Here is a 55,912-nt window from a genome sequence, read left to right on the forward strand (position 1 = left end):
AGCAAAAGTCATTCTCTCAACGATTTATTTCGTTTATTGGATAAAGAAGGAATTCAAATCACTAGCATGAGAAATAAATCCAATAGGTTAGAAGAATTATTTCTAAAATTAGTGGAGAAGAAACTTTGAATTTCAGGGAAAAATTTAACGCATTTTCGACGATAGTCCGGAAAGAAACCGTTAGAATTCTAAGAATCTGGATTCAAACGTTAATTCCACCCGGAATCACGATTTCCCTATATTTTTTGATCTTTGGCAAACTTGTCGGATCTCAAATCGGAGATGTCGGCGGACATACTTATATTCAATTCATTGTTCCCGGATTAGTGATGATGTCCGTAATTTTGAATGCATACAATAACGTAGTCTCCTCATTCTACGGCGCTAAATTCGGAAAGAATATCGAAGAGCTTCTTGTTTCTCCGACGCCGGCGTATCTCATCGTACTAGGATATTCTATAGGAGGAGTTATTCGCGGAATTCTAGTCGGCATTATCGTAACGGTAGTCTCGCTGTTTTTTACCGAGTTACGACTTTACAGCCCTTGGATCGTAATCGTTACAGTAGCACTTTCAGCGCTGATGTTTTCTATGGGCGGATTTTTAAATGCATTGTTCGCAAAAAAATTCGATGATGTAACGATCATCCCGACTTTTATTCTAACGCCTTTAACTTATTTAGGAGGCGTTTTTTATTCAATTCAAATGCTCCCGGAAGCATGGCAAATCGTATCTAAATTTAATCCGATTCTCTATATGGTAAATGCTTTCCGCTACGGATTTCTAGGCGTCAGCGATATAGACCCAGGATTAGCGATCGGGCTCTTAGCGGTAGGAACTATATTACTCTACTCGCTTTCAGTTTTTTTGCTCAGCCGCGGAATCGGAACGAGGACCTAATAGGTATGACAGATTCGGCCGAAGAAATAGAATCCATACTCCGTAGTACATTTTCACCGGCCGTCCTCGAAGTGGAAGATTTCTCGGCGGAACATGCAGGTCACGACGGCAATCCGAATGGCGTGGCGAGGGGAACCCATATTAGAATCAGAATCATCGCGGAAACGTTTCGAGATAAGACTCTTTTGGCTCAACACCGGGAAGTGTATTCCGTTTTAAATCCCATTCTTCAGTCAAAAGGAATCCACGCATTAGAGCTACAGACCGCGGCCCCTTAAGGAAAAAAGGTTGTCCGCGTTTGCTTTTATCGGACGCTATCCTTAACAAAAGATTTTCAACCGACGAGCGGCGAAAGTCTAATAGTAAGAACAATGACAATCGAAGAAATTCGCACTAAAATCCAGACCGGTCTTCCAGGGTCTTCCGTTGAAATCCTGGACCCATACCGAGACGGAGTCCATATCAAGGCAATTGTAAAATATCCAGGGTTCGAAGGTAAATCGATGATAGAACAGCATCGTATGGTGTATGCGACTCTGCACGAAGAACTCAAAGAAGAAGTGCATGCACTTGCGATAGAAACGAAAATTTCATAGATTTCTTTTCATTGTAAACTAAGAGGAAGTAAAATGGACCAAATACTCAAAGAAAAAATCCAAGGACTAATCGATTCGAAGCGGATCTTCCTTTTTATGAAGGGAACTCCCGATGCTCCAATGTGCGGTTTTTCCGCCGGAGTAACGAATGTTCTGCGTAGCCTCGGAGCCGATTTCGGATCTTTTAATGTTCTTTCCGACCAAAGTGTCAGGGAAGGAATTAAGGAATTTGCAAATTGGCCGACGATCCCGCAGCTATATATCGAAGGAGAATTCATCGGCGGACACGATATCGTCGTGGAACTTTCGCGTAACGGAGAATTGCAAAAGAAAATAGGAATTCCCGCCTAATGATGAAGCTCTATCAGTTCCTAACCTGCCCTTATTGCACATACGTGAGAGACGAATTCTCTAAACTCGGCTTAGAGGCCGGAAAGGATTTTGAACTGGTAGAAGCGAGTCGAGGAACCGCCGGACGAGAGGAAGTCGTGCAATTGGGCGGTTTAAGTCAGGTCCCTTTTTTAGTCGATGGGGATATTAAAATGTACGAATCCAGAGATATTGTGGATTACGTTCGCACTAAACTGAAAACCTCAAAAGCCCAATAGATCCAGGATTTTATTTCCTACGTCTCGGTTCTTTCCCCGGTATGGATAATTATGAATATATAATACCGGGTTAAAGTTCAGTTCTAGGATTCTGTAATCGCCTTCAAGTTCCAAATTCCGAACGATAATGTCTACTCCGCAAATTTTAGCCTTTGCAGCTAATGCCGCTTCCACAGCGATCTTTTTATAGGCCGGATGAGCCAAATCCGTAACGTCGATAGAATCTCCTCCGGTGCTGATATTGGAATTCCGCCGTAAATAAACTATTTCGCCCGGCTGCGGAATCGTATCGGGGGCTTTTCCCTGTTCTGCCAAAACGTTTAATTCAATTTCTTCTAGACGAATCTTTTCCAGAGGAGTAACGTGACCGATTCCTCGTCGAGGGTCTTGATTTTTTTCGATCAATAACTCTTGGACACTCCTAACTCCGTCACCGACAATATTAGCGGGAACTCGATTGCATACGGCGACGCACTCCTCTCCAATGACTAAAAATCTGTATTCCTGACCTTCCGCAAATTCCTCGATGATCGCAGTTTCGGCAAAAGACAATGCCGTTTCCATTGCTTTTTCTACGATCGATTCGGAAGATTGCGGCGCTAGGATCGTGATTCCGATGCCAAAATTCGTAGTCACCGGTTTCACTACCATTCGCTTCGTCGAATTTAATTTATAATAATCGATTCCATCTTTTTTCTTTGAAATGCTCGTTCCAATCGGTACGCGAATTCCCTTCTCGGCCAATACCATCTTCGTTATCGTCTTATTTTCCATGACCAGGAAGGTCATATACGAATCCAAATCGGTTTTGGAGGCCTCCTTAACCAGACGCGCCAACCCATTCCCGGAAATTCGAAGGAAATGACTGGCCCTATCTAAGACCTCGACAGTCAGCCCACGATTGAGGGCATCTCTTATGATGATTTGCGTAGAAATTTCCAAATCCGCGAAGCCCTTTAGAATAAACTCTTCGGAATCTAATTTCTGGCCCTGTTCGAGTCGAATCTTCAATGGTTGCATATTTTTGGCGTGGGATACTTCCGGACTTTTTCAGTCTCCTCGATTTTCTCTCTCTCTAAAACGGATCGATGGACTTCTTTTTCGAAGGAATTCCATTTGCCCGGAGTTAACTCCATCTGAGATTGATTTCGGTAATTTTCCTTAGCTAAATGAATTCCTAAATCTCTAAACTCCCAATCCTCTTCCAATAACCTGTTTAAGAACCTACCGGACGGAGTTTTTCTCGAATCATCCCATTTAGTCAACATGGCATGCAACGTTTCTCGATAAAACGTTCTGCCGGAATGGCGATCTAGCTCTTCGGCGATTGGAAACAAAGAATTGGTAAAATCCTTACCCGCTTGCACGAAATCGATTTCGGAATTCGATTCCCCCAAAATCTTTAAGCCCGGCTTTCGACCTTCCCAGATAACTCTTTTAGTATTTTCACGAATCCTTTCTTTTTCGGAATCTAGTATGGCCTTGCTCGGGCGTAAAATCCCGTCCAGGAGAATCATTTGAATATAAGCTAAACTCGGTTTACTTACTCCTGTCGGCGATTCGGGTTCTAAGTCCAAACATCTTATTTCGATATACTGGATTCCGCGATTCTGTAGAGCATCCAATGGACGTTCCTGGTTTTTCGGAATTTGCTTGGGGCGAATCGGAGAATAGAATTCGTTTTCGATTTGAAGATAATACGGATTTAATTGGTTCGGGGGACCTCCGAAACTTTCGTACTGAGAATAAGGAGTGCTAACCGAATAACACATTCCAAGTATATATTCTTCCAACGAATTATAGTTAATCGGCAGTCCATCCTGAACTTTACTCGTATATCCGATTTCACTCATTCGCAACGAAGTGGCATAAGGCGCGAAATACGTATGCGATTTATGTTTTGAAAAAGGAAAATCAACCGGAACCGGAAGAAACGTTTCATCGAAAGCAGGAGTCGCTCCGGTCAAATAAAGCACGAAATGAACTTTCCGAAAAAAGTTGCGTGTAACGGAAAGATACATCTCGGAAATTTCTTCTTTATTAAACTTAGAAATTTCCTTTTCGAAGATTTGCTTCAAAAAAAGGTTCGAAAAGGAAAAATTATAATGAACCCCCGAAATTGTCTGCATCCTTCTCCCGTATCGATGGCCGAGTCCGTTCCGATAAATGGTTTTCCATTCGCCCGAGAATGAGGCACCGTACTGTCCTAGAGGGATATCCTTTTCCTCCTTGGGAAGAATCGGGGGCATACTGAACGGCCAAATCCATTCGTTTTGAAGATGGCGAGACGTGAAAATATGAAGATCCTGAAGTTCTCTCACGATCGCTTCAATCCTAGGTCTTGCGTTCGTAGCGAACTCCAACTGAGGTTCCGAAAAATCAGTTTTAATATAATGATTCGTTAGGCTCGAGCCCAATCCGTTCGGGTGTGGAGTCGTTGCAATCCTTCCATCCGAAAAAATTCGCATACTTTCCTTTTCCAATCCATGCTTTGCTTTGACGGCATGTCGTAAATTGGGGCATACTAAATCCGGCGCATTTCGTTTCATGCAATCTTCCTAATTAGTTTAAACATTTAGACTTTTCATTTTTGTAAAAAATATTCATAGGACTTACTCTCCCATGGGAACTCCGTCCCCCCTCGGATCAGCGGCACCGTACAGTACGCCCTTCTCTCGCTTAACCGAAAATAATTTCGCAAAATTAGGACCGACCCGAATCTCATGCTTTTTAGACTTAAGCTGATTGGAGACGGCTGTATCCATTGCAGCGCCCTCCATATATAAAGCATCCGGAAAAAATTGATGGTGAATTCTCGCCTTGGCAACGGATTCATATAAAGTCAGTTGAAAGTCGAGATTGAACAAAAGAGATTGTAAAACCGCATTCACAATATAAGAACCCCCCGGAGCACCGGTTACTAGGAAAGTTTCACCCTCTTTCATCACGATCGTAGGCGACATCGAACTTAAAGGTGTTTTACCCGGACGAATCGAATTCGCTTCGGCTCCAATCAATCCGTAAACGTTCGGTTCACCCGGCGATCTACTGAAGTCATCCATAGTGTCGTTTAATACGAATCCATAACTGTCTAAAATGACTGCGGCTCCAAATCGATAATTTACCGATTGTGTCGTGGAGACCGCATTTCCTTCGGAATCGACGACTGAAATATGAGTCGTCTGCGGAGATTCAGTTCTCAAATTTAAACGATTCAAATAGTCGGAGCTCGGCGTCGAAAATCCCGGTTTAAAATCGGAAATTTTCGCCAATGCATATTCGGGCGAAAGTAAGAGGGCTATCGGAACATTCGTGTAATTCGGATCACCGCCTATAACAGCTCTATCCGCGTATCCTCTTCGCATGACTTCCGCTAAAAAATGATAATAGTCCGCCTTGGAAGACTTATACAATTCCTTCAATTTCTTTGTTTCCAGCATCCGCAACATGGTCAGCATATGAACCCCGGAAGACGGCGGAACCATGGTGCGTATTTTGTATCCTCTGTATTCGATCTCCAAAGGAGTCGATTCTCTGACTTTATAGGCAGCCAAATCGGTTTCAAAAACCATCCCTCCTTGCTCCCTCATTAGTCTTCCCAGGCTTTGCGCGATTCGACCGTTATAAAATTCTCGTTCTCCGGTTTCTGCGATGATTCTCAACGTTTTCGCAAGGTCTTGCTGAATCAATATATCTCCGACATTCGGTATTTTACCTTTCGGAAGAAATATATCCCTCATTCCGAGGCTCATATCATCGGAAGATTCCTGAATCGCTTCCTGTAAATTCTCATAAATCGGAAATCCTTCTTCGGCCAAGCGAATCGCCGGCGCCATAACTTCTTGTAAGGATAATTTTCCGAATTGCTTCTGAACTTTTACCAATCCTGCAACAGTCCCTGGAACACCTACGGATCGATATCCTAATAACGAATCTTCTTTAGGTTTTTCCTTGTACATGTCTCGAGATGCGGAGCTTGGAGCTCGTTCCCTAAAATCGAAGGCGTATGTTTTTCTATCCCGCGAGTTATGTAATAGTAAAAATCCCCCGCCTCCTATCCCGGTCGATTGGGGACGAGTCACGGAAACTGCAAAAGAGGCAGCTATAGCTACGTCTACCGCATTACCGCCTTTTTTATAAATTTCTAAACCTGCACGAGATGCCTCTATCGAATCGGTAGAAATCATAACATTCTTCGATTCCGCATAGAGTTGCTTGGCTGAGATGCCGGACTTCGTTGCGACTAACCCCTCCGTCGAAATCCGACGTCCTTCGATCGTAAGATAATTATCCTTACAAGAAGCGACTATGTTTAGAAGAACGAAAAGGAGAAGAATCGATTTTTGGGAAACTATGCCACCTTTATTTTGAATCATAGTCACTTAATCATTGGCTCGTGTGGAGAAAACGTCAAAGTCAACTCGTTATCTACTTCACGAAGTAAGACGCGTCCGCCGCTTCGAAGTTCACCGAACAATATCTCTTCCGAAAGCTTTTTAGAGATATTCGAATCGATCCACCGCTGTACGGGTCTCGCACCGAATAACGGGTCATACGCTTTCCTAGCAATAAACAGGAGAACTTCGTCTTGGTATTCTAGAGAGATCCGTTTTTCCTTTAATCGATCCTCTAAAAGCTCCAACTGTTTGCGAACGACTCGAGAAACGACATCTTCTTCGAGCGATGAAAATTCTATGATTGCCGTTAGACGATTCCTAAATTCCGGAGAAAAATGTCTCTCGATCGCTTTTAGGCCGCGATCAAGTAAAGCCGTATTCTCGAACCCTAACGGATTCGCCGCACGTTCCCTAGCTCCGGTATTCGTCGTCATAATCAAGATCACTTGTTTGAAATCCGCCTTTCTACCGTTGTTATCGGTTAAGGTAGCGTGATCCATAATTTGTAGAAGAATATTATAAATATCTTCATGAGCCTTTTCTATTTCGTCCAAGAGTAGGACGCAATGAGGAGTCCGAACGATTGCATCCGTCAATTGCCCCCCTTGCTCGAAGCCGACATAGCCCGGCGGAGATCCGATCAAACGGGATACCGTATGTTTTTCCATGTATTCGCTCATATCGAACCGAATAAATTCCACGCCTAAAATCGATGCCAATTGTTTGGAAAGTTCGGTCTTCCCAACGCCTGTAGGTCCTGCAAATAGGAAGGAGCCGACCGGTCTGCCCGGTTCCGACAAACCGCTTCGTGATAAGCGAATTGCTTGAACGATTTCCTGAACGGCTTTGTCTTGCCCGTAGATCCGCTTCTTGAGTTCTACATCCAGTTCTTTGAGTTTGTCTCTGTCGTCGGCCTTTACGGTACGAGTCGGAACTTTTGCAATCTTGGAAACTAGATCCTCGACGTCCTTAACGGTAACGGTTTTGCTCTTTGCCGAAGATCGAATCTTTACTTTGGCACCGGCTTCATCGATGAGATCTATAGCTTTATCGGGAAGTTTTCGATCCAGAATATACCGATCCGCCAATCGAGCAGCCTCTTCGACTGCTTGAGAGGAATACTTCACCGCATGAAATTCCTCGTATTTAGGCAGAAGCCCTTTTAAAATTCGAATGGTTTCGTCCACGCTCGGTTCGTTGACTTCCACTTTTTGAAACCTACGGGAAAGTGCGTGATCTTTTTCAAAGATAGCTTTGTATTCTTTGTAAGTAGTCGTCCCGATACACCTTAATTCTCCGTTTGCCAAGGCAGGCTTAAGCAAATTCGAAGCGTCTAAGGAGCCGCCGGAAACTGCGCCTGCTCCGATTATCGTATGAATTTCATCCACAAAGAGAACATGATTCGGATCCGCAGTTACCGACTGTACGACATTCTTTAATCTCTCTTCGAACTCTCCTCGAAATTTGGTTCCTGCGAGCAGTAATCCCATGTCCAACGAAAAAATCCGCGTTTGCTTTAGCGATTCCGGGACTTTTCCGGCAACAATACTTAACGCCAATCCTTCAACAATTGCAGTTTTACCTACACCCGCATCCCCCACAAATATCGGATTGTTTTTTCTGCGTCTTGCAAGAATATGAATCGTTCTATCGATCTCTTCCGACCTCCCCACTAGAGGATCTAATTTTCCAAGTCTAGCCTTCTCGGTTAAGTCCACGCAAAAATCTTTTAACGGATCGCCCGACTCCGGTTTCGTGGCATCCTCCAGACCTTCGGGAGTAACCTTCTTTCCATCCTTACGAATTCCATGAGAAATATAACGAACTACATCGAATCTGGAAATATCTTGCCGAGAGAGAAAGAAAACCGCATGGGATTGATCTTCGCGAAATAGCGAGGCAAGAACGTAACCGCCGTCTAACTTCTTCTTCTGCGTGGATTGGACGTGAAACGCAGCCAACTGAAGTACCCTCTGTGCACCTATCGTATATTCCGGTTCGATTTCCCCGAACGTTTCCGGAACCGATTCCATTTCAGTGTCTAGATATTCACGCAATTCATTGCGCAATGCTTCCAAATCGGCTCCACAGGCAAGAAGGACCTCCTGACCGATCGGATCGTACGTGAGCGCTAGAAGCATATGTTCTAGAGTAATATACTCATTTCTCCGTTTTACCGCTTCGATTCGAGCTTGGTTTAGACTTCTCTCTAGATCTTCGGATAGGGTCATGGTTCCTCCTCTCCCTCTTCAATTTCCATATGGCATTGAAGTGGGTGGCCGTGTTGTTCAGCAAGTTTATGTGTTTCAGCTACCTTGGTCTTGGCCACGTCGTGAGAATAGACTCCGCAGAGCGCCTTCCCGGTCGTATGGGCTTGAAGCATAATTCTTTCGCTTTCTACCGCGGTACGATAGAATACCACGCGTAAAATCCAAACTACAAACTCCATCGGAGTATAATCGTCGTTTAGAATAACCACCCTATATTTAGGCGGCTTCTTTAATTTGAGCTTCTCCTTTGTTAGGACTTGCTCTTCCGTATCGAAACGATAGACCTCGCTCATTTCGCTTCCCTGTCGGACATTCCGGGAACTTCCTTTAAAGGCGAATGTTCGTTCGTCTCCTGGATCATTTCCTGCATATGCATTCTTTCGTTTTCCAAGAATCGTTCAATCGCATTTCGAGCTCCCGAATGGAAAATAAAATGCGAACTGTATGTGGGAACTGCAGGAAAGCCTCTCAAAAATTTTTGTTCCCCTTGAGCCCCTGCCTCGAAGGTCTTGATTCCTTTACGAATTGAATATTCGATCGGTGCATAATAACAACATTCAAAATGTAAAAAAGGATAATGTCCCTTCGAGCCCCAATACCGCCCATAGAATTTATTTCCTTTCCGGAGATTCAATGTACCTCCGATCGTCTCTCCGTCTTTTTCGGCGAGAATCAAAACTATCTTATCTCTAAATGTCTGCCAGGCTTCACGGAAAAAAGCTAGATTCAAATAAGGCGACCCCCATTTCCGGGAATAAGTATCCGTATAGAACCGAAACATTGAATCCATATGGGCTTTAGAAATCGAATCCCCTTCAATGACGTTGATTTGAATTCCGGATTCACGAATGTTTTCCCTCTCCTTTCGAATCTGCATCCTTTTCTTGGATCGGAATTCGCTTAAGAAAGAAGCGAAATCTGAATAATCCCTATTTTGCCAATGATATTGATGGGTTATACGAGTTGCAAAACCTCTCTTAGATAGTTCGATCGCCTCGTCTTCTTCCAAAAATAGAAAATGAATACTCGAGAGATTCTCTTCTTTCGAAGTGCGTAATAACTCCGGTATTAGGACATCAAGAGACTGGACTACGGAAACTCCTTCTCTACGAAGAATTCGTCGTCCGGTTACCGGAGTAAACGGATACGCAACCAACCCTTTAGGATAATATTCTAGATCGTTTTGGGCGAAAAAATTTGCCCATGCGTGATCGAATATATATTCTCCATAAGAATCGTATTTTAGAAAAAAAGGAAGTGCTGAATGCAAACCTTCGGAATCTTCCGCAATTACGTATTTCGGTTGCCAGGATGTGCGATCACCGACGCAAGAAGTCGATTCCAAGGCCGCATAAAATTCATAATCGGAAAACGGATTATTCGGATCACTGATTCTCGCCCAATCCTGAACGGAAAGGCCTCGAATAGAGTCGATGGATCTTGCTTTGGGAGAATAGGACATGCCCTACTTACTTGGACGTCCCAGGACCGGTTTGGGATCCCTCTTCTCCCGAAAAAACTTTGCGAATTTTTTGAACAGACCTATGTACAATCACCTTTACGTTCGATTCGGAAAGGCCGGTTTTTTCGGAAATCTCCCGGATACTATACCCGTGAATTTTTGCCATCTTTAGAATTTCCCTTTGCCTCTCATCCAAGACGGAGAGCCAGGTTTCGATTCCCTCCGCAAGCATCCAAGCTTCTTCTTTTTCGGGATTCTGTATTTGAGCGAAATCTTCCATTTCCGCCAGAATCGTTCGATCTCTTTTCTTTGACTTTCGAAGGTGATCGATCGTCTTATATCTAGCTATAGAAAAAAGCCAAGGCGCAAAAGGTCGATCCGGGCGATACGAATTCCTAGCTTTATGAATGCCTATCAGAATTTCCTGAAGCAAATCTTCTCGATCGTCAATATGAGAGATTCTAGAAACTAAAAAGGCCCTAAGAATATCCCGAACTTGCCTAAGAAGAAGCTCGTATTCCCGGGAATCGCCTTCTTGCGATTTCTTCATCCTAGTCGCAAGAGTTTCCCAAATTTTCGCTTTTTCAGACATGTAACTTTATTCCAGGTAGAAACGAATCTTAGTTTGAACGACCGAAAGAACATTTCGACTGGATTTTAAGGATTGTCCAATCTTTCTTGTTCTAAAGCGGAAAAACAAAAAGGGGGGAAGTGGAACAATGTCTTTGTCAAACGATTCCGATAGATCCGAGAAACTGATTCTTTCATTGGGGACAGATTTGAAACCGACTCATCCTCTCAGGCCGGGGATCATGTTTTTGGTCTGGGCCTCCTTATTAGCGTTGGCAATCCCTTTGGGTCAAGGAACCGCCTTGTTTCTGTCTCGTAATGCCTTCCCTGGATGGTGGCCGGAACCGGCGCTATTTATCATTTGGGGATTATCTTCCGCCTATTTACTTTCTAAAGTAGCCTTTCCGGAAGAAGCTTCCTCTCATCTGATTTGGTTACCTATTTTAGCTCTGGCACTTTGGTTAGGACTTTCATCAGCAAAATTTATAGATGAAATTCATACAACGCATTCTACTCATATTGGATTATGCTCCCTTAATTTGGCAGCATTTTCACTCGCCTTAGGAGGATTGGCGACATTCTGGATTCGTAAGATGATTCCCGGAAATCCTCTAATTGCCGCCTTGGGTATCTTGAGTTTTTTATTGGCTAGTTCCAATTTAGCGCTGAAATTTATTTGCCCAGATCAGAGCGGATTCCATATCCTTTTTTCTCACGGAGTTGCTTCGATTTTCTGGATTGCAATTTCCGTACTGCCGTTACGCGGTAAATTGCGCTGGTAGAGAATTATTCTAAAAACTCCCATGCGGTTCTGACTTCGCCGCAGGATTCGGCTTCTTGAATCAAATCTTGAAAAAACTCCTGCTCCCCGAGTGTTGAACCGTCTCCGATTAAAACCAGCAATCGCTTAGCTCTCGTCATACCGACGTTCCAGCGACGCTCTTCGGAGAGGAAGCCGATATTTCCTTCCGAGTTGGATCGAACTAAGCTGAAGATGACCCCTTTTTTCTCTCTTCCTTGAAACGAATCTACCGTCTCAATTTCGATCTTTTCGACATCGATCGGTAATTCCTTTCTTAGAATCTCTTCCAGTAAAAATCTTTGATACCGATAAGGAGAAATTAACACTAAATCTTCCGGCGACCAACCCGACTCTAAAATGCGTTTGAGAATGGTAATGGTAAATTCTGCTTCCCAACGATTGCCAAGACTTGCATCGAATAATTCTTCTCCGGAATCGGTACCAGAGGTATCAATAAATACGAAACTAGAGTCGAAGAGAGGAGTCTCGGATGGGAACGGATTCGTCGATCGTTCTTCCTCAGGAATTCCGGAAACAAGTCGACCCGCATAAAATCTTCGATTCGGAAAGGATTGAATCGGGTCCGTCATCCTATACTGAGTATCCAACAAATATACCCTACCGACAGAATTCATACGATCCAGTAAACGTTCCATTAGCGGAATTTTTAATAAAGGATCTTCCGACAGTACGGTGGGCGGTAATTGTCTAGGATCTCCAGCAATTACGATCCTTTCCGCCCGAAGAATCGGGATCCAGGAAGCGGGTTCAGTCGCCTGACTTCCCTCGTCCAATACAGCATAATCAAAATTTAATTTATCTAATAAGGAGGAGGATGCTCCGGTATGCGTACAAACAATAACGGGATGAGATTCTAACAGATATCTGACTAGAACTTTTTGCCTCTCCTTGATTCCCTTTCTAAGTTCCTTAGCTTCCTGATAGAGTCTCCTTCTCTCCTCAGCTTCCTCCCTGCCGAAGGTTCTCTTGTATTTCCCGGCCTTTTTTAATAATTCACCGATTTCCCTTTTATCTCGTTCTATCAGTTTGAAATCAGGGTGTCGATTTAAGTTAGCATCCAACGAAACGCTTAAAACGGATTCGCTCATTCTTGCTGGATGCCCGATCCTAAGGGCAGAAACCCCCATTCTTCCGAGGGATTCTGCGAGAAGGTCCGTAGCCGCATTCGTGGGAGCGGATACGAGAACTTTCTTGCCGCGGTCCACTAAGATGCGTATCGCTTCCGTGATCGTCTTGGTTTTTCCAGTGCCCGGCGGACCGTGAAGCAGAATCAGATCTTCCGTCTGTAAAATAGCGGAAATGGCTCTTCTTTGAGAATCGTTCAATTCCGGCGAAATACCAAATTCCTCCGCAAAATTAGGAAATTTTAATTCGATTTCACCCAGAAATAAATCCGCGAAAAACTTGGTTCTCGTACCGCGTTCCGCGTGAATGATTTTATGGAGAGCTCGATCCCATTCTTTATAACTGGTTTCATCCGGAAGGATTTCCAATCCGAGCTTCCCTTCTTCCAACCAATCCGGAACTTCTTCCAGGGAAAGAATATAGGAATCATCCGAGCATTTTAATAAAACCGAGGTAAGCTCTTCCGATTCCTTGAAGAGTCGAACTGGCCCTCCGGTTCGGAACGCTTCCGGTACCCCTCTTGCCTTAGTAGGACGGAGATGTACTCTCCAATTCCCCTCCGGCCCAACTTCAGAATCTTCGAATACGATAGGGTAAATGCAAATCCCGGACGAGATTCTGCTACCGATATCCTCGTTTGCAAGCTCTTCCTTATAGCGCGCGATTTCCGCTTCGCGTTCCTTTCGCAAGGACTCTCGCAAGTCCTCATAACGAGAACTCATGTATTTCTACAATCGATCCGGAGATAAGACGACAATTCTATACGGAGGCACCTTTTGATCATCCCTGGTAGGCAGACTTTCCGCATAATGTATCGCTGAAGCGAGAGTGGTCCCAGTTGTCAAGCCGGCAAAAACGCCTTCTCTTTGGTATAACTCCGACTGATATCTCAATGCTTCCTCTCGATCCACACCGATATATTGATCTGTGACTTTCGGATCGAAGGATTCGGGTAATCGGATTGAGTTGTCACCTTGTACCATTCTGCGAATAAAACGAGAATTTTTGCTAACCCCCATGATTACCCGTAAAGTCGGTTTCTTTGCCTTTAGAAAACGACCTACTCCGGAAAGTGTTCCTCCCGAACCTCCTCCGGCAACGAAGGCGTCCACATTACCACCCAAATCTCTCCAAATCTCAGGACCGGTAAAAAGAAAATGCGCGTTAGTATTCGCCATGTCTTTGAACTCGTTCAGTATGACGCTTCCTTTCTCAGGACCTTTTACTTCTTTAGCTTTTTCTAATAGAAGATCGTCCCAATTGCCCTTAGCGAGCTGGACGACTTCCACCTGGGATCCATACGCTTTTAGTTCTTTTATTTTTTCCTGATCCGTGTCCGGTGCCAAAAAGATCTTAAATTTGTATTGCCGAATCGTGGAAATCCAGGCCAAGGATATGGCGGTCGTATTGTATCCGGCCTGGAAAATCGTTCCGCCCGGTTTCAATTCACCTCTTCTCTCCGCCGAAAGTACCATTGAAAGCGCGGTTCTATCCTTTACGCTTCCGGTCGGATTACAAAATTCCGCTTTTAGATAAATTTCAACGTTCGGAATATGCGATCCGATCTGATTCAATCGAATTAACGGGGTGTTGCCGATCATCTGAAGCACATTTTCTTTGATCGGTTTGGCTACGCTGAGCTCCCTACCGAAAATACCCTGAACGTTATTCAGAGCACCGAGAAGACTATTGCCGAACTCGTCAATAGAACGTGAAATTTCGTCAAACATGATCTTCTCCTGGTTTCATCGTAAATCGATCTTTCAGCGCGGGTTTATTTCTTTGAAGAATACAACCATGGAACCTCGTTACGATTCCGATCTTCGAATTGTTGAATTTTCGCTTCGTGCTGCAAAGTGAGTCCGATATCGTCTAAACCGTTAAATAGGCAGTATTTTCGAAATGAGTCTACTTCAAAAGTATAAACTTTCCCGGACGGACTGATGACATTTTGCTTGTCCAAGTCGATTTTCACTCTCGCACCGGGAGTCCTTTCTACAGCTTGAAAGATTTCTTCCACTTCCTCCGATTTTAAAACGACGGGTAAAATACCGTTCTTGAAACAGTTATTATAAAAAATGTCCGCATACGAAGGCGCGATGATAGCTCGAAAGCCGAAATCTTCAAGAGCCCAAGGAGCGTGCTCTCTAGAAGATCCGCATCCGAAATTATCGCGAGTTATAAGGACCGATGCATTCTTATAACGTTCCTGATTCAGAGTAAATTCCGGGTTAGGCTTGGTGCCTGCATCGTCCAAGTATCTCCAATCGTGAAACAGATGTATACCGAATCCCGTGCGTTCGATTTTCCGTAAAAACTGCTTGGGAATAATTTGATCCGTGTCTATATTCGGGCGATCAATAAGAACGGCAATGCCGTCGTGGTTCGTAAATGCCTTCATTTAAATTCCTCTAATTCCAAGTGCGAATATCAACAAAACGGCCTTCGATAGCGGCGGCGGCGGCCATTGCAGGTCCGACTAGATGAGTTCGCCCCCCCTTCCCTTGCCGGCCCTCGAAATTTCGATTCGAGGTAGAAGCACAGCGATCACCCGGATCCAATACGTCGTCGTTCATTGCTAAACACATCGAGCACCCTGGTTGTCTCCATTCGAAGCCTGCTTCCACAAAAACCTTATCCAGACCCTCTTGCTCCGCTTGACGCTTCACTCTTCCCGAACCCGGAACCACTATGGCCTGGACTTTCGGAGAGACTTTTTTTCCTTTTACAGTACTTGCGGCAATCCGTAGATCTTCAATCCTAGAATTTGTGCATGAACCGATAAAGACCTTGTTTACGGTGACGTCTTGTATCTTCTGACCGGGAAGTAAGTCCATATATTTCAAGGCGGATTCGATGCTGACTTTTTCAATAGGGTCCGAGGCGTCCTTCGGATTCGGGACAACCCCCGTAACGGGAACCACTTGTCCGGGTGAAGTTCCCCAAGTAACTTGCGGAGCGATATCGTCCGCCTTTAAGACAACGGACACGTCGAACTTTGCGCCTTCATCGGTTACGTATCTCTTCCAACGCTGTAGAGCGAGATCCCACTCTTTCCCTTTAGGTGAGAAGTCTTTGTCCTTTAAATAATTAAAGGTAATTTCGTCGGGAGCAATTAGACCGGCACGGGCTCCGGCCTCGATCGACATATTGCAAATCGTCATTCTTGCTTCCATGCTAAGCGCGGAAATTGCCGAACCGCGATATTCGATCACATACCCTGTCGCTCCGCCGGTTCCAATTTTTCCGATGACGGCAAGGATTATGTCTTTGGCGGTTACATGTGGAGAAAGTTTTCCATCCACTCGAATCTCCATAGTCTTTGCACGACGTTGCAAAAGAGTCTGCGTCGCCAAGACATGCTCCACTTCCGATGTTCCGATTCCAAAGGCAAGTGCTCCGAACGCACCATGCGTCGATGTATGCGAATCTCCGCAAACGATGGTCATTCCTGGATGCGTAAGCCCCATTTCAGGTGCGATTACATGAATGATGCCTTGGTCCGGATGATTGATATCGTAAAGTGTGATTCCGTTCTCTTCGCAGTTTTTCATTAAAGTCCGCATTTGAGTCGCGGAAACCGGATCTGCCGAATCTATATTACGGATCCGCGTGGATACATTATGATCCATGGTTGCGAAAGTGGCATTCGGACGCCGAACCTTTCTACCGGTCAGGCGAAGTCCTTCAAATGCTTGAGGGCTGGTAACCTCGTGAATTAAATGTCGATCGATATAGATCAGATAAGAGTCCCCATCTAATTCGCCGACTAAGTGGTCTTCCCAGATTTTTTCAAACATCGTTTTCATGTTATGACTGATCCCCCCAAGGGATAAAATAGGATAAGATATTAATTAGACTCCCAGGCCGGAAACGGAGGAAGTGCTGGAGTTCCCCAAACTAGAGGAGCTGTCCTTCCCATGCTAAAAAAACGGGGTTTTTCGTAAAGAAGGAACTGATATGGATTAGAAACGGGAAAAACTTAGAACTACTTTCCACGAAATACAAGGAGCGCTTTTCCGATACCAATCTCGTCAAAATCGTACAGTATCCTGGGACGCAGAACTTTTTTACCGTTTAAGAATGTTCCCGATTCGGAAACCAGATCGTATAATACATAACGATTTCTAACGCGTCGAATTCGAGCATGACTTCCACCGACACCTTGTTCATACAAGACCAAATCGGCCAATTCCGAATTTCCGATCGTAGTTTCGCTTTTTAATAAGGAATATTGTTTACCGGGATTCCGCCCCTCTTTTAAAATCAGAGTTGCCTTTTCATACACTTCGCCATCTTCGAATTCCTTCACTGCGACCGGAGTTAATCGCTCGGTTTGAATCCGGTTTTCTTCTGAATATAATAGCTGGTATTGGTCCCCGTACATTTTCCGATATGCATCTTGTTCATCATCGATAGCATGCAGTCTCTCTTCGGCGACTGAGTTGGATGCGTTCCCCGCCGATTTTTCGTTTCTTCTTAAAACGACTAAAAACGCCACCATAGTTAAAACCAATAGGAAGCCTATCGTTGGAAGAAATACTCCCGGGTGGAGTAGAAAGAGAAGAGTCCGAATCGTCCAGGGTAGTTTATATTCGTACAAAAGCTTTCCGGCATTTTGAGTTTCCACCTCGACTCGAACTCTATCTTCGTCTCCCAAATGCCAGTCGTCCCTGAACGGAGACTCGTATTTTATACTCCAGGGTTTTTTGCGAAAAAACTCGAGATTAGTAAGAACCTGACTTAGTGAATCGGATCGGTTGATGGAATAAAAAGAACCGCCATATCGTTCCGCTAAATAGCCGGATCCTTCCGATGCCACCCCGAGAACGTTCAGCGGTATATCTTTTAAATAAGCGCCTCGCCGTGCATCTGGAGATGGTAGAAATTCATTATCGAAAAACAATAATAAGATATAGTCTTGTCTTCCGATATGCGCCGAAATTTTTTGAAACACATAATCTAAATTCGAGGGCGTATTATTATTCGTTTTACCACCCGGAAGTTTCGCTTCCTTAGTCGCCTCGGCTTTACTTAAATCCAACTTGGGCAAAAAGACATCGTCGGTAAAAAATGCAAAGCTGAATCGATCTTCTTCTCCAGCGGCATCCACGATCCGCTTTAGGATTTCGGTTCCCTGAACATTTGAGTCGAAGGAATTCGACATCTGGACAATCAAATGAATATGAATCGGCCTTGTTCCTTCAGGCTGGATAATTTCCGGTCTATCTACTCGTCTTACTTGAGAAGCCTTCTGTTCGCGAATAAAAAGGATCTCTCGATTTAGCGAAGATCTCTGATTCTCCTTCACTTTTAACTCTACGTTCGGGTACGAGGAGATATTGATCTCTTCTAAAACGAATCCGATTCTTTCCGCAAAAACGCTTTGAGCTAATAGCGATGATAAAATAAGACTAATCTGTAGGATTGTCTGCATGAATCTAAGCAGTGTACGGGAGGGATGAGTCGATTTCAAACAGTTTTCTCGCGTATTCCGATTTAGGTGACCAGAGGCGATTTTCACGAATCAGCGTCTCTGCAATTCTCCCGCCTTTCAGTACCGTTATAATATCGGCAAAATCGGTAACGGAACCGAGATCATGGCTGATGAAAACCAAGCTTCTATTGTTTTCGCGCACAAGTTTAGTAAGCAATGTTAAAATTCCGACACCGGTAATGGGATCCAAGGCGGAAGTCGGTTCGTCCGCAAGAATCAACTCGGCGCCGGAATAAACCGATAGCAATACTAGAATACGTTGCTTTTCTCCGCCCGAAAGCTGATGAGGATAAGATAACCAAGCGGATTCCGGATCGGACAAACCGACGCTTCGAAAGAGCTGTATGCAAGCTTCCCGACTAGAATATTTAGGATTTATGAGCGAAAAATACTCCAGTAATTGTGAAGCTACCGTTCGATATGGATGAAATCCCGATCCGGAACTTTGAGGAATTAAACTGATCCGTCTCCCGCGAAAGTCAGCCCATTTTATGGATGAGGAATTGGAATCAAAGATTTCGCCGAATAATCGGAACGAGTTCCATGTCGTAAGAAGAGTTTCGTTTAATAACCCGAGAAGAAAATGAACTAACGTAGTTTTCCCGCTACCGGACTCTCCGATCACTACCCGAATTTCTCCGGACCGGACGCAAAAATCAATATCGTTAAGTAAGTATATCTCTTCGGATCGGACTTTGAGCCCGGAAATTTGGACGATTTCGTCCGTTCCTGAAGAAAGCAAATCGAAATCCTATTCCATTTTAAAGAGTTCATATTCCACAATCGAACAAATAATATGACCGATTAAAATATGAGATTCCTGTATACGCGCAGTCTCTTTACTTGGAACGATTAAATCAAAGTCGCTCATATTTTTCATTTTTCCCCCATCTCCGCCTAAAAATCCGATCGTTTTCAAACTTAAAGATTTTGCCTTTTCGACTGCGGCAATCACGTTCTTGGAATTTCCACTGGTAGAAATTCCTACGAGTAAATCGCCCTTCTTACCGAAAGCGGCAACTTGTCTAGAAAAAATTTCTTCATACCCGTAGTCGTTTCCGCAAGCCGTTAAGACGGCGGAATCGGCCGATAAAGAGAGCGCGGGCAGCGCTTTTCGCTCGTTACCGGATTTATACCTGACTACAAGTTCCGCGGCAATATGCGAAGCATCACAGGACGATCCGCCGTTTCCGCAAAATAAGACCGTATTCCCTTTTTGCAGAACTTCGGCTACGATTTGTCCCGCCTTTACGATATCCGGCAAAAGCTTATCTAGGATTGCTTGCTTTGTCGAGATAGAAGCTTCAATTTGTCTTGCGGCTATTTCTTTCAGATCCATATTCATTTCTCTCTTTTGGACCGAATTCGAACCAAAACGGATTCCAATTCCTTCTTAGCTAAATCAAATTCATATAAAGATACGTTCTCCGAATGAGGAGAATTTCTATTTCCGCTTACGTTCAAAAAATAAAGTTCCTTAGAAACCATTTCTCGAACTCGCTCTGCCGAATTTTTGTGGAAGAATTCCTCGAACTCTTTCCCAAGAAAAATCAAAAGCACGGCAAGAACGTTCGGTCTAAGATTGATAATTACCTGCTGGCTCCAGATCGGTTCCCAGTCCAGGATTTCCTTCCAGGAATCCGAAGATTTTTTTAGTTCCGGATCTTCCTGAAGAACTGTCCAAGATTCTTCTTCCCAGTTCGGTTCCTGAATTCCCGACAGGATCCCTTTTAAGTTTTTTTGATCGGAGGATATAAGTCGATTCAACTCGGCTTCGGTCAAAAAAATAACTCCAGTAACTTTTCCATTTTGCTCGGTCAAATAATTTCCCGTCGCTAAGACCAGAGAATACTCCCTCCCGGATTTTTCCTTTCCTTCCAGGCGAAAGAGATGTCGATTATTCTTTGTAAGCTTTAGGTTGGGCGATTCAAAAATAAGCCCACTGGCTTTCTTTCTAGTGAGAAAAAATCGGTCTACTTTTTCCCGCAAATCCTTCAATTCCCATGTATAACCGCGACTCTCCCGAACTGACGGTTCTTCACGCTCGGTTTCAGCACGATCCGATTTTCGCCAGAAAAGAAGCCTATTCCAAAAGGAGGAGCTTTTCTTTTTTTTTGCCATTTTAGCCTTCGTAATCTTCCCGAAGATTGGAAGGTCTCTGAATCAGCTTCTTCCCCAATTCGTAGATTTTTGCTTCTTTCAGGAAAGTCGAATACGCGGAAGAAATCGCTATCGTAAATCCGGGAAATCCGTCCAAAATACCTAGTTTAAAAAAATAAATTTCGAGAAACTTTCCGAAAGGTTTGTATATCGTCCGAAGCAAAGAAAAACGTCTTCCCTTTCTCGACCTTGTCCAAGCCACAATCGATGAAAATTTATTGATTGTGTCCACTTGCTGGGCCAGATCCCTAAAACTGTAATGAAGGATATCCCCCGTTGTTTTGATTCCTTTACCTTCGACTACGAGATAGTCATGAGGATTTTCGCCCGCCCATCTAGCTTTGGATTTTCGGAAAATCCTGAATTTCGTCTGCGGATACCATCCCGAAAAACGAATAAATCTTCCCATATGGAACGTAAGCCTAGCGGTTTTAAGCCCGTCCAGAGACCCATCGTCGGGCAGATTTAGAAAATTCCTAAGAGATTGTTTCAATTCTTCGCTGAGTCTTTCATCAGCATCCAACGATAATATCCATTCATTCTTACATAATGAGATGGCATCGTTTTTTTGTTGTACATGTCCTCTGAATTTTTGGGAAAAAAATTTAACTTCCGGAAAAGACCTACAAATTTCTTCAGTTTTGTCCGTACTATTGGAATCTAGAATAACTATTTCTTCGGCAATGTCTCGACAAGAACGAATACAATCCGCAATATTTCTTTCTTCGTTATATGTGATAACGACCACGGATAACTTTTTTGCAAAGCGTTGGACCGAGGAAGAGGTTACGCTCGAAATAGATCCTTTCTTTTTTTTATGGGTGCTTTTAGAGGATTCTAACGATTTTTCAGACATGGATATAAGGATCAAATTCTATCTGAGAATTCGATCGGGATTCCAGGATAAGAGCTTTTCTTTCCTTGTCAGCGGTTTTTTATGGAAATCCGACAGGAATAACCGACGGTTTTTCCTGTCACTTTTATGCAAGTACCGATTTCTCAGAACCGACATTTAGGATTTCAGCACCTATTCTCTGTCGCTGAGCGTGCGTCTTTCTATTCCTTCCTTCTTTTTTTATTGGCATTTCCCTTATCAGTTTCAATCTCTCAAGTTTTTGCCGGGTTATCCATCTTTTCCTTTCTACTTTCGGGACCACATAGCCGGCAAAAAGTTCGACCATTTTTACTTCCCTGGTGCTTCGTACTAATTGCCTATTTTCTGGTTTTCTTATCCTCATTGGTTCACGTAGGAGAATATTCTCATTTTTGGAGAAGCTTTACGAGAGAATCGGAGGCCGGAGACTTTTGGTTAAGTTTCTTATTTCCGATTGGAGCAGTCCACGCCTCTAACAAAGCTAATGCGAAACTCTTGAGCGGCTTCTTGTGGTCTTCCCTTGCGTTGCTTTTGGTATCGGGACTCGTTTCTATTTTTAGTGAATATCGTTTAGGTAAATTTATTTCTAACGGATTTCAAAACGCACCCGGCGATCGTAGACAACATCCGGCCGGCCTTCTTTTTGGAATACAGACTTATCTACCGATAGGTTTGATGAACACCCATTTAACCTACGGAGGACTCCTCTCTCTTTTCCTGCCCGGGATCTTCGCGAAATTTTGGGAATCCTTGAGAAACCGGTCTCTTTCGCGATTTCTACTTTTTAGCGGAGTACTTTTAGTTTCTTCCTGGGTATTTTTATTGAACCAAAGCAAATCAGCTTGGTTGGGCGTAGTCTTCGTTTGCGTCTTTATTTTACTACGATCTATTTTAGAAACGAAATATCGTTTAACGGGAAAGCTTCTTTTAAAAGGACTCCTTGCCGGCATTCTTTTGATAGCGATATTAGGAACCGGAGCCAAATTCTTATACGAACAGAATTGGCTTTTGCAGAGAACCATCTCCCAAGCACTGCAGGTGCAAACCCCGGAAAATCAAAGATACTGGATTTATAAAAATAGCCTCCCACTTTTACAACTGACTCCTTTTTTAGGAGTCGGCGGCGGCAAATTCAAAACTTCGCATAGGAAAATTTCGGAGAAAACGATTTCCGAGCAGGAGCAGCTTTGGTACGAATTGGAGATCACACCGAATGCTCATGCACATAATGATCTACTCCAATTTGCCATCATAGGTGGATGGGCGAGTGCTGCGTTTCTTGTTTTGTTTTTCTTTTTCCTATTTCGTAGAATCGGTATCTTTAATTCCGATGAAAAAGCTCCTTCCTTAATCGGTGTCGGGTCTCTATGGGTGGCCGGGTTCTTTCAATGTTATTTATTGGATGACGAAGTCGTACTTCCGTTTTATGCATTAGCAGGAATTCTATTCGGACAACAAAAGGGAACCTCCCTAGCGTCCGTAAAATTTACCGGAATCATGTTGGCGATCCCGTTTCTATTGAATCTAGTTTTCTGGATATTTCGGCTCCAAACACCGACCGAGTTGGCATATTCGAGACAAGTCAAGTCGGTCGATCCGGTCTATGCTAAACAATTAGAAGACAGGATTTTACCGTTTCGTACAGCAGTCAACGAACGAGCGAATCGATTAGAAAAGATCATTACCGTTCCAAGCACCTCGGGAAATACTTCCGCTCAAATTGAAGGATGCCTAACTCACCGATTTCCAAATCCTCCTGCCCTTCGAAAGGAGCCATATCAAATCGGAATCTATATCCGACCGAATGCTTTCAATCCTCCAAAAGAAATGAAGATAACTATAATCGGTCGAGAGTCCTTTGACGAAGATCAACTTTATTGGTCTCACTCACAAAGCGATCTAGCGACTGAAACGATAAAATTAACGTCAGGGTGGAATACGTTTATTTGGAAGGAAACTTCCAAGCTAGAACCTTCTCCGCGATTTCCGGAAGGGGTTTTCTTTCGAGACTTTAAGATTAATTGGCTAGGTTACGATCTTTCAAAACCGATGGATTTGCCCGCTTTAGATTTCGGTGATCTATGTGATTTTAAGCAGTAAATTGATTTTGCCGTCGGGCACAAACCGAAAGAAAAACTTACGTTCCAGAGGTTTAAGAAAATCCAACTGCTTCGAAAAGCTTTTTCTCCGATTCCAATAGAATCTTTCGCTACTCGCCGCTAGTTGAATTTTCAAAATGGTACCTGGAGCGGGACTTGAACCCGCACGAGCGTGAACTCACAGGATTTTAAGTCCTGGGTGTCTACCGATTCCACCATCCAGGCAAGAGAACTAGGCGTTTTGTTCCCAAGCAGCCAGGCGTCGCCCGGATTCGAACCGGGGATCAAGCTTTTGCAGAGCCATGCCTTACCACTTGGCCACGACGCCGTTATGAGGTATGTTTTCGTCAAGGGGCCAGGTGTCAATAGAAATCTACGAACTAGGCTATTCCCACTCGATCGTTCCCGGCGGCTTGTTCGTTAAGTCAAAGAACACATAGCGAATCTTCGAAATTGAAAGAAGACTTCTTTCTAAATCTCGTAAAACTTCCGGTTGGAACGGAAAGAAACTCGCAGTCATAGCTTCTTGAGAGTTGACCGGTCGCAGAACTATACTTCTTTCTTCCGGAGAATTACCGATAGGAAGTAAAACTACCGGCATTTGCCAGATGTCTCCGTAAATTTTCCTTTCTTGTAAAACGCTTTCGACCGTCGCATCCGCTTCTCTTAATATGTCCGAATTTTCTTGGTCTAAGTCGAGACGCTGAAACGGAAAATCTAAATCCTTTACGGAGGATTTACTCGGAGCCACTAAGAGGACTACACGATTCACTGAAGAACTCCGGTTCGTAATATAGGTAGAAATTTTGTTCCAATCCTCCCAATTTTTATCCCCCGAAAGGACGGCACAATGCGCGTAGGATCGTCGATCCCCCTTAACCCCGACGGAGGCAACCGGGAGAAGTTTTCCGTTAACTCCCGGGAATTCCTTTAGAATAGTCTCCAGTTCTTTCTGAACTAGTTCGCTTGTATCTTGCTTTTGAGAGATCATTCTTACGACTAAACCGGGGCCAGGAAAAGGATGGCGGAGGGTCCATTGCTTCGGAAGTCCGAGATAGGTACCAAGTTCGCGGACCTCGTCTTTATATAGATCCTTAATCGGTTCGACTACTTTACCCTCTTCCATTAATTTCTGAATCGCTTCGACTCGATTATGGTGTGTCTTAATCGTATGCGAATGTTTTGTTCCGCCGCTTTCAATCGTATCCGGGTAGATTGTTCCTTGGCCCAGCAACCATTCGTCGGAATTCAGACCCAGCTCTTTCGCACAATCTTCTTGGGCCTGCAGGAATAAGTTACCGACGATTTTCCTTTTTTCTTCCGGGTCGGTTTTTCCTTTTAAATTGGAATAAAATAGATTCGAAGCGTCGTAAACGTGGAGATGAATACCCTGGGGAGCTAAATTTTCCTCAAGGTGCTTAACTTCGTCCTTTCGCATAAACCCTGTGTCGATCAAAACTCCTTTGACCCTATCCTTTCCCAATGCCTTGGTAAGCAACAGATAGGAAACAGTGGAATCGACTCCGCCCGAAACGAGTAAAAATACCTTTTTATCCGGCGGAACCGTTTTACGTAATTCTTCTTCTTTTAAGGAAAGATACTGCGTTAGATCCCAGGTATCTTCAGCTCCGCATATCCGGATGAAATTTTTTAAGAGTTCGTTGCCTTTTTGGGTATGAGTTACTTCGGGATGAAATTGAATTCCGAATTTCTTTGCTGAGATATTCTCCACGACTGCAAATTTGCAATCTACAGAAGAAGCCGTGACTTGAAATCCTTTCGGTAAGTGAACGACTTCGTCGCCGTGGCTCATCCAAACCACTTCTCCGCCCGTATATCCTTTCAGGAGCTCCGAACCGTCTTTAGTATCCAAGTCTAAGGATGCCTGACCGTATTCCGCAATACCCGCCTTTTTTACTTCTCCCCCCAAGAGCTTCATCATCAATTGATGACCGTAACAAATTCCTAAAACAGGAATACCTAAATCGAAGACTCGAGCAGATATCGCAGGAGACCCTTCCTCGTAAACGCTTTCCGGTCCTCCGGAAAGAATTAATCCGGCAAGTCCTCGGTACGTATCCTCGGATTCCTCATTGGAAAGAATTTCGGAATAAGCTCCCAATCTTCGGATCCTGGAAGCGATTAAATGAGCGTATTGACCGCCAAAATCGACGACGCCTATGACTTTACGTTGGTTCATTGCGAGAGAGTTCCGATATCCGGAGAACCGGCTTAGTAAAAGGATTCACAGGGAGAAGCTCCGGAAAACTCTGGTTTCGGAGGAGGACGAATGGACGACCGACAGCAAGAAACAGGAGCATCTTCCTATGACGGAAGGCAGGATCATATTCCCACCCTGAAACTTCCCGAGATAGAATCTTTCGCCAATGTGTACGAAGGGAAGGATTACACAATCGATTTTACCATACCGGAATTTACCGCAGTTTGTCCAAAAACCGGGTTGCCCGATTTCGGAACCATCGAAATCAGTTACGTTCCTAGAGATCGTTGCATCGAATTGAAGTCTTTAAAGGAATACATTTTAGCGTTCAGAAATCTCGGAATTTTTCATGAAAACGTTGTAAATCGAATCCTAGAGGATTTAGTAAAATCCGTGGAGCCGAAATTCGTGAGAGTAAAAGGCGATTATAATCTTCGGGGTGGAATTAAAACCGTCGTTACTAGAGAATACCGGTTAGAAGGCAATTAGAGCATGGAACCAGGAAGCTGGATTGGCTACCTCGCCTCTCTTCTAACGACTATCTCCTTCGTTCCGCAGGTAGTAAAAGTGGTTTTAGAGGGAAAAACCCGGGACATCTCGCGAAACATGTATGTCGTTTTATCCGTTGGGGTCGGTCTTTGGTTGGCCTATGGAATCATCCGAGAAGATTTGCCGATTATCCTTGCAAATGCCTTTACGCTAATTTTTACTACGACGATTCTATACTTCAAATTGAAGGAAAAGGAAGAATCCTAATTTTCCGCACTGACCTAAAAGAAGAAGGTCAGGAATACGGAAAGTGATTCCCGACCTTCTTTCCCAAGCGAGTCCGTTATTTATTTTGGAAGCGCTTGTTCTTTCAGAGACTTTCGTTGATTCTCTAGGTCTTTCTTAGCGTCGTCCATCGATGATTTTACTTTTTCTTTTTCTTCGACGCCCGATTTACGTATTGCCTCTTTCTCTTCCTTACCGGCATTTTTAGTATCTTCTAAAAGTTTGCGATTTTCCTCTTTTGCACCTTCGATTAGATCCTTATTTCTTTGTTTTTGATCTTCCAATCCTTGGAGTATAAGAGCTTTATTTTCTTGGAAATCTTTTAGAATTTCTTGGATTTTTGCCCTCTGCTCTTCCGTTATCGATTGAATCGTAGCGGAATCATTTTCTAATTCTTGACGCTCTGCATCGGAAAGTTCTCCCTCCGTTAGCTCTTTTCCATCGGAGCTGACTTTCTTGCCTGCTTCAGCAACTACTTGTTTGTTCGGATCGTCCGCATCGGTAACCGAAACGGATCCGTTGGACACCAATGTATTTGCGGCCTTACCATTTTCTTCCACTTGGAAATCAGTTCCCCTTACGGAGGCTACGACTGTCGGTGTAGTGACGTTGAATTGGCTGGTTTTACTCAATTTGGTTGCGACTTTAGAAAAGATTTTCCCTTTGTTTAAGTTGAGATCCGCAAAGATTTCTCCGTTTTTGGAATCCACAAAGATCTTTTTCATAGCAAGGACCGTGTTTTCTTTGATCCGAATCACTACTCCGTCAGCAAGCTGTAAATCCGCATAAGAATCTTTACCGGTTTCAATGCGATCTTCCGGAAGTAAAAAGGCATTCACCGCTCCCGGCTTTTCCTTTCCGACTTTGTCGAATAATTTAACGGTTCCTTTTACAAAGGTGATCACCCCACCCTGCAAATCTTCCTTCGCTTTGCGACAGTCCGCTAATAGCGCCGTCACAATCAATATGCAAACGATAGTAATACGTTTCATGTAGTTCTATTTCTCCCTTGGGAAATTGCTTTCCGGGAAGATTACATATGAAATAAATTTCCGTCCACATTTTTCCGAGCAATTCCGATTGAGAAAGAAAGTTCGGAAAGGACCATTTATATCCACTTCCCAGCCTTTCCTTCGCTATTTCGAGAATCGAATTGGTATCCGGCGGGATTCGGGTTTTGTAACCGAACATCTGTTACCTGAATTTTACCGCCTTTTACGACTGTAGCTCTCATATCCCGTCTCTGAGCGGATTAATACTTATTTTGGATTTAGTAAAGGATTTAGGAAACCGTAGTATTGTCCCAAAATTTCGAGCGGAAATGGGTTGCTCTCTAGGCCCGGGATCGAAACTGTAGTTTAAGAACCCGTTTTCCGCTAGCAGTCAGGAAACTTTTGAGGAGAACCTAGCCTATGGCACAGACTAAAATAGCCTATGTAGACAAGGATAACTGCACTTCCTGTAATCAGTGTGCGGATAACCTTCCGAAGTACTTTCAAATGGACGATAACGATACTTCCGAAACTCATATCGGTGGAGATCAGATTAACCAAGCTCCAATTCCGGAAGAGGAATGGAAAATCGTTCAGAAAGAAATGGATGAATGCCCCGGTGAGTGCATTCATTGGAAAAAGTAATCCTTATCCTGATCGTTGATAAGATTTCTTTTTCATTGAAAAAAAAAGGCGGGTGTTTAGCTCCCGCCTTTTGTTTTAATATTCCTGTTCGGAACGTGTAGATCCGAGTAATTCGTCCGGAATATCTTCCACCCTATCTCCGATTTGAATCGCAAGACGATTTCCGACCCGCCCGGGAAGACATTTGAATTTCTTCCGCTCTCCGACTTTCACAAGCATGTCCGCTCGAGTTGTGGTATTCTCCAGCTTAACGACGTCTCCGACCGTTAAATTCATAAAATCCAAAATCGAAATATCGACGGATCCGACTTCGGCTATCACCGGAATCTGAACCTGATCCAACCGTTCCTGAATAATCGATCTGTTCTCATCCAATTCGCCTTTACGAATGGAAGAATACCAGTATTGAGCGGAAAGTTTATTAATGATAGGCTCGATCGTTATATATGGAATACAAAGGTTGGTTAAACCCTCTACCTCCCCGATTTTGGTCTCCAAATTTATTAAGACCACCATGTCATTGGGGGGAACCACCTGAGCGAACTGTGGATTTGTTTCGATATTCCCCAATCGAGGTCGGAGATCGATTACCGTCGACCATGCCTCTCTCATATTTCCCAGGATTCGAACGATAATCCCTTCCATTACGCTCATCTCGATTTCGGAGAGCTCTCGGGATATCTTAGCTGTCTCACCTTTCCCCCCGAAGAGACGGTCGATAATCGTAAACGAAATCGAGGGATCGATTTCCAAAATCGCCGACCCTCGTAACGGGTCCATATTGATGACCGCAAGCGTGGTTGGATTCGGGATGGACCGGATAAATTCCTCGTAGGTCAACTGGTCTACCGCGGCGACGTGCACATGGACGAGCGCTCGCAACTGCGCGGATAATCCTGTAGTTGCTAATCGAGCAAAGGTTTCGTGCATCATTTGTAGAGTACGGATTTGGTCTTTTGAGAACTTATCCGGACGCTTGAAATCGTAGATTTTAACCTTTTTTTGTTCGCCTACCGAAGAATATTCGTCTTCGCTAACTTCTCCACTCGAGATGGCGTTGAGTAGGGCATCGATTTCATCTTGCGATAGAATTTCGGTCATTTCCGTACCTTTGCTAAAAGATTGGCAACCTTCCAAAAAGCTCCGGTTTCTTCCGGAACCCTTCGAAGTGTAAACTCATATTCATAACGTACCGGGACTTTATTTATCCTACGCTCCACGGCGACTCTTACTTTCGCCAAGTTAGAGTTTATTTTATCTACGCTGAGAATTTTATAATATTGTAGCACACCCGCACGGTTTTCCGTAAGGAATTTCCGAAATTCTTCCAAGATGAAGTCTTTTTCGGATTCCTCTGCTTGAGCCCAATCTTTAGAATAACGATCGTACGCCTGTATATACTCCGGAAAATAAATCCATTTAAAATGTAATTTCCAATTTCCTTTCTTTTCGGCACCCAAGAACAAGTGAATTACTTCTTCGGGCTCTAAACCATCTATGACCGGATCTTGGTACGGAACCCCGGGTAAAATCCAATCTTTTCGTCTTTCTTCCACGGAAAAATACGGATGATTTTGAGACCGCACAAAATGGTCCCTATACTCGGATATATTCGGGTAAAAGTAGGCCGTCACAAAATATTTTTTTCCGGCTTCTAATTCATAAATCTGATCTAGCCGGATTTCCTTCGAAAATGTTTCGTCCTTGTGAAGAATGATTTCCTTTACTTCGTCTCCGACTAAATTTTCCACCCGATTTCTTCGACGATATAAAGAATCCACCTTCGGTTCTTCTTCGATTTTTGTTACGGTTCTCCCGTCTTCGTCTCTTACAATCACCTGGAAAGATTGAAGATCTTTTCCATATGGAAAAATTCGAAAGACCTCGTTCCCGGTATTTCTGACGGACAGGAGGACTTTCACCGGTTCATTTTCCCGGTACTGCATTTTCGGGAGTTTGATATCTACGATTCCTTGCTGCCGAATATAATTTTCGGAGACCTCTCCCCTTGCGTCCCTCTTCGGAAATGCGTTTGTGGCTTGATTGGCTAAAAGTATAATTATTATGCAAATCCGAACGCGATTCATTCCGGTACCTTTCAAAATCAACCGAGAGATATACGTATCGCACTCGATTGGGAACCTTTTAAAGGTTCCTCGTACATTCTTTCGGCAAAATGGGAAGAAATCCTTCCAAAAAACCCTCGTTTATTATGAAATTAAAGCGGAGGAAAAGTCCTCCATTAGACGTTCGGGCTAGCGTCTTCGATGATATAATCCGCAATTCGGGTCAATCTTTTTAGAATCGGTCGAATCTTTCCATATTCGTCGTAGCATTCCTGCATTTTTTCCAGCAAAGGAGAAATCAACGTCGCAGTCTTCGGCGAGATAAACAGACTGGAAATATTTTCCTCCGACAATTTATCCGCAGAATCTAGGCTCTCAAAAAATTTATGCAATTCCTTGATCAACGATTCGTCCGCCAAATCGTTCCTTTCGAATGTACCTTCGATTTTGAGAATGTAATCCATAAGAGTTTGCTTAAGTTTAGCTTCGTCTTCGGTCGGACGCCTCTTTCCGGTCATGGAATTCACTTTGCTATACCGAGTCATCGCTTCTTCATAGGCTAAATTGACGGATTCTCGAATCTTCCGAACAACTCGAAAAATTTTGAGAATCTTCACAAAATCTAGGGAAGAATCGCCTCCTGATTTGGCATTGGCAAGAATAGATTCCTCTTCCTTTTCTCCCAAATTCAATGCAGCCAAGGCTTCTAACACCTTGGCTGTTCCCCCTGCTCCGGTGGAAGTACCTATCTCCTTCGCGATCAGGTAGTAAGTTCTTTTGTCCCCATCGGAACTCATGGATTCGCGGTTCTCCGATCGACTATCAGGATATGTCTAATGACCGATTTTGAATTCCCGGAAGCGACGATTTTATCCACAACCTCGCTACCTCTAACAATTTGACCAAAAATCGTATGTAACCCGTCCAGATGCGGCGTGTCGACTTGATTGATAAAAAATTGAGAACCATTGGTATTCGGCCCGGCGTTTGCCATTGCAAGCGCCCCTTTAATCGATCTATGACTATTTACGACTTCATTATACCTATAACCTAGGCGATAAAGCACTTCCATGACCGAGAGATTCTTGGCTTGCTCAAAGTTCTTTTCGAACTCTTCCTTCTTGTCTTCGAATTCCCTCATGCTCTTGATCCCCATTTCCTGAATAACGACTCTTTGTAATTGCCCGGTATAATATGGAACCTGCCCGACTCTTTGCTTATCCAAACCCAGAGATTTAGCGTTGATTTCGTCTTCAAAACGATAACCTGGGCCTCCGGTTCCGTCTCCGTTCGGACATCCTCCCTGAATCATAAAGCCTTCGATAACTCGATGAAATGTAAGTCCGTCATAAAACGGTTTTTTTTGCTTCTGTCCATTTCTCGCAGTAAATTCTTTTTCGCCTTGAGCAAGATCGATAAAATTTTGCACGGTTTTAGGAGCGTCTTTGTCGAAGAGTTCGGCGACTAAATCACCCTGGCTAGTTTGTATCACCGCATAAATCCCCGGTTTGTCGGGAAGTCCCAAATAGTTTTGATCCAAGCGGTGAACAGTTACCTGAGGTAAAGTATAGGGCTCAGGTCTATATTTTTGCTCCGAATATGGGTTATTTTTACAGGCTCCGATTACGACAACACTGATTAACGATATTATTAAGAGACGATTCATTTCTCCATCCTTGTTAAAGATTTTAAGCAATCCAGGGCAATTTTTAGCTGCTCGATCTGACGAGTCTTAGCCGTCCCGCCGTAGCTGTTTTTTTTATCCGCGGACAATTCTAGGGAAACCGCATTAGAATATTCTTCTCCTTTAAAGTAAGGAGAAATAGATATGCGAATATCTTCCGAAATCGTAAAAAGGGTCTCCCCTCTTTCACTACACTCCGACACCAGCCTTCCCACGAGTTCGTGCGCGGTCCGAAATGGCACCCCTTTTTGACGCACTAAAAAATCGGCCAAATCCGTAGCGGTCGCAAACCCCTCTTTCAAGGAGCGTTCTCCTCTCTCGGGGCGGAACTTCATTTCTCGCACCATGGCTTCTAATCCTTCCAGGCTGATCATGACAGTCTCAACTGTGTCGAACAACGGTAATTTATCTTCTTGTAAATCCCGATTATAAGTTAGCGGCAGACCTTTTAAGAGAGTAACGATGTGATTTAAATTTCCGACGACTCTCGCGGCTTTCCCCCGTATCAGTTCCGCGATATCAGGATTCTTTTTTTGAGGCATGATGGATGAGCCTGTAGTTAACGCGTCGGGAAGCTTCACTAAGCCGAATTCTTGGGAGGAGTAAAGAATTAAGTCCTCGCAAAACCGTGAGGCGTGAATCATACATTGAGTGCTCGCAAACAAAAATTGTAAAAGATGATCTCTGCCGCTTACCGCATCCATAGAGTTCGGAGAAATTTTCGGTAGCTCCAGTTCGGAAGCCAAAAAATCGCGATCGTTGGAATAATTGACACCTGCCATAGCTCCGGAACCTAAAACCAATTCGTCATTGGTTGATCGAACGAATTGGAAGAAATCGCGATCTCGTTTAAACATCCAGAAATATGCCAGGATAAATTGGGAGGCTCGAATCGGCTGCGCTACTTGCAGATGAGTATATCCCGGGATAATCGTGCCTACATTCGCTTCCGCTAAAGTATATAGAGCCTCTAATAAGGAATCTAATCCTCCTTGGATTTCAAGTATCCGACTGCGAATATAAAGTCTTACATCTTGAGCGACCTGATCGTTCCTAGATCTTGCAGTATGAAGTTTTTTGCCGACTTCTCCCTTTAGTTCTGTCAAACGATTTTCCACATGCATATGGATGTCTTCCAAATCAGTGCGAAATTCAAACGAGCCTGATTCTATTTCCGCTTGGATTAGATCGAGTCCGTCCAAGATCGATTCCAATTCCGATTGAGTTAGAATTCCGATTTTCTTCAGCATTTTTGCATGAGCACGATTCCCCTGCAGGTCTTCTTTAAATAATTTTCGATCGAAAGAAATGGATTCGCCGATCCGTTCCAGTATGGAGGAGGACTTCTCTTTGAATCTTCCACCCCAAAGTTTTCCTTTCTGATTTGTTTTATCTGACACGAATACTCTCACTTCTCCGCATATATTTGCAGCCAATCACGAACGGTTTCCAAATCTTCTCGGTTCAGTTTGGATTCCGGATGTAAAATTTTATAATCCCAAAGAGGCATTTCTCCGTCTTCTATCTCTTCTAAAATTTTCTCTGCAAGATCGGCTTTTTCGGAAGGTTTTAAATCCTCCCACTCGGAAAAATTGAGCTCATCTTTTCCCTCCTCCACATGATGTATCAAGTAGAGTGAAACGGGAAATATCCGCGAATACCAGGGCCATTTCACCAAATCTGAATGACAGTCGTAGCAGGATTTGCGAAAAATCTTTTTGACGCTTTCTTCCGTTTGGATTTCCTTAGCATTCTTCCCTGACGGGAATTCCACTGGGACGAATTGTAATCCCAGGAACAGGACCGATAGCCCGATTCCGAGACGAATCGCGATTCTTTTCATCGTTTTCCCGCTAGCGTAGTGAAAGGGAACGGATTTTGGAAGTAGAATTTCCCGTTACGGAGATCGAATGATGAACTTTCTGCAAGACGGACATACGATCAGTTACATATGGATCGGCGTGGGTCTTTTCTTAATGGTGGCCGAGCTATTCGTCCCGGGAACCTTTGTCGTATTTTTGGGGATTTCGGCCGTTATAGTAGGTTCTCTTTCTTATTTTTTTGAATTCAATATCTGGATCCAAGCGGGGTTATGGGCAGGTTGCTCCGGTGTCTTGATTTTACTCGGAGGCGCGGCTCTTCGTCGATTTTTTCCCTCCAATAGCGAGCGAGCGGTTTTAAATCCCGAAGACGGTCCGGGTAGAATCGTTCCCGTCATAAAAGATATTTTGGTGGAAAGAAAGGGTGGAAGAATTTTATTCCAGGGCACAGAATGGGACGCCGTGAGTAAGACCAAACGGATTCCCAGTGGACGAAAAGCGGAAATCATCGAAAGAGAAAATTTGACCTTCATAGTTAAACCGGTAGATTTACCCGACGAGTCCTAATCGCATTTTTAAAACTAAAGCAAAAAGGGAGGTTCAGGAAACATTATGTTTTACTTTACATTATTTTTTATTGGGGCGATCTATCTAATTAGAAAGACGTTTATTATAGTTCCTCAAAACTATAGTTTTCTAGTCGAGAGATTGGGCGTATTTCGGGGAGCTCTTCCCGGCGGATTTCATTTCCTAATTCCCCTAATTGATCAGGTTAGATATCGGCAAAACCTGAAAGAGATCGCCATGGACATCCCTCCTCAAACTTGCATCACCAAAGATAACGTTTCTATTCTCGTGGATGGAATCTTATATCTTAGGTTGGTTGATCCTTATAAAGCTTCTTACGAAATCGAAAATTTTCAAAATGCTACCGTTCAATTGGCGCAGACGACGCTTCGTTCTGAAATCGGAAAACTGGTTTTAGATCATACATTCTCGGAGAGGGACGATATCAATGCAAACGTCGTCCGGGCTTTGGATGAAGCCACAGATCCTTGGGGAATCAAGGTAACTCGATACGAAATCAAAAATATTTCTCCTCCAAAAGAAATCTTACACGAAATGGAAGAACAGGTAAAAGCGGAACGAGTGAAGCGAGCTGAAATTACCATTTCCGAAGGAGAAAAATTAGGTCGAATCAATCGATCGATGGGAGAGCGCCAGGAAGCAATCAATCTTTCCGAAGGGGAGAAAATTAAGAAAGTAAACGAGGCGGAAGGAAAGGCTCAAGAAATCGAATTAATCGCAACCGCTAAGGCAAAAGGAATCCAGCTTATCGCAAACTCTATCGGAAAGGATGGAGGCCCCGAAGCCGTCAATTTGCAAATCACGGAAGATTATCTTACCGGGCTGGGAGAGATCCTACAAAAGGCTAAAACGACCGTACTACCCGCAGAGATAGCGGGTGTAGTAAGCTTTTTCGAAGGTTTTTCCAAAGTGACTAACAAATTACCGAATATCGCCGAGACCAAGGAGTAAAAAAGAGCATGGAATTAAGCGGTTTTAAATACGCGTTTACGGGAATCTTTTGGTTCGCGTTTACTCTTTATCTTGCCTATAAAATATATAGATCGATTCGTATCGTCTCTGCTCAAGAGTGTATTATCGTAGAACGATTAGGTCGATATAGCAGGACTCTACATGCGGGATTTCATATCCTGATTCCGTTCATAGACGAAGACTCCTACTATCATACTTTGAAGGAGCAGGCTATCGACGTTCCCCCGCAAACCTGTATTACCAAAGATAACGTTAAGGTTGAAATGGACGGTATATTGTATTTAAGAGTCCTGGATCCTCAAAGAGCCAGCTACGGAATCGACGATTATAGATTTGCAGTTACCCAACTCGTGCAAACTACGATGCGTGCCATTATCGGTACCATGGATATGGATACGACTTTCGAGACACGCGAAGTGATTAACAGTAAGATCTTAGAAGTCCTGGACCAGGCTGCGGAACCCTGGGGAGTGCGAGTCAATCGATATGAGATCGTAAACATTACTCCCCCGAAATCGATAATAGAAGCGATGGAAAGGGAGAAAAAAGCTCAAATCACCAAAAAAGCCCAAATTTCCCTCTCGGAAGGGGATCGGGATTCTAGGATCAATCGATCTTTAGGTGTGAAAGAGGAAGCGATCAATAAATCCGAGGGCGAAAAGCAGAAACGCATTAACGAGGCGGAAGGCTTGGCCACGGAAATCGAATCGATAGCGGAAGCTACCGCCAAAGGTATCGCTCTACTAGCATCGTCGATCAAAAGTACGGGCGGAAAAGAAGCGGTAAAACTTAGAATTGCTCAACGATTTATTAAAGAAATAGAGAAATTAGGACAAGAAGGAACGGATCTTGTTTTACCGTTAAACCTTTCCAATTTTAAATCCGTAATGAAAGCGGTTTTAGGCGGGGAATCGAAAGCGTAGGAATCTTTCGGAACTCCGAATTTTCTCCGGGGTTCCGAATCTTTTGAAATAGATTACATCAATCTTCTGTCCGGGTTGACGATCTCAGTAATTCTAATCCCATAATAATCGTCGAGTACGACAAGTTTTCCTTTTCCTACTAGTTTACCGTTTGCTAAAATATCCAAATCCTCGCCGACTGCACTGTCCAATTCAACGACCGCACCTTCGCTCAATGCCAAGACATCTTTAATGTACATATTTGTGCGACCGAGTTCGACGGTTAACGCAATGTTTACATCAAGGAGTAAATTTAAATTTGCCGTATTGGAGGTTGAAGAAGACGTTCTGGAAGTCTGCTTAGGCGGGGCCGGAGTCGAAGAAGGTCCAAGTGCCGCAGCAATGTCCGCAAAGGACGGAGCGCCGCTACCGCCACCACCGGAGCTTCCCCCACCGCCTGCGTCGCCTAAAAGTGAATCAAGCTCTCCGCTTAGATTAAAATCGGCAGACCCGCCACCGCCAGCAGGAGCTGCACCGCCCCCTCCGCCGCCGGTTAAAAGTGCATCAATATCGTCTTGTGAAAGGGATCCTTCACCCATAAGGGATTGCCTCCAAGGGGTCTTTCTATTTTCTTCGACAGTACCGAAGGATATTACAAGATAAATTCTTCCGGAGAACTTATGAAATCAGAAGAATCAAGCTCAAACAAGGGAACCTCCGCCGGACATTTAGATTTTAGCAGGGCTAAGGAACTTTTGCTACGAGAATTACTCTCCTCGGGAGTTCCTGAGAATGAACTCCCGTCCTTTGTGCCCGATAAAAAAGACGTAAAAGTGGAATTTCCGACCCCTCCTATCGATAAATCCCAGCTTTTGGACTGCCTACAAATCGTAAAAAACCATATCGAAAATCTGAGAATTCATACTTTCGAACCCGGATATTATTGTCTTCAGGCGCTAAACGAGAATATCTTTGAAACAAGGAATCTTCTAGATAATGCTAAATTTCGTTTTTATTCGGGAAGAACTCATAATCGAGTAGAGATTACAAAGAAAGGCGATTTTACTAGAGAAGAAGTTTTTGCCGCTATCGATTTATTTCGATATTTAAGGCAATCCAAGAAGGAATCGGTTCAAAACCCAAAGGAACTTTTACTCAGACTTGGCATCGAAGTTTATGATCCTGAAGAAGCCAAAAAGAAAGGGGATTGGTTTACTTTTGACGCGGTCGCCGGATATGCCGACGTTAAGCAGCAAATATTAGAATCCATTATTCTTCCCTTAAAATCTCCCGAAACCTTTGAAGAAGTCGCGAAGATGACTAGAAAATTTCCCGGGCGCACAAAGCCTAGGGCGATTTTGTTAGAAGGAGAACCCGGTGTCGGGAAGACGACAATGGCTAAGGTCGTCTCCTGCATGACGGGAATCCCGTTAATATACGTTCCCGTGGAATCAATTTTAAGCAAATATTATGGAGAAAGCGCCCAAAATATGGCCTACGTTTTCGACGCTGCCGCGCTATTTCCCTCCTGTCTCCTGTTCTTAGATGAAATAGATTCCTTAGCCGGTTCTCGCGACGACGGATTATTCGAGGCGACCAGAAACATACTTTCGGTCCTATTACGGAAATTAGACGGATTCGAGGGAGGGCAAAAATCGGTAACTCTAGGGGCTACCAATCGCAAACAGGATTTAGACCGCGCTTTAGTTTCTCGATTTGATCGGTCTGTCTACTTCCCTCTTCCGAATTTGACAGAAAGAGCCTCTATTTTAGGGAATTATGCGATTCACCTCACCGAAAATGAGAGAATTCTGATATCGGAAAGACTGGAAGGCAAATCAGGAAGAGACTTAAGAGATTTCTGTGATTTTACGGAACGGCGATGGAGCTCCAGTTTGATTGAAAAAGGATTGAAGCCGGTCCCCCCACCGTATGAACTGTATCTGGAAATTAGTTCAAAAACAGGAAAATAAACATTTTAACTCGCGAAAATGTAAATCTTACATTCAATCCGGAGTCTATTTTTCCGATACTATATACAGGGATTTTTCGGAAAACCGAGAAGTTCAAATCCGCTTATTAAAAGTACCAAGGAATAGGGGACAATGAAACGCAAAATCGCATTTTGCCTCGCCATTTTGGCAGTAACCGGCCTATTGGATGCCCAACAACAGAACCAACAAGGCCAAAAGAAGGATGATCTCCAAGCAGGAGCAGCAATCCTAGACACTGAGAAAGGCTTAGATGAGCGCATCTTCGAGCTGAACCAAAGACTTACGCGTCATACGGTTCTAATGAAGATGAAGGTTCGAATCCTCCCTTTCCGCACCGTTCTTTTTAAAGGAAAAGGAAACGGCGATGAATGTGTTCCGGCCGTTAATCAAGAAGATCCGGCAAACAACTGCATCCGTGTAGAAGTTTACGATTTTATTAAGGATGACGAGCGTGGGCAAGGAAAGCTTGTTCAAGGCGGTTTGGCAAAATTTGTAGAAATCTACTTTGACGGTCAAAACAGCAATGATCCGGATCCACGTATGGAACCTCCCCGAAATATCGCTAAGCTTATCAGCAAGGTTTATAAAAATAACTTCCGCATCGAAGATAAGGTTGTTTCAGAAATCATAGATCGTGGACCGAATAGCCAACCGGCTCATAATGAGAAGGTCGAAGTTTATTACCAAAAGAACGGCTATCCCGAATATGGACGCGGAGAAACCCCGAGCGAAAAAGGTGTTGGAAAATACATTCTGACCAGCGTAGAAAATACTAAAACTCACCCACTCCGGAATGCGTTTAAAAAACAATTCTACGTAAAACACCTGGACGACTTTGACCGCCTTTTCACTAAGATTTTCGATTACAACGATCAGTTAGGTAACGAAAATTACAGAGAAAACGTTGATATACTGAAGGAATCTCTAAAATACTAAGTGAGATATATTGTTCCCTGTTCTTCATGCCGAACCGAACTACGAATCCCGGTTAATCTAGGAAAGTTGACGGTTCGGTGCCCTCGGTGTTACCATTCCTTCATATTTGATCCCGATGATAAGGCTTCCCTTGTGGGAGGTCGCTATGAATTAGGATCGGAAGAAAATAGCAATCCTCGCTCCTTGCGAGGATTTTTTCTTTTCCTGGAGGAGCTATGGAGAAAGGCAAAGGAAAAAATCCTACCTCGTAAGAACGAATCCTTAGGTTGGCAGACTCCGACATCTTCCCAGGAAACCTATCAGCAAGCTCAACCGCGCTATATGGTCACTAGAAGTTTCGGTCAACGTTTCGCTCGCAACTTACTTCTTGCGCTTATTTTAATCGGAATCGCGAGAGCTTGTTTCTTTACTCAGGAAAGAATTATTTTTCAAGAACAGGAGGTCCCGCCGAATACGGAAGAATCCGAACCGCAAATCCCTCCCCCGTCAATACCGGACGCGCCTCAAGAGGAAGAGCGACCTCAGTATGAAATTTAATTATGAATATCCTTCTCTTGTCTCGCGAAGATGAAACGGAAGATAAGAAATTTAAAGTCACCGATCCGATACGAATCAATCATATTAGAAATATTTTAAAGAAGAAGCCTTCCGATTCGATTAAGGCGGGAATTCTAAACGATTCTTTAGGAAAATTCAAGATCATTTACATTGATACGAAGTACATCCTCGGTAATTACGTTAAAATCGTCGTGCCGAAAAGGCGAACGCCTTCGCTATCATTATTTTCCGCCGTACAAAGACCTCCCACCGTGGAAAAAATTCTGCATTTAGCCGGAACTTGGGGGATCGAGTCGATCAAATTTCACACAACAGATCTATCTCGTGACGAATACCTTACCTCCCCTATCTGGAAATCCGAGAATTTACGGGCCGAACTAAGGATAGGAATGGAACAGGGTTGGAACGTTTTCGAACCGTCGATTTCCTTAGGATTTTCTATCCCTATAGCGAATGAAAGAACTAGATCCAAGGCAAAATTTTCCGACGTGCTTCCGGACTTTTCCGGTTCTCTTTTCTATTTAGATCGTAAAGGTGGCATGTTCGATTCGCTACTTTCCGCACGGATGAGTATTTTAAATGTAGGGTTCCTGCTCGGACCTGAACCTGGATGGAGTGCTAAAGAAATGAAACGATTTCGAGAAATCGGAGCCTCTCCGCTCAATGTATCTTCTGCGATACTTCGGAGCGAGCACGCATTGGCCTTTTTACTCGCTCAATGGGAACTTGTTTTAAAAAGTAAGGGAATTGGAAAATAGAATTTTCTGCTCGTCTTGAGCGGTAAACGTATTTGAAGTACTATTGTATACCCAACGTCGTACATCCTGCACTCGAATCGTTACGACCCCCAGATTCAAAGCGACCTCGATTGCCCCTACTGCATTATTATCGATTTTAAATGCTTCGCTATTTTGAGTGAAATTCTTCTTGGTATAATATCCTGATACCATGAATAAGCTTCCGATCGGAAGATATACTCCCACGAAGACTCGAGAGTGATTTGGGCCGTTATAGCGTTCCAAGTTTGTCTCGATCGACATTCTGTAAAAGGCTAGTATGATGGAGGTGAATGTTCCCTTTAAACGTGGTCCGTTTGGATCCACAAGTTTGGCCGCCTGTAATTTTGTTTCGGGAATATTGGTAGAGACATTCGATTGAAATCTTTCTAATTCGTAGAAGCTGTCAAAATACATCGGAATATAATTCGAATCCATATTCCTATACTCGGGTTTAACTTTTAAATAAATGTCCTTACCACCGAGTCGTAAGACGGTCCCATAATGGGTACCTTTCGCATTGTTTAAATTTTTAATCGTATTGATGTCGTAGTATGGCGTGAGTTCAACGTATTTGGAACTTAAAAGTTTATATTCGGCGTCCATTCCGGTTATCGTCAACCGGTCCGTAGTCTGAACTAAAGGGTTATTATTCGCGTCCAATCTTAAGCGGCCGGTCGTATCGAAGGAAAGTTGAGTAGGAGCCTTTGTGTCGAATGCCGTAGTATAACCGATTGCGAATCGATTCGCAAAATTATCCTGATTGAAAAACTCTTTCATTTTCTGCTGAGGTGTTTCCGGTTTTTTATCGATCGGAATCATTTCTTCTTTCTTTTCCTTTGTCTTTTCGTCCTCCACTAAGGCTCTATACTTCTCCCGATCTTCCGAATCGACTCCCGCTTCCTCGTAGACCTTGCGACGACCGGCCTCGTCTGCAACATTCCCCTGACCCACCGGTAGCATCGAAAATAATTGGGATCTACCCGTTAAAATATCAAACAGCTTGAACGCGACGGCTAAAGGACGAACATATACTCGCCCGGCTCCGACTTCATGCGAATAAATGGAATTGGTAAATACTTGAACCCCTCCGAAATCCGTGTTGATATCGGACATCACGCCCACATTGTAATTATCGATCCTCTGGTTGTTTACATATCTATTAACGATCGTTCCGTGACCGATATACCCGTCGTAAATTTTTCCCGCATAGACCGAAAAGGTAGTTTCACCCGGCTTGTACTGCCCGAAGGTTCCGTACCATATATTATTAATAAATCGTAAATATTCACTCTTTTGATCGTAATCGATTTTACGAATGCTTCCTATCTTTGCATTTGGATCGATCGGTGGAGTCTGATAAATTAGAAAGTTTGCTGGAACTGTAAGAGACATTCCGAAGTCTCCGCCGAAATTTAAGTTCAGAGTCGGAGCGATATAAAAATAATAATCGTTATTGTATTTGTTAATCCCCGCGTCGTACGTAAACGGATCCGGAGGTTGCATATATTGCCTACCGGGTGGAAACCATAATTGGGCCTCTAAATCCATGGTCCCGGGAATAGGAAATATAAGCATTGCGAAGAGGAATATTCCGGGATATAGAATGCCTTTCTTTATTTTCGTAAATGCTTTTAAATTCATATTCCATCCCGGAGAAAGTTTACCGGGCGTCCTCTTCTAAACTTCGTAAAACTTAAGAATAGTATCTATAGTATCGTAAACTCCGAACAGAATCTGAATCAAATACCGGACCGAATACTGACCGGTTTTTAGATCAAAATCGAATTCGAGGCGTGCTACCCGAAAAAAGATTCTCAAGAACGAAAACCAGCCAATAAGAATGAATTATCTTTATTTTGGAAATATTTTTCCTAGGAAATCCAATATACCCCATAAGGGATAGGCGACAGAGTCCAAGATTTTTAGAACAATATTCCGTTATATTAAATTTATTATCTTATTTAACGAATTATTTCTTGACGCTCGCAGATTGAAATCCGAGATATGAATGAAAGGAGCTCATTTATTCATATGGCTAGACAATACAAATCGGAAACCATCGCTCTTCACGCTGGTCAGGCACCAGATCCAACGACCACATCCAGAGCAGTCCCAATATACCAAACGACTTCCTACGTTTTCAAGGATACGGATCATGCAGCTCGTCTTTTCGGTCTGCAGGAATTCGGGAATATCTATACTAGAATCGGTAACCCGACCACGGACGTCCTAGAACAAAGAGTCGCGGCGTTAGAGGGCGGAGTTGCAGGATTAGCGACTGCATCCGGACAATCGGCGGAAACTCTTGCCTTGTTAAATATAGTCGAATCCGGGCAAGAAATCGTAGCTTCCTCCTCTCTGTATGGAGGAACATACAACCTACTCCACTATACTTTCCCGAAATTGGGAATTAAGGTTCATTTCGTGGATCAATCGGATCCGGAAAACTTCCGGAAAGCCGCGAACGAAAAAACTAGAGTCTTCTTTGCGGAAACATTAGGAAATCCTAAGTTAGATACTCTTGATATACAGGGGGTTGCAAAAGTCGCTCACGAACTCGGCGTTCCGTTAATGATCGATAACACGCTGCCTTCCCCTTACTTAGTCCAGCCGATCGAGCACGGAGCGGATATTGTCATTCACTCTTTAACTAAATTTTTAGGCGGACATGGAAGTTCCATCGGGGGAATTATCGTCGATTCGGGTAAATTCAACTGGGGAAATGGGAAATTCAAAAACTTCACCGAGCCGGATCCCAGCTATCACGGCTTGAAATTCTGGGAAGTATTCGGAAAGTTTGAACCGTTTGGAGGCGCAAATATAGCCTTTATCATCAAGGCCCGCGTTCAAGGCCTAAGGGATCTGGGCCCGGCGATTTCTCCTTTCAACGCCTGGAATATCATTCAAGGTATCGAAACATTACCTCTTCGCATAACCCAACATTCCGTAAACGCTCAGAAAGTCGCGGAATTCTTGTCCAAGCATCCGAAAGTAACCTGGGTCAATTATCCCGGCCTTCCTAACGATACAAACTACGCCTTGGCTAAAAAGTATCATAAAAGAAATCTCTTCGGCGCGATTTTAGGATTCGGCGTAAAGGGCGGAATCTCGGAAGCGAAGAAATTCATCGACCATTTGGAGTTATTCTCTCTGTTAGCGAACGTGGGAGATGCAAAATCCTTAGCTATTCACCCGGCCTCTACCACCCACCAACAACTCTCCCCTGCTGAACAGGCCTCAGCCGGAGTAACCCCCGATTTTATTCGATTGTCCGTAGGTCTAGAGCATATCGATGATATTATTACCGATTTAGACGAGGCTTTGAAAAAGGTGTGACGTCTAATTCCTCTAAGAAAATCCTCTAAAACAGCCACTTCTTAAGATTCCAGTCTAAGAATCTAGAGAGTGGCTTTCCCAATTTGGAAAAGAAGGAATGAATCTGGAAAAATCGGTCGGAATCGTCAAAACGGAAACGGTCACCTTGTCCGACCTACGCTTAGATAATGGATCCGTTCTTTCACCGGTCGTAATCGCGTACGAAACATATGGTAAACTTTCCAACAGGAAAGATAATGCAATTCTAATATGTCATGCACTCTCCGGAGACGCCCACGCCGCCGGCTTCCATACTTCCTCGGACAAACGACCGGGCTGGTGGGACGAATATATCGGCCCTGGAAAGGCGTTCGATACTAATAAGTATTTTGTAATCTCTTCGAACGTAATCGGAGGGTGTAAAGGCTCTTCAGGTCCTTTAACAATCAGTCCTGTTACTGGGAAACCTTTCGGTTCCAGCTTTCCTTTCGTATCCATCAAGGATATGGTCGCTGCGCAGAAATTATTAGTAGAGTATTTAGGCGTGGAAAAACTGTATTGCGTTGCCGGCGGTTCCATGGGAGGTATGCAAGCCCTGCAATGGAGTATTGCGTATCCGGAAAACCTGACCAATTGCATTATTTTAGCTTCTACCGCAGAGCATTCGGCTATGCAGATTGCTTTCAATGAGGTCGGTCGTCAGGCAATCTTATCCGACCCGAATTGGAATAACGGTCTATATGACGAAAACTCGCCTAGAAAAGGATTGGCTCTCGCCCGAATGGTCGCTCATATCACATATCTTTCAGATGAAAAAATGCGGGAAAAATTCGGCAGAAATCCGCCGAGAGGAAATCTTCTTAATTCCGACTTTGCCGTCGGAAGCTATTTGATCTATCAAGGGGAAAGCTTCGTGGATCGTTTCGATGCGAATTCTTATATTTACGTTACTCAGGCGCTGGATCATTTTAGCTTAGGAAAGGGCAAGGAGTTAACCGCCGCGCTGACTCCTGCAATCTGCCGCTTCTTAGTGGTATCCTATAGCTCCGATTGGTTGTATCCTCCCGCTCAGTCCAGGGAAATCGTTAAAAGTTTAGAGGCGTCGGATAAAAGGGTTTTTTACGTGGAATTAAATAGTAAGGAAGGCCACGATAGCTTCCTACTGGCGAATCAAAAACAAGACGACATTCTTCGCGGATTTTTGGAAAACCCGGCAAGTTGAAAAATGGATTCAAGCATCTTATCTGATATTACATTAAAAGAAAGGCCGGACTTCGCCTATATCCTGAACGCAATCTCTCCGGGTTCGAGAGTTTTGGACTTGGGTTGCGGGAACGGAGACCTACTCTATTTATTGAGCCAAAAAGGAATCAGAGGACAAGGAATTGAGAAAGATGAAGACGCGATCGTCGAATGCATCCGAAAAGGCGTCTATGTACATCATGGCGATATCGACGAGGGCTTGGAGCATCACGAAGATAAAAGGTTCGATTACGTAATTTTAAACCAAACGATTCAGGAAACCCGCCATCCGGGAGATATCATTAAGGAATGTCTTCGAATCGGAAAGCGGGTCGTAATCGTTTTCGCAAACTTCGGATACTGGGAAGTACGATTCAAGATTCTATTAGGAGGAAAAACTCCCGTTACGGATTTATTACCGTACCGCTGGTTCGACACTCCGAATCTACACTTCCTTTCCGTACTGGACTTCGAAGAATTTTGTCAAATCCGCGGATTTACCGTAGAAGACAGGGCCTTTTTTCGGGATTTTAAGCAGATTACAATTCGACCTAATTTCTTCGCGAAACTTGCTCTATTCCAAATTCGTTAAGTCGATCGTACGGGAATTTTACCTGCCCGTTCCAACCCTTGGTCGATCAATGATCTATAGATTTCCTGAATTGGAATTCCGGCTGCTTTTGCCTGCTGCGGTAGTAAACTGGTTTCAGTCATTCCCGGAAGAGTATTCGTTTCCAGGATATACGGCTCTCCTTCCACGACGATAAAATCCGTCCTGGAACATCCTTCGCAACCTAGCGTTTTATGCGCCAGAATCGACTGATTCTGTATTTTTTGAATAATCGACTCTGGCAGCCGTGCCGGAGTAATTTCTTGGGACAATCCGGATTTGTATTTGGACTCGACATCGAAAAATTCTCCGCCGGGAATAATTTCGGTGGGAGGTAACGCGAGAATGGATCTTTTTCCGTTTGTATTCGTTTCCCACACCCCGCAGGATACTTCGGTTCCCGATAGAAACTTTTGCAATATAGCATGATCTTCGTGCTCGAAGAACTCGGATAATTTCGGCACTAGCTCTTCGCGTGCGTTGATTCTATAAGTATGATAACTGGATCCGCCCTCGACCGGTTTGAGGAATAACGGGAATGGCAATCCGAGCGATTCGACCTGAGTCGGCGCCGCAATGTAATCCTCTTTTTTCAATTCCCAAAAAGGTGCAACGCTCAGATTCGCAACTTGAAACAACCGGTTCGCCGTAATTTTATTCATGGCTAATGCGGACGCTTTTACGCCCGATCCGGTAAATGGAATTCCGAGCACCTTCAAAAATCCTTGGATAGATCCGTCCTCTCCGAACGTTCCATGAAATCCCAGAAAGGCGATATCGCAATCTAGACTTGAAAATGAAGAGGCAACGCATCCGTTTAATCGTTCGAACTCTTTTTGGTAAGAAAGCGAATCGGTCGGTTCTCCTTCCGGCAAAAGAATCCGATATTCACTAGGGATTACCCACTTAGCATCCTTAGTGATAAGAATGGGTTTGACCGGATGTCCCATGGCGGCCAATGTCCTACATATGAACGCGCCTGTCCCCAGGGATATCAAATGCTCCGTGGACGTTCCTCCGTATAAGACAGCTACCTTTAACAAACGGACCTCTCTTTCCTCCAAACTTCAGATGCGGACCTAAAGAATGAGATTTGTGCGAATTCTTCTTATCCTTTCATTCCTCTTTTGTACGGAAAGTCTATTTTCTGAATTCCCCATCAAACCGGTTTCTCCTTATCCTGCCGAGTACAGCCAATTTTGGTTTTTGTATCAGAAGGAAAAACGCCTAGGAGAGGAAGAACAAATCTACAGGCCGTTCTTTTCCTATTATAAGGAAACAAAATCGAATTATCAATATAGAACTTTCTTATTGCCCATTTTCTACTCGGAACAAACGGATTACTGGAAAGTTTGGTCTTTTCTTTTTTTTGCGACGGGAACCGAAGCGTTTCACGACGATCAAGGCTGGGATGAGGATACTCTTTCCCCTCTTTTGATTTGGGGGAAAGGGGATTCGGCCCGAGAATCCTATTTCGGTTTTTTTCCGATTTACGGGAGACTTCGCAGCAAACTGGCCTATTCAGAATTAAACTTCGCGCTATTTCCCATTTATACGAATTGGAAATACAAAACATATAACGCACACTCTGTTCTTTGGCCCATCTTTCTGTACGGGAGTTCGGACGTTCGAAGTGAGTTCCGTCTCTTTCCTATTTTTTCCAGAAAAGTGCATAAGGGGAAATACGAAAGATATTCGATTCTTTGGCCATTCTTTCAATGGGGAGAAACGTTTCAGGACAAACGAGAGCCGGTTTCGTATTGGATGTTTTGGCCCTTGTATTTGTCGAAGGATTCCGCTTTCGGGAATATGAAGGCTCGAGCTTATTTATGGTTTCCACTTTTGGGTTCTCTCCTCGGTTACGGATATGATAAACGAACCCAAGAAATAGATTGGAATGTCCTTTTTTTTCTGATCCAATATGGTCGAAACGACGACGAAGATTACCGGAAATTGATCCTTTTTCCGTTTTATGGCTACTATCGTTTCGCTTATAAAGAGACTAGATTTTTTACTCCTCTCTACTTTCGCCTGAGTTCGGACACGTATCATATAAAATCCTCGGAAACGTATCTGATTCCTTTTTGGTGGAGGACGAATCGAACTTACGTTCAATGGGGTCGAGAAGAAAACTACTATAAACTATGGCCGGTTTTTCGTTGGCATGAGGACAGAGACGGAAACTTAACTTGGAATTTCCTTTCCCTCTTCCCGTTAAAATCGGAAGCTGTAGAAAGAATTTGGGATCCGGTCTGGTCCATCGTAGAGTTCCAGAAATTAGCTAACGGGGAAAAGCGTCTCTCTTTCCTGATGAGGTTGTACACTCAACGATGGACAAAGGATGAATTTCATGTACATATCCCCTTTTTGGTCGAGTATTCCTCCACTCCGGAAAAAACTTCCTACCAATTTCTGTACGGATTTTTCGGAGTTGAAAAAGACAAGGAAAAAACAACCGTCCAACTTCTATGGTGGATAAAGATATAAAAGAATGTTTGAGACTTTAAAGGCAAAAGCAAATCAGACACTCTATGCAGCGGGATATACGATTCTACTAATTGCGGAGACTTTTTTAAATCTTAGATTCTCTTACGATAAAAGAAAAGAAATCCTAGATCAAATGTTCATTGCAGGAGTAGGGAGTTTATTCGTAGTTTCCGTCGTTGCTATCTTTACCGGAATGCTTTTGACTCTGAATACTGGGCTAGGTCTGAAAGATTTTGGAGCCGAAGGACAAATCGGATTGCTCCTTACGATCACCCTCACGCGAGAAATGTCTCCTTTTATGACTGCATTAATCCTTTCGGCATCGATCGGTTCCGCCATGGCTGCCGAAATCGGAACGATGAAAGTTTCGGAAGAAATCGACGCCTTGGAAGTCATGTCGATAGATCCGGTAAGATTTCTGGTTTTTCCTCGAGTCTTAGGATTCTCGTTGATGGTCCCTGTTCTTTGCGTATATTCCAGCATTCTAGGAATTTTCGGCGGTGCAGTCGTCGGACATTTTCAATTAGGGATCGAATATATCGTATATTTTCAAGATGTTTACGAAAGGATCACATCCATTCCCGGATTGAAAGATTTATATACCGGGCTTTTTAAAGGATACGTATTCGGTTTAATCATCGCTTCCATTTCCTGTTCGCATGGACTCAGGACTTTCGGCGGAGCGATAGGAGTCGGTCGGGCAACCAGGGAATCGGTGGTAACTTCTTTCTTGATGGTGATCTTTTTCGGTTACGTCATTACTGCGATTTTCTATAGGCAATAGATAATGGATTACGCGATAGAAATCGTCAATATGCATAAGGCATTCGGATCCCGAAAAATCCTGAAGGGTATGAACCTGCAAGTCAGAAAGGGAGAAACGATGGTGATTGTCGGACCTTCGGGAACGGGTAAGTCCGTAACACTCAAGCATATTACCGGCCTATTAGATCCTGACGCAGGCGAATGTAGAATCTTTGGAGAGAGAATTTCAGGTATTACTGAAGTGGAACGAAAACGTCTCCGCGCGAAAATGGGAGTCCTATTTCAGTCGGGTGCGCTTATCAACTGGATGACTGTTTTCGATAACGTCGCATTGCCTCTACGGGAGCACAAACTATTTCCGGAAGCCGAAATTCAAAGGATCGTATCCGAAAAACTCAGGTTAGTGGATATGACCATCGCAAAGGATAATTATCCGAATGACATCTCCGGAGGAATGAAAAAACGAGCTGGATTGGCTCGAGCCATAGCGTCTAATCCAGAGATCATACTTTACGACGAACCGACCTCAGGATTGGATCCGATCATGTCGAATGTGATCAACGAATTAATCATTCGAATCCGTCAAGAAACCGGGGCTGCGCAAATTGTGGTAACTCATGATATGTCGAGCGCATATATGATTGCGGACAGGATATCCTTCTTTTACGGAGGTCAGGTTCTTTATACCGGAACTCCCGACGATGTCAAAGCCTCCGATAACGAGTTTGTCAGGCAGTTTGTAACCGGCTCGACAAAGGGTCCCATGATTTTGGAAACTAAGTCGTGAAAACCCGGGTCAAAGAGCCGAATTTGCGGAAAAAAAGTCGATATTAATAGTGGAGAATCGGAATAGAAAATGAAATCATTTCGCTATCTTTTAGTAGGCGCCATCTTTTCCGTTGCCTTAGTCATCGTAGGTTATTTTACCGTAATGACTGAAGGAGGCCCGGTTCAAAAACGGGGAGAATTTCTCAAAATCAATTTTAAAAACGCTGAAGGTATCAAAGTCGGAAATAAAGTCACCGTTCAAGGAGTTCCTTTCGGTTATGTATCCAATATTCGTCTGATTCAAATTAGCGAAGAAGGAACCGCCTTACCTGCCGGCGAAATCGGGATTGCTACCCGGGTGGAAGTAACGATCATCCTGAAGGAACCGCTTCGGCTCTATGAAAATTACGATATCACGATTCGAAACGAAAGTCTTTTGTCCGGCCGCGTAATCTCCATCGATCCTGGAACGCTGGAGGCGCCTCCGGAGGCAAAACTTCCTCCTGGAAGTATCTATAAGCCGGTGGATTATAAAACCGGCGCTCAACTGAAAGGAAGAGTTTTACAAGATCCGTTGGTTTCCCTCTCGGAGCTTATCGCCGAAAATAGAGGAGATATCCGCAAAACTTTTTCAAACGTAGCCGATATCACTACAAAAGTTAATAGCGGTGACGGCACTCTCGGAAGATTGATCAATCGAGACGACCTTCACACGAATATAAATACAGTTTTAACGGATGCGCAAATCGTATTGAGAGAGCTTCGAGAAGGCTTGGAAGATACTCGAGAGCAGGCCCCGGTTACGAGCTTTATTCGCGCGGCTCTTAGTTCCTTTTAATCGATTCTTTTTTCTTGCAGGATCCTCCATTTCGGGAAGAATTGCCTAGTATGTCGGCACCGGAAATTGCGATTATCGGAACAGGAATCATGGGAAGAGGAATTGCGAATAATCTTTCTATGAAAGGCTATAAACTTCGTTTATACGCAAGGAATCCCGAAAAAATTCGAGATTTAGAATCCTCTAATGTATCTATCTATAATGATCCAAAAGCTGCCGCAAGTGAGGCCGCTTTAGTAGTCCTCTGCCTTACGGAAGATTCCGTAGTGGAGGAAGTCGTCTTCTCATTCGGTCTTCTCGAAAGTAAATGCAGATATGTCGTAGATACCGGAACGACTTCTCCAGAACTGACTTCCAAGATCGGAAAGGCTTGTTCGGAGCGCGGAATATCCTTCTTCGACTCTCCGATGACGGGATCCAAGAACGCGTCTCGAGATGGGCAGATCTTATTCATGGTAGGTGCAAAAGGTCCGGAAGAAATTTCCGAGATTTCCTTCTTCTACGATATTTGCGGAAAGAATGTCGTTTATTGCGGAACGATTGGGGACGGGCAAAGGGCTAAAATCGCTTTGAATATGGTACAGGCCGGAATTTTTCAAGTTTATATGGAAGGATTCTTATTGGCAAAGAAAGAAGGAATCTCTCCGGAAATTCTCAAAGAAATCCTAATGCAATCGGCGGCAAAATCGGGAATCGCTGAATTCAAATTTCCGTTCGTATTTGCCGGAAATTACGAAACACATTTTTCACTCAAGAATATGCGGAAAGATGTCAATCATGCTTTGGCATTGGCGGAACAAGCCGGAATCATTTTACCTTTATGCTCTTCCCTCGGTTCTATCTACGACGAGGGAATTCGCGAAGGACTAGGAGAAAAGGATTATTGTAGTTTGAACGAGATAACTGCAAAAATCGTTGCAAAGCCTTCTTCCTAAAATTGCCTTGCAAATCCGATTCCAAACTGGATCCTGGTTCCAAATTCGGGATGTAGCGCAGCGGTAGCGCACTTCGTTCGGGACGAAGGGGTCGCTGGTTCAAATCCAGTCATCCCGACATTCTATTAACGCTTTTTACCGGTCGAGGGTTTTGCGTTCGGCATTTCCTCTTCTTCTTCTCTCTTTCCTAACAAGGCCGATATTTTTTCCTGATAACGATCTCGAAAGAAAGATTCAGGCTGAGGCGCGCCGATTCCGGCATCCTTCAAACGCTTTTCGCTGTCCGCAATTCGTTCGTCATCAAGCGGGTGAGTACTTAAATACTTACCTAGAGGAAGCGTATCCTCCTTTTCACCCAAATGTCTTTGTCTCCAAGCTTTGATATCTCGAAAAAAGTTCGCCGAAGCTCCAGGGTAATACGGAGTGGCTCGCATATATTGAAAACCGAATGCGTCTGCTTCTTCCTCCGCACCGCGACTGTTGGCAAGTGAAAGTAAATTAGAGGATAACGAAGCCATCCCTGATGCATGTTGCGCTAAATCCGGCCCGAGTACATAAGATAGAACCAAATAAATCGCAAAATACGTAGCGATGCTCGAAGATAATTGCTTCATAGAGTGTCTCTTTTCCGCGTGCGCAATTTCATGCGCGAGCACTCCTGCAAGCGTGGCTTCATCCTTTACGAAATGCAAAAGTCCTGTATAGACGAAAATATAGCCTCCCGGGGCGCAAACCGCATTGATAACCGAATCATCGTCCAGAATAGTTACCTTGTATGGAAATTCGGTTTTGTACTGTATTTCCTTTGCTTTCAATATTCTATCCGCGATTCCTTGAATATAGGAACGAAGTCTTTCGTTATGTAAAACCTTCATTCCGTCCTGTCCCAAAACGGCAGCTTCATAAAATTGTTTTCCGAGAAACTCGTCTATAGATACCGGAAAAGTGGTTTCAACGATCCAGCCGCAGGAATTGAGAAAAAAACCGAGTAGAAAAATAGGTAGAAATTTGGAAGAGCGAATTTTCATAGTTGGAACCTAGTCCAGAGAAACCGATTCTCGAATTCGTGTCGATTAGGATTCGACTGATAGACTCGCCTCGTAGCCGGCATAGGCGCGCAAGTTGATTACTCCGGATTCGAACAATAAATACTGCCCTTTGATTCCTAATAACATGGATCTTATAGTCGGGTCTTTTTCAGGTTGAAATGCCTTTGCCTTGGTCGGATACTTCAAAATAGGATAGCGAATCGTCGTGCTTGATTTCGGAGAGAGAACTTCGTAATAAACGCCCAGATCCCAAGATTCCAATTGAGACAAAAGTTCTTTCCTTTTTTCTGATAGATCTTCCCGCACCGAATCCGTACTCACCATTACTTGCCATTTCGTTTTATCGTCGATTATGGAGGAAAATTTCTTTTCTATCACTCCGGCGTCCCGGCGGGATTTCACTTCCAAAAGAGGAATTGCTTCTTGCGCTCCTTGGTCGACCCATCGATTCGAGACGGGATTTTCTTTCGTAATTCCTATCTTTAGCCCGCTAGTATTCGCCAAATAAACTGTATGCTTTTGAAAGCAATATTCCTCTCCCCAGTCGGGTTCACGACAGGTTCCTAGGTGGAAGTGGCAGGTTTCAGGTCTCAAAATGCAAAGATCGTTTTGAGCTAAAGTTTGAAAGCAGGAATAGCAACTTCCTTGATTAAAACTTTTTTTAGTGTGCTTACCGCAATGAACGCATCGAATCTGGCCGGTAAATTGCAACGTAACTTCTTTTCCTAGCAAGTCGGCAATGCGAAATTGCGGCTTAGGGAAATCTGCAATTTGCTTTCCGGATTCGGAGCCGGGATACGTGGCGACAACCCAGAGATATTCCACGGGATCCAAGCCTTCATGGTCAAGCATCCGAAGGTAGCCTGTGGATAAAAGGCTCATTGAAAAAAATATTCTCTCCCACTAAGAGGACGAAGCAGGTCGTCCACCTTCACTTCGAGGATAGTGTTCAGTTCGTTTCCTTTCCAATCAAAAACCACAATCCTATCTCCACTCGCGTAATGACTGAGTTTTCCGTCCGCCAGGTAAAATAATTTCAAATCGCCGGAAGCGGATTGATTCCTCGGAATAAATAAAGATCCTTTTCCTGCAAGAGTTGAACCTTCGTACCACATTGCGCTGATCGGAATCGGAGAATATGTCGAAGTTAAACCTGCGGAAGGAAGAGAACGATTCGTCGGAGATTGAATCTTACCGTCCAAAGTGCCTGTTTGTAAATAGGCGCAATCGAAATTTTCCGCTAATTTAGGAAAGTCCAGCTGACAAGGAGATTGGAAGACTTCGCGCTCTATGGAATAGGAAACCCCTTTTCTTACGCTTTGGGCAATCTTAGCGAATGCGTAGAACTTCAATCGTCCTAACACCTGTTTAAGAGAATATTCCTTCCATTGCCCCACCGATTGAGCGTTTAGCTGAAAGCAGAATAGGATCATCGCCGCAAGTATCGTTTTTTTTAATTTTCCCATCTTACTGTATGTAGCCGTTCATCTTAAAAAACAATTAGTACAATCGATATTTTCGCACAATTCGATTGGCGGAATCTTCCGACTCGGAATAAGAGCGTTTAAAGTTCTCGTAGCTCAAATTAGAATCTATCGATTGACGAAACCGTTCGGTTCCCCATAGAAAATCGATATTGAATGTTCCGTCCGGATATTGTCTCCATCGAAAATCTTTATAGTGCTTCTTCAGAGTCGTAACGAGGAAGTAAGCCATTTGAATCGGATCGTAATTTTTATTTACGACTGTAAGTCTCAACCCTCTACAAATTTCGCCCTTGAACGGGCCGAAAGTAGGTTTGAAATATACGCTTTGGTAGTAGTAATTCCCCGTACTAGAATCATTTAATTCGTTTAGGATAGCGTCCGGCTCAACCATCCAAGGGGCACCGAAATATACGAACGGAGCTTGAGTTCCCCTACCGACAGAAACATTGATTCCTTCCAGTAACACCAACCCTAGATAATTGCGTGCTGAATCCAACATCGGCAAATTAGGAGAGGGAGTCGTCCAGGCTATCCCCTCCTTTTCCCAATCAAATCCTCTCTTTAGATTTTTGGGAGAGATGATTTCTAACTTAACTTTATCGGAAAGGTATTCACCGTTATAGAATGATGCAGCCTCGCCAATCGTCATTCCGGTAAAAAACAGGGAAGGAAACTCGCCCGCAAAGTTTAAGAATTTCTTTTGAATACCTTCGCCTCTAGCTCCCAAATACAATGCGGGATTCGGATGATCTAAGATGACAAATCGCGTACTTTGAGGATCCGGTAGATTATCCATCAATCTTTTTAAAACACTTAGATATGTATAGCATCTCATTCCCATATCGAGAACGTCAAAAACGATCGCATCCGCACCCTTTAATATAGCAGGGATCTCCGAATTTTTTACTTTATATATGTGATAAATGGGTAATTGAAAGGTTTCATCCATTGTTACGGGAGATTTACTAAAATCTTCCTCTAAACCCAAAAAGCCGTGCTCAAGACCGATCAAATGTTTGATCTTAACTTTCTTTTCCTTAAATTCCCGAAGAATTCTCTCAGGATATCTACCGATTCCGGAGGGATTCGTGACTAAGATTACCGTTTTACCGGAAAGCGAAGGAAGGACCTCTTCGTAAAAAGCGACTTCGGCAGGAATGATTTTAGAATTTGAAATATGGCGGCGAGGAGAAGCCTCGGTGCAGGAATCGGAGGATATTGTCAGAAAAAAAATGACGGAAGTTAGGATTTTTTTGTTTCTTTCTTTTAACCGCATGTAAGAACCCTTATTTGTTCACTAAATAGACAGAATTCTATTCTTCAAGGAGAAAAAGGAAGCGATATGGCCAAGTTGCCCATCCTGCGGATTTCCGCCCTAACCCTCATCCTCGCCTTTGCGTTCGCCTGTGCCACCGGAAGTGCCTCCGGTCGTAAGAAAAAGGAACCCTACGAAAAGAACGGAGATCAAATAACCGTACTTGGAGAAGCTCCGATTTATAACGGCGATAAAGCGAATGCTAAACAACGCGCCCTCAAAGATGCAAAGATCAATGCAGTACGTAAAATCGTCGGAGAACAGATAACGAATAAAAGTCAAGCTTCCGATGGAGAAAGCCTAGGATCGAGTCTACTTTCCAAAACCGATGCATTCGTAAAATCATACGATATCGTCGATGAAGCGGAAGGTAAGATCGATACACAACCAATCTTAAAATTAACGGTTAGATGTACTGTCGAAGAAAGTAAAATTTCAACGGCCGTCGATTCTCTGTTAGCCGATGTAGGAAACCCTCGGGTTATCATCGTAATTCCTTCGAAAGTGGCTGGACAAGCCGTTCCACCTTTAACGCCGAATAATATTGCTGAAGCAGAGATCGCTAAAAACCTGAAGAAAGCAGGTAACAAAGTGGTCGATGCCGCAACCGCCGCAAAAACGGTAAACAAGTCTCAAGTCGATCCGTCGACTGTGGATGCAGGTTCTCCGATTGTTGCCCAAGCTCAAGCCTCAGGCGCCGAAGTCATGATCATCGGAAATGTGGAAACAGAAGACCAGCCGGTCCTAACGAGTATCGGTGGAAAATCCCTGGATCGTCCTCTATACAATA

General features: G+C 43.7%; 58 protein-coding genes and 3 tRNA genes (2 of these 61 running past the window's edge). 28 read left to right on the forward strand and 33 right to left on the reverse strand.

Features of this window, described 5'->3' with window-relative positions:
• The 6 genes from LEP1GSC050_RS18685 to LEP1GSC050_RS18710 all read left to right on the forward strand — a co-directional run.
• Positions 1 to 129, forward strand: the 3' portion of a protein-coding gene (locus tag LEP1GSC050_RS18685) for an ABC transporter ATP-binding protein (protein ID WP_010569878.1). Its footprint begins 789 nt before the window's first position; 129 of the gene's 918 nt are visible here — the last part of the coding sequence; the start codon falls outside the window, past its left edge; its stop codon occupies positions 127 to 129.
• Positions 126 to 899: an ABC transporter permease gene (locus LEP1GSC050_RS18690; protein ID WP_010569879.1), complete on the forward strand. Its 774-nt coding sequence runs from the start codon at positions 126 to 128 to the stop codon at positions 897 to 899. The genes LEP1GSC050_RS18685 and LEP1GSC050_RS18690 overlap by 4 nt, the downstream gene beginning before the upstream one ends.
• 5 nt (positions 900 to 904) lie before the next feature.
• The gene (locus LEP1GSC050_RS18695; protein ID WP_010569880.1) at positions 905 to 1,177 is read left to right on the forward strand and encodes a BolA family protein; all 273 of its coding nucleotides are present in this window, start codon (positions 905 to 907) and stop codon (positions 1,175 to 1,177) included.
• A gap of 93 nt (positions 1,178 to 1,270) precedes the next feature.
• Positions 1,271 to 1,495, forward strand: coding sequence for a BolA/IbaG family iron-sulfur metabolism protein (locus LEP1GSC050_RS18700; protein ID WP_010569881.1), 225 nt, complete (start codon positions 1,271 to 1,273; stop codon positions 1,493 to 1,495).
• A gap of 33 nt (positions 1,496 to 1,528) precedes the next feature.
• A complete protein-coding gene (grxD, locus tag LEP1GSC050_RS18705) occupies positions 1,529 to 1,846 on the forward strand; it encodes a Grx4 family monothiol glutaredoxin (RefSeq protein ID WP_010569882.1) in 318 nt (105 codons plus the stop codon).
• 2 nt (positions 1,847 to 1,848) lie between these two features.
• Complete coding sequence (locus LEP1GSC050_RS18710; RefSeq protein ID WP_156896038.1) at positions 1,849 to 2,103, forward strand: glutathione S-transferase N-terminal domain-containing protein; 255 nt, start codon at positions 1,849 to 1,851, stop codon at positions 2,101 to 2,103.
• Here LEP1GSC050_RS18710 and gshAB read toward each other — a convergent pair.
• The 7 genes from gshAB to LEP1GSC050_RS18745 form a co-directional block, all read right to left on the reverse strand.
• Positions 2,089 to 3,123, reverse strand: a complete 1,035-nt coding sequence (gene gshAB / locus LEP1GSC050_RS18715; protein WP_010569884.1) for a bifunctional glutamate--cysteine ligase GshA/glutathione synthetase GshB — start codon at positions 3,121 to 3,123, stop codon at positions 2,089 to 2,091. The genes LEP1GSC050_RS18710 and gshAB overlap by 15 nt on opposite strands.
• Complete coding sequence (gene gshA, locus LEP1GSC050_RS18720; protein WP_010569885.1) at positions 3,111 to 4,652, reverse strand: glutamate--cysteine ligase; 1,542 nt, start codon at positions 4,650 to 4,652, stop codon at positions 3,111 to 3,113. Before gshA ends, gshAB begins: the two co-directional genes overlap by 13 nt.
• Before the next feature lie 63 nt (positions 4,653 to 4,715).
• Positions 4,716 to 6,479, reverse strand: coding sequence for a gamma-glutamyltransferase (ggt, locus tag LEP1GSC050_RS18725; RefSeq protein ID WP_010569886.1), 1,764 nt, complete (start codon positions 6,477 to 6,479; stop codon positions 4,716 to 4,718).
• Between the two features lie 2 nt (positions 6,480 to 6,481).
• A complete protein-coding gene (gene clpA / locus LEP1GSC050_RS18730) occupies positions 6,482 to 8,731 on the reverse strand; it encodes an ATP-dependent Clp protease ATP-binding subunit ClpA (protein ID WP_010569887.1) in 2,250 nt (749 codons plus the stop codon).
• Positions 8,728 to 9,063, reverse strand: a complete 336-nt coding sequence (clpS, locus tag LEP1GSC050_RS18735; protein ID WP_010569888.1) for an ATP-dependent Clp protease adapter ClpS — start codon at positions 9,061 to 9,063, stop codon at positions 8,728 to 8,730. The genes clpA and clpS overlap by 4 nt, the downstream gene beginning before the upstream one ends.
• Positions 9,060 to 10,232 (reverse strand): GNAT family N-acetyltransferase, encoded by a 1,173-nt coding sequence (locus LEP1GSC050_RS18740; RefSeq protein ID WP_010569889.1) that lies wholly within the window; start codon positions 10,230 to 10,232, stop codon positions 9,060 to 9,062. The genes clpS and LEP1GSC050_RS18740 overlap by 4 nt, the downstream gene beginning before the upstream one ends.
• A 7-nt stretch (positions 10,233 to 10,239) precedes the next feature.
• On the reverse strand, positions 10,240 to 10,824 hold the full coding sequence (locus LEP1GSC050_RS18745) for an RNA polymerase sigma factor (RefSeq protein WP_010569890.1): 585 nt from the start codon (positions 10,822 to 10,824) through the stop codon (positions 10,240 to 10,242).
• A 127-nt stretch (positions 10,825 to 10,951) separates the two neighbouring features.
• Between LEP1GSC050_RS18745 and LEP1GSC050_RS18750 the strand changes: the two genes are divergently transcribed.
• The gene (locus LEP1GSC050_RS18750) at positions 10,952 to 11,584 is read left to right on the forward strand and encodes an NrsF family protein (protein ID WP_010569891.1); all 633 of its coding nucleotides are present in this window, start codon (positions 10,952 to 10,954) and stop codon (positions 11,582 to 11,584) included.
• 4 nt (positions 11,585 to 11,588) lie between these two features.
• On the opposite strand, the gene LEP1GSC050_RS18755 is transcribed toward LEP1GSC050_RS18750, so the two are convergent.
• The 9 genes from LEP1GSC050_RS18755 to LEP1GSC050_RS18795 form a co-directional block, all read right to left on the reverse strand.
• A complete protein-coding gene (locus LEP1GSC050_RS18755; protein WP_010569892.1) occupies positions 11,589 to 13,472 on the reverse strand; it encodes an AAA domain-containing protein in 1,884 nt (627 codons plus the stop codon).
• A 6-nt stretch (positions 13,473 to 13,478) separates the two neighbouring features.
• Positions 13,479 to 14,480, reverse strand: a complete 1,002-nt coding sequence (locus tag LEP1GSC050_RS18760) for a PLP-dependent cysteine synthase family protein (RefSeq protein ID WP_010569893.1) — start codon at positions 14,478 to 14,480, stop codon at positions 13,479 to 13,481.
• A 44-nt stretch (positions 14,481 to 14,524) separates the two neighbouring features.
• On the reverse strand, positions 14,525 to 15,151 hold the full coding sequence (leuD, locus tag LEP1GSC050_RS18765; protein WP_010569894.1) for a 3-isopropylmalate dehydratase small subunit: 627 nt from the start codon (positions 15,149 to 15,151) through the stop codon (positions 14,525 to 14,527).
• A gap of 10 nt (positions 15,152 to 15,161) precedes the next feature.
• Entirely contained in the window at positions 15,162 to 16,559 is a 1,398-nt protein-coding gene (gene leuC, locus LEP1GSC050_RS18770; protein ID WP_020987915.1) for a 3-isopropylmalate dehydratase large subunit, read from the reverse strand.
• A 179-nt stretch (positions 16,560 to 16,738) separates the two neighbouring features.
• Entirely contained in the window at positions 16,739 to 18,187 is a 1,449-nt protein-coding gene (locus LEP1GSC050_RS18775) for an FHA domain-containing protein (protein ID WP_010569896.1), read from the reverse strand.
• Positions 18,188 to 18,191: 4 nt separating this feature from the next.
• Positions 18,192 to 18,989: an ATP-binding cassette domain-containing protein gene (locus LEP1GSC050_RS18780; protein WP_010569897.1), complete on the reverse strand. Its 798-nt coding sequence runs from the start codon at positions 18,987 to 18,989 to the stop codon at positions 18,192 to 18,194.
• Positions 18,990 to 18,998: 9 nt separating this feature from the next.
• The gene (locus LEP1GSC050_RS18785) at positions 18,999 to 19,586 is read right to left on the reverse strand and encodes a D-sedoheptulose 7-phosphate isomerase (RefSeq protein ID WP_010569898.1); all 588 of its coding nucleotides are present in this window, start codon (positions 19,584 to 19,586) and stop codon (positions 18,999 to 19,001) included.
• Positions 19,587 to 19,588: 2 nt separating this feature from the next.
• Entirely contained in the window at positions 19,589 to 20,368 is a 780-nt protein-coding gene (locus LEP1GSC050_RS18790) for an LBBP_01157 family protein (protein ID WP_020987875.1), read from the reverse strand.
• A gap of 1 nt (position 20,369) precedes the next feature.
• Complete coding sequence (locus tag LEP1GSC050_RS18795) at positions 20,370 to 21,263, reverse strand: glycosyltransferase family 2 protein (RefSeq protein ID WP_010569900.1); 894 nt, start codon at positions 21,261 to 21,263, stop codon at positions 20,370 to 20,372.
• A 126-nt stretch (positions 21,264 to 21,389) separates the two neighbouring features.
• On the opposite strand from LEP1GSC050_RS18795, the gene LEP1GSC050_RS18800 reads away from it, so the two are divergent.
• On the forward strand, positions 21,390 to 23,381 hold the full coding sequence (locus LEP1GSC050_RS18800; RefSeq protein WP_010569901.1) for an O-antigen ligase family protein: 1,992 nt from the start codon (positions 21,390 to 21,392) through the stop codon (positions 23,379 to 23,381).
• A 137-nt stretch (positions 23,382 to 23,518) separates the two neighbouring features.
• Here LEP1GSC050_RS18800 and LEP1GSC050_RS18805 read toward each other — a convergent pair.
• The 3 genes from LEP1GSC050_RS18805 to guaA form a co-directional block, all read right to left on the reverse strand.
• Positions 23,519 to 23,605 (reverse strand) — tRNA-Leu (locus LEP1GSC050_RS18805).
• Positions 23,606 to 23,637: 32 nt separating this feature from the next.
• Positions 23,638 to 23,708 (reverse strand) — tRNA-Cys (locus LEP1GSC050_RS18810).
• A 57-nt stretch (positions 23,709 to 23,765) separates the two neighbouring features.
• Positions 23,766 to 25,580, reverse strand: a complete 1,815-nt coding sequence (gene guaA, locus LEP1GSC050_RS18815; protein WP_010569902.1) for a glutamine-hydrolyzing GMP synthase — start codon at positions 25,578 to 25,580, stop codon at positions 23,766 to 23,768.
• 90 nt (positions 25,581 to 25,670) lie between these two features.
• Between guaA and queF the strand changes: the two genes are divergently transcribed.
• The gene (gene queF / locus LEP1GSC050_RS18820; protein WP_010569903.1) at positions 25,671 to 26,090 is read left to right on the forward strand and encodes a preQ(1) synthase; all 420 of its coding nucleotides are present in this window, start codon (positions 25,671 to 25,673) and stop codon (positions 26,088 to 26,090) included.
• A 3-nt stretch (positions 26,091 to 26,093) separates the two neighbouring features.
• Entirely contained in the window at positions 26,094 to 26,357 is a 264-nt protein-coding gene (locus tag LEP1GSC050_RS18825; protein ID WP_010569904.1) for a SemiSWEET transporter, read from the forward strand.
• A gap of 80 nt (positions 26,358 to 26,437) precedes the next feature.
• Here the strand turns inward: LEP1GSC050_RS18825 and lsa33 are convergent, their stop codons facing one another.
• Positions 26,438 to 27,367 (reverse strand): surface adhesin Lsa33, encoded by a 930-nt coding sequence (lsa33, locus tag LEP1GSC050_RS18830; RefSeq protein ID WP_040911938.1) that lies wholly within the window; start codon positions 27,365 to 27,367, stop codon positions 26,438 to 26,440.
• A gap of 420 nt (positions 27,368 to 27,787) precedes the next feature.
• Between lsa33 and LEP1GSC050_RS18835 the strand changes: the two genes are divergently transcribed.
• Complete coding sequence (locus LEP1GSC050_RS18835; protein ID WP_010569907.1) at positions 27,788 to 28,012, forward strand: ferredoxin; 225 nt, start codon at positions 27,788 to 27,790, stop codon at positions 28,010 to 28,012.
• A gap of 75 nt (positions 28,013 to 28,087) precedes the next feature.
• Here LEP1GSC050_RS18835 and fliM read toward each other — a convergent pair whose 3' ends face one another.
• The 6 genes from fliM to LEP1GSC050_RS18865 form a co-directional block, all read right to left on the reverse strand.
• Positions 28,088 to 29,113: a flagellar motor switch protein FliM gene (gene fliM / locus LEP1GSC050_RS18840; protein ID WP_010569908.1), complete on the reverse strand. Its 1,026-nt coding sequence runs from the start codon at positions 29,111 to 29,113 to the stop codon at positions 28,088 to 28,090.
• Positions 29,110 to 30,099 carry a hypothetical protein gene (locus LEP1GSC050_RS18845; RefSeq protein WP_020987946.1) on the reverse strand — a complete coding sequence of 330 codons (990 nt, stop codon included), beginning with the start codon at positions 30,097 to 30,099 and terminating at the stop codon, positions 29,110 to 29,112. The genes fliM and LEP1GSC050_RS18845 overlap by 4 nt, the downstream gene beginning before the upstream one ends.
• A 155-nt stretch (positions 30,100 to 30,254) precedes the next feature.
• Positions 30,255 to 30,875, reverse strand: a complete 621-nt coding sequence (locus LEP1GSC050_RS18850; RefSeq protein WP_010569910.1) for a hypothetical protein — start codon at positions 30,873 to 30,875, stop codon at positions 30,255 to 30,257.
• On the reverse strand, positions 30,872 to 31,744 hold the full coding sequence (locus LEP1GSC050_RS18855) for a peptidylprolyl isomerase (protein ID WP_010569911.1): 873 nt from the start codon (positions 31,742 to 31,744) through the stop codon (positions 30,872 to 30,874). Before LEP1GSC050_RS18855 ends, LEP1GSC050_RS18850 begins: the two co-directional genes overlap by 4 nt.
• Positions 31,741 to 33,162: an argininosuccinate lyase gene (gene argH, locus LEP1GSC050_RS18860; protein ID WP_020987822.1), complete on the reverse strand. Its 1,422-nt coding sequence runs from the start codon at positions 33,160 to 33,162 to the stop codon at positions 31,741 to 31,743. The genes LEP1GSC050_RS18855 and argH overlap by 4 nt, the downstream gene beginning before the upstream one ends.
• Positions 33,163 to 33,170: 8 nt before the next feature.
• Complete coding sequence (locus tag LEP1GSC050_RS18865) at positions 33,171 to 33,605, reverse strand: heme-binding domain-containing protein (RefSeq protein ID WP_010569913.1); 435 nt, start codon at positions 33,603 to 33,605, stop codon at positions 33,171 to 33,173.
• A 67-nt stretch (positions 33,606 to 33,672) separates the two neighbouring features.
• On the opposite strand from LEP1GSC050_RS18865, the gene LEP1GSC050_RS18870 reads away from it, so the two are divergent.
• Genes LEP1GSC050_RS18870 through LEP1GSC050_RS18880 form a run of 3 tightly spaced genes read left to right on the forward strand, consistent with a single transcriptional unit; the run spans position 33,673 to position 36,065 of the window.
• Positions 33,673 to 34,149: an NfeD family protein gene (locus LEP1GSC050_RS18870; RefSeq protein WP_020987944.1), complete on the forward strand. Its 477-nt coding sequence runs from the start codon at positions 33,673 to 33,675 to the stop codon at positions 34,147 to 34,149.
• 45 nt (positions 34,150 to 34,194) lie between these two features.
• Entirely contained in the window at positions 34,195 to 35,121 is a 927-nt protein-coding gene (locus LEP1GSC050_RS18875) for an SPFH domain-containing protein (protein WP_010569915.1), read from the forward strand.
• A gap of 8 nt (positions 35,122 to 35,129) precedes the next feature.
• Positions 35,130 to 36,065 carry an SPFH domain-containing protein gene (locus LEP1GSC050_RS18880; RefSeq protein ID WP_010569916.1) on the forward strand — a complete coding sequence of 312 codons (936 nt, stop codon included), beginning with the start codon at positions 35,130 to 35,132 and terminating at the stop codon, positions 36,063 to 36,065.
• A gap of 53 nt (positions 36,066 to 36,118) precedes the next feature.
• Here the strand turns inward: LEP1GSC050_RS18880 and fliN are convergent, their stop codons facing one another.
• Positions 36,119 to 36,643, reverse strand: a complete 525-nt coding sequence (fliN, locus tag LEP1GSC050_RS18885) for a flagellar motor switch protein FliN (protein WP_010569917.1) — start codon at positions 36,641 to 36,643, stop codon at positions 36,119 to 36,121.
• 81 nt (positions 36,644 to 36,724) lie between these two features.
• Here fliN and LEP1GSC050_RS18890 point away from each other — a divergent pair, with 81 nt between their 5' ends.
• The 4 genes from LEP1GSC050_RS18890 (at position 36,725) to LEP1GSC050_RS18905 (ending at position 40,290) form a co-directional block, all read left to right on the forward strand.
• Positions 36,725 to 38,017, forward strand: coding sequence for an AAA family ATPase (locus LEP1GSC050_RS18890; RefSeq protein ID WP_020987937.1), 1,293 nt, complete (start codon positions 36,725 to 36,727; stop codon positions 38,015 to 38,017).
• Positions 38,018 to 38,149: 132 nt separating this feature from the next.
• On the forward strand, positions 38,150 to 38,974 hold the full coding sequence (fcpB, locus tag LEP1GSC050_RS18895) for a flagellar-coiling protein FcpB (protein ID WP_010569919.1): 825 nt from the start codon (positions 38,150 to 38,152) through the stop codon (positions 38,972 to 38,974).
• A 66-nt stretch (positions 38,975 to 39,040) separates the two neighbouring features.
• Positions 39,041 to 39,511, forward strand: a complete 471-nt coding sequence (locus LEP1GSC050_RS18900) for a Kelch repeat-containing protein (protein ID WP_232225831.1) — start codon at positions 39,041 to 39,043, stop codon at positions 39,509 to 39,511.
• Between the two features lie 2 nt (positions 39,512 to 39,513).
• Positions 39,514 to 40,290: an RsmE family RNA methyltransferase gene (locus tag LEP1GSC050_RS18905; protein WP_010569921.1), complete on the forward strand. Its 777-nt coding sequence runs from the start codon at positions 39,514 to 39,516 to the stop codon at positions 40,288 to 40,290.
• On the opposite strand, the gene impL63 is transcribed toward LEP1GSC050_RS18905, so the two are convergent.
• Positions 40,264 to 41,952, reverse strand: a complete 1,689-nt coding sequence (impL63, locus tag LEP1GSC050_RS18910) for a cytoplasmic membrane protein ImpL63 (RefSeq protein WP_010569922.1) — start codon at positions 41,950 to 41,952, stop codon at positions 40,264 to 40,266. The two genes, LEP1GSC050_RS18905 and impL63, sit on opposite strands and share 27 nt — an antisense overlap.
• A gap of 390 nt (positions 41,953 to 42,342) precedes the next feature.
• Here impL63 and LEP1GSC050_RS18915 point away from each other — a divergent pair, with 390 nt between their 5' ends.
• The 3 genes from LEP1GSC050_RS18915 to metW all read left to right on the forward strand — a co-directional run bounded on the left by LEP1GSC050_RS18915 (position 42,343) and on the right by metW (position 45,460).
• Positions 42,343 to 43,647 carry an O-acetylhomoserine aminocarboxypropyltransferase/cysteine synthase family protein gene (locus LEP1GSC050_RS18915; protein ID WP_010569923.1) on the forward strand — a complete coding sequence of 435 codons (1,305 nt, stop codon included), beginning with the start codon at positions 42,343 to 42,345 and terminating at the stop codon, positions 43,645 to 43,647.
• Positions 43,648 to 43,744: 97 nt separating this feature from the next.
• A complete protein-coding gene (gene metX / locus LEP1GSC050_RS18920; RefSeq protein ID WP_010569924.1) occupies positions 43,745 to 44,848 on the forward strand; it encodes a homoserine O-acetyltransferase MetX in 1,104 nt (367 codons plus the stop codon).
• Positions 44,849 to 44,851: 3 nt separating this feature from the next.
• Positions 44,852 to 45,460, forward strand: a complete 609-nt coding sequence (metW, locus tag LEP1GSC050_RS18925) for a methionine biosynthesis protein MetW (protein ID WP_010569925.1) — start codon at positions 44,852 to 44,854, stop codon at positions 45,458 to 45,460.
• Here the strand turns inward: metW and LEP1GSC050_RS18930 are convergent.
• A complete protein-coding gene (locus tag LEP1GSC050_RS18930; RefSeq protein ID WP_040911940.1) occupies positions 45,457 to 46,521 on the reverse strand; it encodes an ATP-grasp domain-containing protein in 1,065 nt (354 codons plus the stop codon). The two genes, metW and LEP1GSC050_RS18930, sit on opposite strands and share 4 nt — an antisense overlap.
• Positions 46,522 to 46,564: 43 nt before the next feature.
• On the opposite strand from LEP1GSC050_RS18930, the gene LEP1GSC050_RS18935 reads away from it, so the two are divergent.
• The 6 genes from LEP1GSC050_RS18935 to LEP1GSC050_RS18960 all read left to right on the forward strand — a co-directional run bounded on the left by LEP1GSC050_RS18935 (position 46,565) and on the right by LEP1GSC050_RS18960 (position 51,389).
• Positions 46,565 to 47,965, forward strand: coding sequence for a hypothetical protein (locus LEP1GSC050_RS18935; RefSeq protein WP_020987931.1), 1,401 nt, complete (start codon positions 46,565 to 46,567; stop codon positions 47,963 to 47,965).
• 4 nt (positions 47,966 to 47,969) lie between these two features.
• A complete protein-coding gene (locus tag LEP1GSC050_RS18940) occupies positions 47,970 to 48,749 on the forward strand; it encodes an MlaE family ABC transporter permease (RefSeq protein WP_010569927.1) in 780 nt (259 codons plus the stop codon).
• The gene (locus tag LEP1GSC050_RS18945; RefSeq protein ID WP_156896034.1) at positions 48,750 to 49,517 is read left to right on the forward strand and encodes an ABC transporter ATP-binding protein; all 768 of its coding nucleotides are present in this window, start codon (positions 48,750 to 48,752) and stop codon (positions 49,515 to 49,517) included.
• A gap of 69 nt (positions 49,518 to 49,586) precedes the next feature.
• Positions 49,587 to 50,336, forward strand: coding sequence for a mammalian cell entry protein Mce (gene mce, locus LEP1GSC050_RS18950; protein ID WP_010569929.1), 750 nt, complete (start codon positions 49,587 to 49,589; stop codon positions 50,334 to 50,336).
• Positions 50,337 to 50,386: 50 nt separating this feature from the next.
• Entirely contained in the window at positions 50,387 to 51,271 is an 885-nt protein-coding gene (locus tag LEP1GSC050_RS18955; RefSeq protein WP_010569930.1) for an NAD(P)-dependent oxidoreductase, read from the forward strand.
• A gap of 46 nt (positions 51,272 to 51,317) precedes the next feature.
• Positions 51,318 to 51,389, forward strand: a tRNA-Pro gene (locus LEP1GSC050_RS18960).
• A 7-nt stretch (positions 51,390 to 51,396) separates the two neighbouring features.
• Here the strand turns inward: LEP1GSC050_RS18960 and LEP1GSC050_RS18965 are convergent.
• The 4 genes from LEP1GSC050_RS18965 to LEP1GSC050_RS18980 are packed head-to-tail and all read right to left on the reverse strand — an operon-like array spanning position 51,397 to position 55,083.
• Positions 51,397 to 52,299 carry a M48 family metalloprotease gene (locus LEP1GSC050_RS18965; RefSeq protein ID WP_010569931.1) on the reverse strand — a complete coding sequence of 301 codons (903 nt, stop codon included), beginning with the start codon at positions 52,297 to 52,299 and terminating at the stop codon, positions 51,397 to 51,399.
• A gap of 45 nt (positions 52,300 to 52,344) precedes the next feature.
• The gene (locus LEP1GSC050_RS18970; protein WP_010569932.1) at positions 52,345 to 53,202 is read right to left on the reverse strand and encodes a DUF2797 domain-containing protein; all 858 of its coding nucleotides are present in this window, start codon (positions 53,200 to 53,202) and stop codon (positions 52,345 to 52,347) included.
• Positions 53,199 to 53,786, reverse strand: a complete 588-nt coding sequence (locus LEP1GSC050_RS18975; protein ID WP_020987880.1) for an LIC_11883 family protein — start codon at positions 53,784 to 53,786, stop codon at positions 53,199 to 53,201. The genes LEP1GSC050_RS18970 and LEP1GSC050_RS18975 overlap by 4 nt, the downstream gene beginning before the upstream one ends.
• Before the next feature lie 34 nt (positions 53,787 to 53,820).
• Positions 53,821 to 55,083 carry an exo-beta-N-acetylmuramidase NamZ family protein gene (locus LEP1GSC050_RS18980; protein WP_010569934.1) on the reverse strand — a complete coding sequence of 421 codons (1,263 nt, stop codon included), beginning with the start codon at positions 55,081 to 55,083 and terminating at the stop codon, positions 53,821 to 53,823.
• Positions 55,084 to 55,149: 66 nt separating this feature from the next.
• Here LEP1GSC050_RS18980 and LEP1GSC050_RS18985 point away from each other — a divergent pair, with 66 nt between their 5' ends.
• Positions 55,150 to 55,912, forward strand: the 5' portion of a protein-coding gene (locus LEP1GSC050_RS18985; protein ID WP_010569935.1) for a lipoprotein LipL46. It continues 476 nt past the right edge of the window; only the first 763 of its 1,239 coding nucleotides appear in the window; the start codon lies at positions 55,150 to 55,152; its stop codon lies off the right edge, out of view.

Origin of the sequence: Leptospira broomii serovar Hurstbridge str. 5399 (assembly GCF_000243715.2) — a bacterium.
In the GTDB taxonomy this organism is placed as follows: Bacteria; Spirochaetota; Leptospiria; order Leptospirales; family Leptospiraceae; genus Leptospira_B; species Leptospira_B broomii.

Excerpts from the sequence above, each read along its gene's own strand:
- LEP1GSC050_RS18695 (WP_010569880.1), top strand. The coding sequence starts at position 905 with ATGACAGATTCGGCCGAAGAAATAGAATCCATACTCCGTAGTACATTT.
- LEP1GSC050_RS18700 (WP_010569881.1), top strand. The coding sequence starts at position 1,271 with ATGACAATCGAAGAAATTCGCACTAAAATCCAGACCGGTCTTCCAGGG.
- grxD (WP_010569882.1), top strand. The coding sequence starts at position 1,529 with ATGGACCAAATACTCAAAGAAAAAATCCAAGGACTAATCGATTCGAAG.
- LEP1GSC050_RS18710 (WP_156896038.1), top strand. The coding sequence starts at position 1,849 with ATGAAGCTCTATCAGTTCCTAACCTGCCCTTATTGCACATACGTGAGA.
- gshAB (WP_010569884.1), bottom strand. The coding sequence starts at position 3,123 with ATGCAACCATTGAAGATTCGACTCGAACAGGGCCAGAAATTAGATTCC.
- gshA (WP_010569885.1), bottom strand. The coding sequence starts at position 4,652 with ATGAAACGAAATGCGCCGGATTTAGTATGCCCCAATTTACGACATGCC.
- ggt (WP_010569886.1), bottom strand. The coding sequence starts at position 6,479 with ATGATTCAAAATAAAGGTGGCATAGTTTCCCAAAAATCGATTCTTCTC.
- clpA (WP_010569887.1), bottom strand. The coding sequence starts at position 8,731 with ATGACCCTATCCGAAGATCTAGAGAGAAGTCTAAACCAAGCTCGAATC.
- clpS (WP_010569888.1), bottom strand. The coding sequence starts at position 9,063 with ATGAGCGAGGTCTATCGTTTCGATACGGAAGAGCAAGTCCTAACAAAG.
- LEP1GSC050_RS18740 (WP_010569889.1), bottom strand. The coding sequence starts at position 10,232 with ATGTCCTATTCTCCCAAAGCAAGATCCATCGACTCTATTCGAGGCCTT.
- LEP1GSC050_RS18745 (WP_010569890.1), bottom strand. The coding sequence starts at position 10,824 with ATGTCTGAAAAAGCGAAAATTTGGGAAACTCTTGCGACTAGGATGAAG.
- LEP1GSC050_RS18750 (WP_010569891.1), top strand. The coding sequence starts at position 10,952 with ATGTCTTTGTCAAACGATTCCGATAGATCCGAGAAACTGATTCTTTCA.
- LEP1GSC050_RS18755 (WP_010569892.1), bottom strand. The coding sequence starts at position 13,472 with ATGAGTTCTCGTTATGAGGACTTGCGAGAGTCCTTGCGAAAGGAACGC.
- LEP1GSC050_RS18760 (WP_010569893.1), bottom strand. The coding sequence starts at position 14,480 with ATGTTTGACGAAATTTCACGTTCTATTGACGAGTTCGGCAATAGTCTT.
- leuD (WP_010569894.1), bottom strand. The coding sequence starts at position 15,151 with ATGAAGGCATTTACGAACCACGACGGCATTGCCGTTCTTATTGATCGC.
- leuC (WP_020987915.1), bottom strand. The coding sequence starts at position 16,559 with ATGAAAACGATGTTTGAAAAAATCTGGGAAGACCACTTAGTCGGCGAA.
- LEP1GSC050_RS18775 (WP_010569896.1), bottom strand. The coding sequence starts at position 18,187 with ATGCAGACAATCCTACAGATTAGTCTTATTTTATCATCGCTATTAGCT.
- LEP1GSC050_RS18785 (WP_010569898.1), bottom strand. The coding sequence starts at position 19,586 with ATGGATCTGAAAGAAATAGCCGCAAGACAAATTGAAGCTTCTATCTCG.
- LEP1GSC050_RS18790 (WP_020987875.1), bottom strand. The coding sequence starts at position 20,368 with ATGGCAAAAAAAAAGAAAAGCTCCTCCTTTTGGAATAGGCTTCTTTTC.
- LEP1GSC050_RS18795 (WP_010569900.1), bottom strand. The coding sequence starts at position 21,263 with ATGTCTGAAAAATCGTTAGAATCCTCTAAAAGCACCCATAAAAAAAAG.
- LEP1GSC050_RS18800 (WP_010569901.1), top strand. The coding sequence starts at position 21,390 with ATGCAAGTACCGATTTCTCAGAACCGACATTTAGGATTTCAGCACCTA.
- guaA (WP_010569902.1), bottom strand. The coding sequence starts at position 25,580 with ATGAACCAACGTAAAGTCATAGGCGTCGTCGATTTTGGCGGTCAATAC.
- queF (WP_010569903.1), top strand. The coding sequence starts at position 25,671 with ATGGACGACCGACAGCAAGAAACAGGAGCATCTTCCTATGACGGAAGG.
- LEP1GSC050_RS18825 (WP_010569904.1), top strand. The coding sequence starts at position 26,094 with ATGGAACCAGGAAGCTGGATTGGCTACCTCGCCTCTCTTCTAACGACT.
- lsa33 (WP_040911938.1), bottom strand. The coding sequence starts at position 27,367 with ATGAAACGTATTACTATCGTTTGCATATTGATTGTGACGGCGCTATTA.
- LEP1GSC050_RS18835 (WP_010569907.1), top strand. The coding sequence starts at position 27,788 with ATGGCACAGACTAAAATAGCCTATGTAGACAAGGATAACTGCACTTCC.
- fliM (WP_010569908.1), bottom strand. The coding sequence starts at position 29,113 with ATGACCGAAATTCTATCGCAAGATGAAATCGATGCCCTACTCAACGCC.
- LEP1GSC050_RS18845 (WP_020987946.1), bottom strand. The coding sequence starts at position 30,099 with ATGAATCGCGTTCGGATTTGCATAATAATTATACTTTTAGCCAATCAA.
- LEP1GSC050_RS18850 (WP_010569910.1), bottom strand. The coding sequence starts at position 30,875 with ATGAGTTCCGATGGGGACAAAAGAACTTACTACCTGATCGCGAAGGAG.
- LEP1GSC050_RS18855 (WP_010569911.1), bottom strand. The coding sequence starts at position 31,744 with ATGAATCGTCTCTTAATAATATCGTTAATCAGTGTTGTCGTAATCGGA.
- LEP1GSC050_RS18865 (WP_010569913.1), bottom strand. The coding sequence starts at position 33,605 with ATGAAAAGAATCGCGATTCGTCTCGGAATCGGGCTATCGGTCCTGTTC.
- LEP1GSC050_RS18870 (WP_020987944.1), top strand. The coding sequence starts at position 33,673 with ATGATGAACTTTCTGCAAGACGGACATACGATCAGTTACATATGGATC.
- LEP1GSC050_RS18875 (WP_010569915.1), top strand. The coding sequence starts at position 34,195 with ATGTTTTACTTTACATTATTTTTTATTGGGGCGATCTATCTAATTAGA.
- LEP1GSC050_RS18880 (WP_010569916.1), top strand. The coding sequence starts at position 35,130 with ATGGAATTAAGCGGTTTTAAATACGCGTTTACGGGAATCTTTTGGTTC.
- fliN (WP_010569917.1), bottom strand. The coding sequence starts at position 36,643 with ATGGGTGAAGGATCCCTTTCACAAGACGATATTGATGCACTTTTAACC.
- LEP1GSC050_RS18890 (WP_020987937.1), top strand. The coding sequence starts at position 36,725 with ATGAAATCAGAAGAATCAAGCTCAAACAAGGGAACCTCCGCCGGACAT.
- fcpB (WP_010569919.1), top strand. The coding sequence starts at position 38,150 with ATGAAACGCAAAATCGCATTTTGCCTCGCCATTTTGGCAGTAACCGGC.
- LEP1GSC050_RS18905 (WP_010569921.1), top strand. The coding sequence starts at position 39,514 with ATGAATATCCTTCTCTTGTCTCGCGAAGATGAAACGGAAGATAAGAAA.
- impL63 (WP_010569922.1), bottom strand. The coding sequence starts at position 41,952 with ATGAATTTAAAAGCATTTACGAAAATAAAGAAAGGCATTCTATATCCC.
- LEP1GSC050_RS18915 (WP_010569923.1), top strand. The coding sequence starts at position 42,343 with ATGGCTAGACAATACAAATCGGAAACCATCGCTCTTCACGCTGGTCAG.
- metX (WP_010569924.1), top strand. The coding sequence starts at position 43,745 with ATGAATCTGGAAAAATCGGTCGGAATCGTCAAAACGGAAACGGTCACC.
- metW (WP_010569925.1), top strand. The coding sequence starts at position 44,852 with ATGGATTCAAGCATCTTATCTGATATTACATTAAAAGAAAGGCCGGAC.
- LEP1GSC050_RS18935 (WP_020987931.1), top strand. The coding sequence starts at position 46,565 with ATGAGATTTGTGCGAATTCTTCTTATCCTTTCATTCCTCTTTTGTACG.
- LEP1GSC050_RS18940 (WP_010569927.1), top strand. The coding sequence starts at position 47,970 with ATGTTTGAGACTTTAAAGGCAAAAGCAAATCAGACACTCTATGCAGCG.
- mce (WP_010569929.1), top strand. The coding sequence starts at position 49,587 with ATGAAATCATTTCGCTATCTTTTAGTAGGCGCCATCTTTTCCGTTGCC.
- LEP1GSC050_RS18955 (WP_010569930.1), top strand. The coding sequence starts at position 50,387 with ATGTCGGCACCGGAAATTGCGATTATCGGAACAGGAATCATGGGAAGA.
- LEP1GSC050_RS18965 (WP_010569931.1), bottom strand. The coding sequence starts at position 52,299 with ATGAAAATTCGCTCTTCCAAATTTCTACCTATTTTTCTACTCGGTTTT.
- LEP1GSC050_RS18970 (WP_010569932.1), bottom strand. The coding sequence starts at position 53,202 with ATGAGCCTTTTATCCACAGGCTACCTTCGGATGCTTGACCATGAAGGC.
- LEP1GSC050_RS18975 (WP_020987880.1), bottom strand. The coding sequence starts at position 53,786 with ATGGGAAAATTAAAAAAAACGATACTTGCGGCGATGATCCTATTCTGC.
- LEP1GSC050_RS18980 (WP_010569934.1), bottom strand. The coding sequence starts at position 55,083 with ATGCGGTTAAAAGAAAGAAACAAAAAAATCCTAACTTCCGTCATTTTT.